Genomic DNA, 57,175 nt, shown 5'->3' with positions numbered 1-57,175 from the left:
ATCATGAACATCGCCCTGTCGTCCGCGCCCTACGGCCTGGGCTTCTCTGACGGCCGTCGACAGTGGGTCATCACCGCCCACGGCCTCGCATTCGGCGACCTGCTCGTCCTCGGCGGACGGCCGGCGGACCTGCGGGGCACAAGAAGATCTTCGTCATCGGCCTTGTCGGGTTCGCGGTGGCCTCGGCCGTCAGCGGGCTGTCGCCCAACCTCCCCACGCTGCCGACGGCACGCGCGCTCCCGGGCGCTTTCGGCGCGCTGCTCGCCCCGCCGTATTCGCGCTGATCTCACTGGAATTCACCGACGCGAAGGAGTGGGCGAAGGCGCTCGGCATCCACGGATGCCATCGCCACGGCCACCGGCGGCGCCGACCTGCTGTTCGGCGGCGTCCTGAGGCAGTAAGTCAACTGGCGCTGGTGTTTCTACATCAACCTGACGATCGCCGCGATCGGTATCGCCGGCGTCCTGAAACTGGTGGGGCCGACAGCCGGCAGACCCGCCGTGGGCGCCTGGACCTGCCCGGAGCCGCCGTGGCCGCCGGCGGCACCGTCGCCCTGGTGCTCGGCGTCACAGGGCGGAGGACGACGACTGGGGCTCGACCACGACCATCGGCGTGTTCGTCCTGTCCGTGGTGCTGCTGGCGTCCTCGTCCCGCTCGAGGCGAAGGCGAAGTCGCCACTGCTGCCGCTGCGCGTCCTGACCGAGCGGAACCAGGCCGGGGCCTACCTGTCCGTGATCGCCATGTTCGGCATGTTCCTCTTCCTGAGCTACTGCTTCCAGTTGGTCAGGGGACACTCGCCCGTGATCAGTGGGCTGGCCATCATCCCCGTGGCGGTCTTGCAGGCGATCGGCTCCACCCGGATCGGCGCCCGCCTCTTCCACCGCGTGCGCCCCGGAGTGCTGATGAGCACCGGACTCGCGGTTTCCGGCGCGGGCGTGCCGATGCTCTCGCCGCTCGACGCCGATTCGTCCTTCGCCTTCGTCGCGGCCGGTAAGACGGGGGTGGATGTCGGTATCGGCACCGCGTTCATGCCTGCCTTCGGCTCGGGCGCCCACGGCGTCGAGGCCCGCGACGTCGGCGTCGCCCAGCAGATCGACGGCTCCATCGGCACCGCGCTGCTCGTCACCATCGCCGCCCGAGCGACGGCCGACTACCTCGCCTCCCGCCACAGTGCCCATCCCGGGGACCAGGCGGCACTGGTCGCCGCAGCCGCGCTCATCGCCTTCTTCCCGGTCAACGTGGGCAAGCCCCCCGCTCAGAAAGCAGTGGCGGCCGACGACGACCTCGCCGCGCTGGACCTGCGCCCCACCCGCCAGACACCAATTTCAGCCGAGAGCGCCGAGGGCGACCTCCGCCACCGCGGCGAGCGAGGCCCGGTCGGGGTTGATGGCACCCAGCACCCGCAGTCCGTGGAGCGTGGCGACGAGATACCGCGCGAGGTCGCGGGGGCTGCGACCGGCGGGCAGTTCGCCCTTCGACCGGGCCTCCACGATGACCTCGTACAGCGCGTCCTCAATCGACGTGGTCGTGGCGCGCACATGGGCGGCGACCCTGGGGTCATGGGCGATGCGCTCCATCGCGGCACCCACGATGAGGCAAGCCCTGCGATTGCCGTCCTCCACGATCGTGTCGACGGTGCCGAGCAGGACCTCGCGGATCAGCTCGCGCGCCGGTGCCCCGGCGCGCAGGATGTCGACCAGGGGCACGGCGTACATCTCGCGGTAGCGATCCATGGCGGCGAGATACAGCCCCTCCTTGTTGCCGAAGGCAGCATAGAGCGACCCCCGCCCGACTCCGGTGGCTGCCACCAGGTCCTGCACGGACGTGCCCTCGTAGCCCTTGGCGCGGAAGGCGTCCATTGCCGCTTCCACTGCCGCTTCGGTGTCGAACTCTCTCATCCTGACCATGCCGACCACGGTATCCGAATCAGGAATGACCAGTCAATTAACACCGTGGGCGGCGAGCGCCACCCGTACAGCAGGTGAGTTGCTGTCCACCGGCGCCAGAAGGGAACTTTCTTGACTCTTTGTTCCAGATAGTGTGCACTAAGGGACGCGGCCAGGGAGACAGCAGCAATCCGGTCTCCGGCCGCCCCCTCACCCAGGGCATTCGCCCGCCCGGACACGCACCCCGGACACACGCACACCCGGTCAGCCGGTCAACCGGTCAGCCGGTCACTCTCAGGAGCAGGCACATGAGCACCATCGGTATCGGCATCATCGGCGCGAGCCAGCACGGCTGGGCCTCGGTCAGCCACGTCCCGGCGCTCAAGGCGCTGCCGGACTTCGAACTGCGCGCCGTCAGCACCTCGCGCCAGGAGTCCGCCGACGCCGCTGCGGCCGCCTTCGGCGTGGAAGCGGCCTTCGACAACCACGCGGAGCTGATCGCCCACCCGGGCGTGGACGTAGTAGTCGTGGCGGTCAAGGTGCCCCACCACCGGGAGCTGATCTCGGCCGTGATCGACGCGGGCAAGACCGTCTACAGCGAGTGGCCGCTCGCATTGGACGGGACGGAGGCCGCCCACCTGGTCCGCCGCGCCGAGACCGCCGGCGTACGCACTGTCATCGGCCTCCAGGGCCGCTACCACCCCGAGCTGCGCTATGCCCGGCGACTGATCGCTGACGGCAGGATCGGCCGGGTCATCGGCACCGCCATGATCGGCTCGGGCATGGTCTGGGGACCGCAGACCACCCGGGCGCACGCCTACTGGTACGACAGAACCCAGGGCGCCACTCCGCTGACCGCCGCCGCCCTGCACGCCGTTGACGCGCTCAGCGTGGCCCTCGGGGAATTCACCCACCACTCGTCCAACCTCGTCGTGGGGCGCGAGCAGGTCACCGTGGCCGAGGACGGCAGCGTCCTGCCGGTGACCGCGGCCGACCAGATCTCCCTGATCGGCACGCTGGAGGGCGGGGCGGCCGCGTCGGTCTTCTACCGCGGCGGCACCTCGCGCGGTGACAACTTCCGCTGGGAGATCAACGGCACCGACGGCGACCTCGTCCTGACCGCGGGCTGGGGGAACATGCAGATCGCCGACCTCACCTTGCAGGGGGGCTTCGGTGACGACGCCGCCGTCTCCCCGATCGAGGTACCCGCCGAATACCGCGCCGACATCCCTGAGGAGCTCGCGGGTCCCTCACGGAACGTGGCCGCGCTCTACTCGCACTTGGCACGCGACCTGCGCTACGGCACCCACACCGTGCCGGACTTCTCCTACGCCCTGGCCCGCCACCGGCTCATCGACGCCATGCAGGGCCCCTCGGTCTGACTGATCGCCCTTCGCCGGGCCCGCGCTACCCGCCGTCGGTCCGGCATCCGCAGGTGGTGATCAGGACAACCTCTGCCCACAGTGGACGAAGGCCGCGCACTCGCCGGATTCCGTGGAGCAGCCGAGCCGCATCCGCGCCGCGCCCGTCGTGCCATTCACTGGGCGCACGCGGAATGAGGGGTGCCGTGGTCCCGCAGCCGTCTTGCGACGCCACTCCCTCTGCCGCCGGGGTGCGGCACGTGAGGACCATGATCAGGAGGCATATCCGCAAGGCGTGGAAGGCCGCGTTCCCCGAGCTTGCGCACCGGACGTCCGCGGCCGCGTGAACATCAGCGATCTACACCGCCGGCTTCTCGTCGACGTCCTCGCGATCGGCACCCCGTAGCCGCCGGTGATCACCGGCGGCACGGCCCGCGACTTCGAACAGGTCCTCGATGCCGTCACCGCCGAACTCGTCGCAGGTCCCGCCATCGATTACCGACACCGACGCGAGGCCCTCGCCACCTGGACGCTGGAACCCCTGAACTGGCGTCACATACTCACCCAGCTCCCGGACCTCACCAGCCATCGATCGCCCATCAGCGCCCGGCGACTACAAAGCACAGTCGAGGCGCACCTTGACGCGATCACCGCGGCTCTGCCTCGTGCCGGCGAGCACGAACGGGCTCTCGCCATCGCCGCTGGAGAGACCGCAGCCTTGGCCGGTTGAGTGGCCTGGGACCTGGGCGAGCGCGACAGAGCCGACGTCTGCTACAGGGTCACTTCGCAGTGCGCGGCGACCGCCGGGCACCCTCCACTCCGGGCTCTGGCTCTGACCTGTGCAGCCACGGCGCTTCGTCGCCGAAGGCGAAGTTGGAGTTCCTTTCCCAAGCGGCCAACGATGTGCGAGGCCACGGCAACGCTACGGCTGCCGCCTGGGTCCTCGGCAGGCACGCGGAGGAAGCCGCGGCGGTCGGCGACGAGACGGGGCGCTCCGGGCGTTGGAGCGAGCGCGCTTCGTCTACGACTTTGCGGACCCACACCAGCGAGCAGGCGTGGGTCCGGTTCGTGACCCCGTACCGCATGGACTCGTTGGCCCTCTCCGTATACGGACAGTTGGGGCGTCCTGAACTCACCGTTACAGCCGACACCGCGGTCGGCCGCCTCGGAGACGAACTGTCGGATGGGGGTGGCGTGGTTCTCGGTGATCTCGCTTCGGCCCTGCTGCGTGGAGGTGACGTTCACCAAGGCGTCTACGTGTCACGCCAGTTCGCCGCAGCGGCTCAGGCCAAGCCCAACATGATGGGCAAGGAGCGCGCCGCGACTATCGCAGCGTCGCTCCCCGACAGCGAGCGGGAACTTGGCGTTCACCTGCGGCAGTTCGCTTCCTGACCCCCCGCGCGGCACACGGGCAAGCTCAGGATGGGAACGCCGTCGTATGACCTGTCGGCCGTCAGTCGCGTGCCGTCTCCTCGACAACCCAGGACAGGTACGCCTCCGACCCACCACTCACGGGCAGCGTGATCCACTGGGGAACCATCGTACGGGTGCTGCTCGTGCAGCCACGCCTCCAGTGCCGGGAGACGGTCCGTCGTAGTCATGTACGAGATCCGCCACTCCTGCGCCGTCTCGACCTTCCCCTTCCACCAATGGAAGGCGGTGATCGACGCATCAACGTGAACGCCCGCTGCCAGCTTGCTCCCGACCGCGCCCCGGCCCGGCGCCTTCGCCTGATCCTCGTCGTCGCTGGTCGTCTGCGTAATCACAATATCGTTGGCCGTACAACTACCTCTCCAGCTCGAATACCGCGACTCTACCCAGCCGTCAAGGGCACACGTCACGCTGCTGAAACAGCTCCGTCCCTTGCCCGTGCCGCACTTTCCGCTCGACAGACCCGAGCGTTCATACGGGTCCCCGAGTGATCGAGGCGGCGACGTCCCTGTCTGAGGGGGATCGCGGGTGGTTGCGGCAACGACATGCGGAACTCCGCGAGTGGCGGGAACACAGGCCCGCGTGCACGCCCGAATGCGTCGTGCACGGCGCGTGGGTCGGCAACGTCGACCGCACGGCGGCCGCCTGCAGCACATTTTCGCAATGGTCCTGCTGGTCGTGGCCGCCTTCATGCTTGCCGACGCCCTGACGTGATGGCGGCTCGGGCCCTCGACAACCTCGACGGCCCGCATCCGCTCGGTATCCCCGGCCGCCTACCCGTGTCCCGGGATCCTGTCGACACCCCGGTTTTGATGTCATCTACTACTTACGACGCGTCGTCAGCGGTTCACTCGCGTTCGCCTTCCCGGTCGGTGCAGATCTTTTGAGGGTCTGGCACACCTGCGGTTTTGTACGGATCGAGCCCCACGTCGCCACGGAGCCCAGCGCGGCCGACCTGCCCGTCTGTCTCTCATGGCACCCGTTCGTCCGCGTCGGCGCCGAACGGCCGGGCGTAACTGACACGGCGTAGCGGTGCTGGATTACGAACCCGCAGGTCACGCTCGTGCCAGACACCCTCAAAGGATCTGCACCCAACGCCTGGGGCCGGGACGTCGTCCCGGCCCCAGGCGTTGCCGACTACTACTACTACTGGTCGCGGTGGGTCAGTGCTGGCCGTGGCCGCCGTCACTACGACGGCGTTGGAGCGTGAACTTCTCGAAGACCGACAGCTCACCTGTGGGCGTGATGATGTTGTAGTAGGTGACGTGGATGCGGGTCATGTCACCGGGGTGACGGCCCGGGTCGACGGCGAACTCGGCGAAGCCGTAGGGATGCTCCGCGTCCCGGACGCCGATCCAGACCGCCGTCTCCTTCTCCTTGACCGAGTTGAACTTGCCGACGTGCTCCATCTGGACGTACGCCGAGTGATGCCCCTGACCGTCGGCGTCGTCGGTGGTGAAGCTGTTGTTGGTGATGCCGGACACGCCGCCACCGCCGAGGACCATGTGCGTCGTGCCGTGCGCACTGTCGATCACGTCGAGTGCGGTCTGACTCGGGTCGGGTGTGAGGGTGACGCTGCCGGGGACGACTCCACGCACCGCCAACGAGCGCTCGTAGTCGTGCTCGTGGCCACAGACCACCAGGTCGACGCCGTACTTGTCGAACAGCGGGCCGTACGCCGCGCGCAGCGCGACGTCGGGGCCGTTCGCGGCGGTCGCCGAGCTGATCATCACCTGGTGCATGCAGACCACGATCCAGTCGATGGCCTTCGAAGCCCGTGCCGACTTGAGCTCCTGCTCCAGCCAGGCGAGCTGCCGACCGCCGGAGTAGCCGTTGATGTAGATGTCGCCGCCCTCCTGCAGGGCGATGTCGTCGTTCTGCAGGGAGATCACCTTCACCGAGCCGACCGTGAAGGAGTACCAGAGGTTGTCGAGCTCGGGCTGGGTCTCGGTCGAGGGCAGTTCGAAGTAGGTCTGGTACGCGTCGAGACCGAGCTTGCCGTTGCCCAGCTCGATCTCATGGTTGCCCGCGCACGGCATCCACGGGCGGAATCGCGCTGAGCGGCTGTTGTTGGTGAGGAAGTCGCGCCAGACGCGAATGCGGTCGGGCCCGGTGTTGGCGTAGCAGAGGTCACCGTTGAGGAGGTGGAACAGCGGGCCGACCTTCTCGACGCCGGTGACGATGTCGGCAGCGGCGGGCGTGGCGTTGGGCTCGAAGTCCCGGCCCGAGGCGTCGGCCGGGTTCGCTCCCGTCTTCCACGTCACACTGGGCGCACCCTGGTCGCCGAAGCTGGTGAAGGTGAACGGAGCTCGGCCGGACGGCGCCGTGTGGAAGGTGCCGGCGTCGGGGGTGGCGCCGTCGTGCTGGGCCGCGTACAGGTAGTCGGTGTCGGCCTTGAGCTTGCTGATCAGCGCGTGATGGACCCAGACGGTCCGCCCGGAGGTGCCGTCCACGTAGGTCTTCGTCGTCGCGTGCACTGTGGAGCCGAAGCCGCCACTCAGCGTGCCGTAAACGACCCGGGGGTTCTTGACGGCCGCGTCGGTGACCCACGAGACGACCATCTGGCTGCGTGGGTCGGCGCCGAAGGTCAGGTGCAGGCCCTGGACGGGGGTGGTGGCCGAGCCGGTGGTGAGACCGGTGACCTCCGACCTCGCCGGGACCGCCTCGGCGGTTCCGGCGCCGAGGACCAGTGGCCCGGCGGCGGTGCCGGACACCGTCGCGCCGAACAGGCCGAGCGCGTTGCGACGAGAGATTCTGGTTTGCTTGGGTTCTTGGGACATTCCAGGGGCCTTTCGCGTCGTCGGGTGCAGTCGCACACCGACCGGGCAGCAGCGCTCCGAACCTGACAGGGGGCTGCGGCAGGTCAGCGGTGCGCGCACTCACGGACGCTAGGGAGCACGGTCGACCGGAGCGGTGAGACAGGTATGAACGCCAGGTGGCGGTCACCGCAACGGACGGCAATTCCCGGCGGCCTGGCCCTGTTTTGGGTAATGCCTTGGAGCGGTTGGGGTGTTCGGGCGCGCTCCCGTCAATCGTGATGAAGTCATGGGCCCGGCCAATGCGGCCGGACCCGCGCCCGTCGACCTGACGCCACCGGCTGTGGCCGACGCCGAGGAGATCGCCGCGCGGCTGGCGGCGGGGAGTGGGTGGTGGATCTGCGCAACCGGATCGCCTTCGCCGCAGGACATGTGTCGGGATCCCTCAACTTCGAGGCGGAAGGGCAGCTGGCCACCTACCTGGCCTGGCTGATCCCGTGGGGCAGGCCGGTCACGCTGCTTGCCGAGTCGTCGGCACAACTCGCTGCCGCGCAGCGTGAGCTGGTGCGGGTGGGCATAGACCGGCCAGCGGCTGCGGCCACCGGCGGGCCGGACGGCTGGGTCCGGGAGGGTGACGCGCCGGCCTCCTTCCGCCGGCGACGTTCGCCGAGTTGGCCGGGCGCGCCAGGGAGGAGGTCGTCGCCCTGGACGTCCGGCGTGGGTCGGAGCGGGCTGTCGGGTTCGTCGAGGGCTCGGTGCACATCCCGATCCACACCCTGCACCGTCGCCTCGACGAGATCACCGTGCGGATGCTGCGGTCCCGGCGGGCCGCGGAGGGCGCCGTGACCGTACGGCCGGGGCGCGCCGCGGCGGCCGGGGCCGGACTCGGCGCGGTCACCGGTTTCCTCGGTGTCGGTGGCGGCTTCCTCCCCGTACCGGCGCTGGTGGGCGTGCTCGGCATGCGGATGCGCAACGCCGTGGCCACCAGCCTGCTGGTCATCACCGTCAGCTCACTGGCCGCGCTGGCGACCCGGGCCGGTACGGTCGAGGGGCTGGACTGGGCGGTCGTGGGCCCCTTCGTCGGGGCCGCCATCCTCGGAGCCTGGGACGGGAAGAAGCTGTCCGCGAAGATCTCCGGGCACACGCTTCAGCGGATCTTCGCCCTGGTGCTGCTGGCGGTGGCCGCCTTCATGCTCGTCGACGCGCTGGTGTGAGGCACACCGTGACGCGCGCTCACGCCAGGGACAGGAACAGCTTCTCCAGCCGGGCCCGCATCGCCTCCGGGTCCTCGCCGTTCTTACGGCCGGACTCCATGTCCGTCACGCACTGCTGAAGGCCCGTCGCGATGATCGCGAACCCGGCGCGGTCCAGTGCGCGCGAGGCGGCGGCGAGCTGCGTGACGACCTCCTCGCAGTCCCGCCCCTCCTCGATCATCCGGATCACACCGGAGATCTGGCCCTGGGCCCGGCGCAGCCGGTTCAGTACGGCCTTCAGCTCCGTACCCGCGAGATCAAGCTCCACGATCACTCCTCGAAAAATACCCCTCGGGGTACTGTACGTCCCGGTTCGGGACGGCGTCGACCACCAAGGATCACACCTGCCATGACCAGTTCCCCCGCTCCCGTCGCCCTCGGCGCCGACCAGGCTGCACGAGCTGACCGTCATCGACGTGCGCACGCCCGTCGAGTACGCCTCCGGGCACCTGCCCGGCGCCGTCAACATCCCCCTCGACCACATCCGGCGTGCGCTGCCGGAGATACGGCACGCCGCCGAGCGCGGCGACGTCCTCGTCGTCTGCGCCTCGGGCGCCCGCTCCGAGAACGCCTGCAAGCTCCTGGCCGAGCAGGGCATCACCACGGCGACCCTCGCCGGCGGCACCGGTGCCTGGGCCGCCGAGGGGCACGACCTCCACACTCCGGCGGCCTGCGAGAGCCGGGCCGGCTGGAGCATGGAACGTCAGGTGCGCTTCACCGCCGGCACGCTGGTCCTCATCGGCCTCGTCCTCGGTATGCTCGTGCACCCGGCCCTCCTGTTGATCTCGGCCGGCATCGCGGGCGGCCTGGTCTTCTCCGCCGTCACGAACACCTGCGGCGTGGCGGCCGTGCTCGGCAAACTGCCGCACAACCGCCCGCGGGCGGCCGACCTGGACGCCGCGCTCGCCGTCCTCCGCAGCCGCTGAACGCTCGCCGTTCAGGGCACCGGCGCGGACCGCGCCGGTGCCCTGAACGGCAGTTCTCTCATGTCGAACGTGTGGTCGCCTTCGGGCGGACGTCGTCCATGTCGACGGCTCGGATCCTGCCGATGAGCTCCTCCAGTGCCTGCGGAGGCAGGGCGCCGGGCTGGGAGTAGAGCACCGTCCGGTCGCGGACGGCCATGAGGGTGGGGATGGACGAGATCCGGAACGCCCCGGCGAGCTCGGGCTGCGCCTCGGTGTCGACCTTACCGAAGACAATGTCCGGGTGGCGCTCCGCGGCGTTCTCGTAGACGGGGCCGAACATCCGGCACGGGCCGCACCAGGCCGCCCAGAAGTCGATCAGCACGATGCCGGAGCCGGTGACGGTCTCCTCGAAGTTGTCCTTGGTCAGTTCCACGGTCGGCAAGGGTTCCGCTCCCCTCTCTTATACCCGGTGGGGTATTGGTGTCCGTACGGTTCAACCGGCGCTGGGTCGGAGTTGTTCCACGCAACCGGCGGCAACGGTAACCAGTGCATACGCTCGAAGTCGGCCAGCAGGCCGTTGGGGCCGTCGTCCGGGTGGTCGGGACGGGCGGCCAGCGCCTCGTGGGCGCGGGCGAGTTGGCCGGCCAGCGCCTCCTCGCCCAGTCGGCGGTGGCGGGCTTCCGGGGCCGAGAGCCGGCCGTCGGCCGTCGGCCGTGAAGCGCACGTCGGTCAGCCGCAGCGGCGGGTCGTCGGTGCCGTCACGGTGGTGCCACTGGCCGGTGTGCGCGTCGAAGCGGTAGTCGGGCAGCAGTCGGTGGCCGTGCGTGGCGATCAGGTCGACTGCGTCGATGAGGCCGGCCCGGATGCGGGCCGGCCAGGCCGACGGCACACCCGGCGCCGAGGGGGCGCTCACGACTCCAGCTCTATGTCGACCTCGGGCGGCTGGTGAAGGGTGTTGTGGACCGTGCAGTGTGACGCCACGGCCAGCAGACCCGCACGGCGCTGCTCGGGCAGCTCCGGTGGAGGGGCGATCACGAGGCGCAGGGAGCCGACGCGCGCCGGGCGGTCGGCGGCCATGGTGAACTCCGCACGGACGCGCAGTCCGGCGCGGGGCAGGCCGTGCCGCTGGAGGTAGCGGCCCGAGTGGAACGCCACGCAGGCGGCCAGGGAGGCCGCGAAGAGCTCGGTCGGGGTGGGTGCGGTGTCCGTACCGCCCGCCTCCAGAGGTTGGTCGACCCGGAGGCGGTGCCCACGGACGTCCACCGTGTAGACGTCCTGCTCGACGTGGATGACCTCCAGACGATGGTCGTCCACAGACTGCGGACGGCTCGTGCCGAGGGACTGGAGTGTGCTGTCGGTCATGGCCGGCCCCTTCTCGCTGGTGTCGGCTGCTCCGGATTCCAGTCGACCGCCGAGCACGGGGGCGGGGCGAAGGGCCGACGGGGTGCGCCGAGGACCGTTCGGCCCTCGTGTCCGCCGCCACGTTGATATACCCTGCCCGGTATTTTTCCAGGGGGTTTGTACGTCTAAGCGGCCCCCCTGAGGCGTGACGGGCGCCGCCGAAGGCATACCCGGGTGGGTACCCGACTGGGCCCGAGTGGCCCATGCCCCGCTGTCATCTCCCGCACCACAGTGGAGGCATGGGCAGACACATCGTGATTCTCGGCGGCGGGACAGCGGGCACCATGACCGCCAACCGCCTGTGTCGCACGGATGACGGCCATGAACTCCGGGTCACGGTCGTCGACCAGGACGACGACCACGTCTACCAGCCGGGCCTGTTGTTCGTCCCCTTCGGTCTGGCGGAGCCGCACCACCTCGTCCGCTCCCGCCCGCAGCAACTGGACGCCGGTGTCGACTACAAGCAGGCGCGGATCGCGCGGGTCGACCTGGATGCACGGGCGGTGCACCTCGCCGGGGGCATCCGGCTGGTGTACGACGTTCTCGTGGTCGCCACCGGGGCCGAGTTGCTTCCGGAGGAGACCGAGGGGCTGACCGGAGAGGGCTGGGGCGAGAAGGTCTTCACCTTCTACGACCTGCCCGGCGCCGTCGGCGTCCATCAGGCGCTGGAGCGTTTCGACGGCGGCCGGGTCGTGATCGACGTCGCGGACCTGCCGCTCAAGTGCCCTGTTGCGCCGCTGGAGTTCGCGTTCCTGGCCGACTGGTACTTCCAGCGGCGCGGCATCCGCAATCGCGTCCAGCTGACCTACGCCACCCCGCTCGACGGCGCTTTCACCAAGCCGGTCGCGGCGAAGGTGCTGGGCGGCCTGCTGGCGGACAAGGGCATCGAGCTGGTCACCGAGTTCACGCTCGGCGAGGTCGACGGCGCCGGGGGCCGGCTGGTGTCCTACGACGAACGGGAGCTGCCGTTCGACCTGGCCGTGGTCGTGCCGCTGCACGGCGGCGCCGAGTACGTCGGCCGCTCCGAGGGGCTGGGCGACGAACTGGGTTTCATACCCGTCGACCCCCACACCCTCCAGCACCCCGACCGCCCCGAGGTGTTCGCGATCGGGGACGCGGCGGGCCTGCCGGCGTCCAAGGCGGGGTCCGTGGCGCACTTCGAGGGTGAGGTGCTGGTGCACAACATCGGCCGCTTCCTGGCCGGGCAGCCGCTGGACGCCTCCTTCGACGGGCACACCAACTGCTTCGTGGAGACCGGCTTCCACAAGGCCCTCCTGATCGACTTCAACTACGACACCGAGCCCCTGCCCGGCCACTTCCCGGGCCCGCTCGGTCTGCCGCTGCTGAAGGAGTCGCACGCGAGCCACTTCGGCAAGCTGGCCTTCGAGTGGCTGTACTGGCACAGCTTGCTCCCCGGCCGGGAAGTGCCCGGGATCGGCTCGGCCATGCCCGAGCACGGCAAACACCACGTGTCCGCCTGAGACCACGTGTCCGTCCGAGGAGAGAGGACCCCACCATGCCCACCGCCACCTACGACGGCACCGCCGTCCCCGTCGACGACGAGGGCTTCTTCACCGACCCGGCCCGCTGGACCGAGCCGATGGCCGCCCAGATCGCCCGCGAGCAGGGAATCGGCGAACTGACCGACCGGCACTGGACGGTCATCCGTTTCATGCGCGCCCAGTACGCCGCCAAGGGCACCGGCCCCACCGTGCGCGTCCTCGGCAAGACCTCCGGCGTGAGCGTCAAGGACCTCTACCAGCTCTTCCCCAAGGGCCCGGCGAAGACCGCCGCGAGGATCGCCGGGATCCCCAAGCCGCGCGGCTGCATCTGAGAAGGAGGGGTTCGCCATGGCGGACACGGTCACGACCACGATCGAGAAGGTGTCGATCATCGTATCCAAGGGTTCCCTGGAGGGGATCTACCCGGCGCTGATCATGGCCAACGGTGCCCGCGCCGAGGGCATCGAGGCCGACCTGTTCTTCACCTTCTTCGGGCTGGACGCGATCACGAAGAAGCGCTGGGAGCACATCAAGCTGGCCACGGTCGGCAACCCTGGTCTGCATCTGCCGACCCTGCTGGGCGGCATGCCGGGGGTCCCGGACCTGGTCACCCGTTACATGGAACGCAAGATGGACAAGCTCGACATTCCGCCGATCCCCGAGTTCATCGAGATGATCGCCGACACCGGCGCGGGCATCTACGCCTGCAAGGCGTCCGTCGACCTCTTCGAACTCGGCAAGGACGACCTCGTCGAGCAGGTCCAGGGCATCATCACGGTCGGCGAGTTCTACGAGCACGCGGCCGGCGGCCAGATCATCTACACCTGAGATGGCCGGCACAGGCACCGGATACGGTCTGCCGGACGGAATACGGCGTGTGTTCGCGGTGGTCGCCCATCCCGACGACGAATCGTTCGGCCTGGGCGGCCTCCTGGCCCTGCTGTCCGACACCGGCGTGCCCACGGCGGTCCTCTGCTTCACCCACAGCGAGATGTCCACCCTGCACGGCAGGCCCGGCGACCTGCGCACCGTACGCGCGGACGAACTCGCCGGCGCCGCGAGGGAACTGGGCGTAGCACGCGTGGAACTGAGTGGAACTGACTGGACATCCGGACGGCGCGCTGCACGACATCCCGGTGCCCCGCCTCGCCGCGGACGTGTCTCGCTTCATCGGCGAGCTGCCCCCAGCCATCTGCTGGTGTTCGACACGGTGGGTTTCACCGGCCACCCGAACTCCAGCGCGACCGGGAGTATCTGAGGCCTCTGGAGGGACTCGGTGAGGGGCCGGTCAGGGCGAGGGGGAGTCCCCACGCGTCGAAACGACGGGCTCGGTACCGCGCTCGGCCAGGCCGGCCTGCAGAAGGAGCAGGCGGGCCAGGTCACGCGCCTCGTCGGAGGTGAGCGCCGCCCACACACCCGGTTCACCGCCCTGGTCCCGGCCCACGTCCAGGGTGACCCGGCTGATGTGCCGGTCCGCGGGCGCGAGCCGCAGGCGCCGTACGGCGATCCTGCGCCCGCAGGTGGTCACGATGCGGCCGCCCTCGCCCGTAGGGGGACGGTCGTGTCCTGCCGTGGTCATCGTTCGCACGCTCCTTCGCCGGGTCGGTGACGGCTCCCGGGGTGTGTCGTGTCGGCTGCGACTCGGATACCTGGCGGGGTATCAGTGTCAGCGTCGTGCGAGGCAGCGTTGTTCCCCGCACGCGGCCGTCATCTCCGTACGGCGCGGACGAGCGCGTCGAGGGCCGTGCGGTCGACGCCCTCGGCGTCCTTCACCGGGCGGGTGACCGTCTCGGCCCGCAGGATGTCGGCGTACGGCCGCCACAGGTCGGCGACCTGCTCGGCGGTGTACAGCACGCGAGGATCCTGAGGACCGCCGTGGCCGTGCTCGGGGTTGGCAGCGTGATGGCCGACGAGCAGCAGGGTCCCGCCCTGGCGCACGGCGGTGGCGGCGCGGAGCAGCACCCGGGACAGCTCCGGCCACGGCAGGTGCAGATACGCGATCAGCGCCAGGTCGTACGTCGCCTCCGTCGGCGCCCAGACCGTGAGATCGGCGCGGACGGTACGCAGCCGCACACCCCGTTCCGCGGCCGGCCGATCCGCCTTCTCCAGCGCTACGCCGGAGAAGTCGACGGCGTCCACCTCCCAGCCCCGTTCCGCGAGCCAGACCGCGTTGCGTCCCTCGCCCGCGGCGAGGTCCACCGCCCGCCCGGACGGTTCCAGACCGGCCAGCTCCTCCTCGACGAACCGGTTGGGGCCGGCCTTCCAGACCAGTTCGCTGCCCCGGTAGCGCTCGTTCCAGCTCGCCGCGTCCATACTTCGCACCTCATCCCTGTCCCTCCGCGTGAACGGAATCCTCGTCCGTGTCGGTGTCGTCGTCCTGGGCCGCCGTGTCGTCCCCGGCGAGCAGATAGGGGTAGGGGCAGCCGCTGGGGTCCGGAGCGATGCAGGCGTTGCAGGGGCGGCATCGGTCGAGTACGCACTTCGGGGTCGGTCTCATGCCTCACCGCCTCTCTCGCCGAGGATGCCGGAGCGTTCGGACAGTCGCCCCGAGGCGCGCCTGAAGGCCAGAACGGGAACGTAGTGGCGTACGCGCGCGTCGGCGAAGAACGCGACCGCCTCTGCCGACGCCGTCGCCGGTGTCTGGGACGGGACGTCCGGAAACCGGCACATGAGCCGAGCCAGGACGTCCTCGCGGGTGCGCTGCTCCGCCGCGGCGCTCGGTGCGCCGGCCGGTCGGGTGTCGGGGCAGTGGCTGCCCGGCGGGACCCGGTCGGCGACGACGGAGAAGGAGATCATCTCTGCACCCCCTGAGGTATGGGCTCCGTGGTCAGGCGAGGGCCAGGAACAGCTTCTCCAGTTCGGCCTCGCTGACCGGAGGGATACGCCCCTGCTGCCGGTCGGCGAGGCACCGGCGAATCCCGCCCGCAACGAGGACCTCACTGTCTTCGAAAGTGTTTGGTGGGGGGCGGCGGCCGATGCCCGCGGCCGCCGCCCGGGAGCGCGGCGGATCAGACGTCGGCCGAGGCCGGCAGGGCGAGCCAGGCGCCGTAACCGCCGAGCAGGTCGGAGACGTCGGTGCGGCCCTTGCTGCGCAGCAGGCTGGCCGCGATGGAGGAGCGGTGGCCGCCCGCGCAGTGCACGACCACGGGACGGTCGGCCGGTATCTCGTCGATACGGCGGGACAGTTCGGCCAGCGGGATGTGCGACGCCCCCTCGATGAAGCCCTCTTCGCGTTCGCCGGTGTTGCGCACGTCCAGCACCAGCGGAGGTTCGTCGCCGTCGAGCAGCCGGCGCAGTTCGTCGGCGGTCAGGCGGCTGGCCTGCTCCATCTCGTCGGCCAGGGCGGGGAAGGCGCCCTCGGGTTCGCGCAGATAGCCGCCGACCTTGTCGAAGCCGATCCGGGCGAGCCGGGTGACGGCCTCCTCCTCCCGGTCCTGCGGCGCGATGACGACGACCTCCTGCTCGGGGCCGACGACCATGCCCGCCTGCTCGGCGAAGCGGCCGTCCGCGGGCACGTTGACCGCGCCGCGCAGATACCCGGGAGCGAAGTCCTGCGGTGAGCGGGCGTCGACCACGACCGCCCCCGCCGCGCGCCGCGCCATGAACTCCTCCACCGACAGCGGCCGGGGCGCGGCGGCCGCATCGAACAGACCGTGCTCCTTGCGGTTGAGGATGGCGTCGTAGACGAAGTAGGCGGGAGCGGCCGGCTGGCCTGCTGTCACCAGCTCCACGAACCTCTCCTCGCTCATCGGCCGGCAGGCGTAGTTGGTGGCACGCTGCTCGCCGATGGTGGACTGGCGCTGGGTGGAGAGGTTCTTGCCGCAGGCGGAGCCGGCGCCGTGGGCGGGGAAGACCCGCACGGCGTCCGGGAGGGCCATCAGTTTGTTCTGGATGCTGTCGTAGAGCATCTTGCCGAGTTCGTCGGCGGTCACGCCGATCGAGGCCAGCAGGTCGGGCCGGCCCACGTCGCCGATGAACAGTGCGTCCCCGGTGAGGACGCCGTAGGGGACCGCGTCGTCGGCGTGCTCGTACACCAGGACGCTGATCGATTCCGGTGTGTGGCCCGGGGTTTCGAGGATCCGCAGCTGGACGTCGCCGAGGCTGATGCGTTCTCCGTCGGTCAGCTTGCGGATGGGGTACTCCGCCTCGGCGCGCTGCCCGTAGCCGATCCAGGCGCCGGTGCGATCGGCGAGTTCCAGGTGGCCGGCGAGGAAGTCGGCGTGGAAGTGGGTGTTGACGACGGCCTCGATGGTGAAGCCGTGGGCGGCTGCGTCGGTGAGGTATTCCGAGACGTCGCGGCGCGGGTCGACGACGACGGCCTTGCCCGTGGTCTCGTCGGCGATCAGGTACGACGCCTGGGAGAGGCAGTCGAGGTAGTACTGGGCGAAGAACATGGTCGGATGACCTCCATGCCGAATGGGGTTAATTACCCCGGGGGGTATGTAAGAAGTGTCTGGTCCGTTCTTGTCGGAGGGCGGGCTGGTGGTCGGCCCGGGTCGGGGGAGGCCCGGGCCGACCGGTCAGAGGCGGCCGGTGAGCATGCCGTGCCAGTACACCGGCGGCAGGCCGTACCGCTTGAACGCCCACATCGTGCGCCGCTCCTTGAACGGGCTGATCAGTGGGAAGCTGGGCGTCGGGTTGAGGTCGTAGTCGAACTCGGCGAGCAGCATCCGGTCGCGGGCGGTCACCAGAGGACAGGAGGTGTAGCCGTCGTAACGCCGGGACGGGGAGCGTCCGTTCATCACGTCCAGCAGGTTCGCCGCGACCACCGGGGCCTGCTTGCGTACGGCCGCGCCGGTCTTGGACGTGGGCAGGTTCGCCACGTCGCCGAGGGCGAAGACGTCTCCGTACGACGGGTGCTGGAGGGTGTGTTTGCCGGCGGCGACGAAGCCCTGCGGACTGGCCGGGTCGGCGAGCGGGCTCGCCTTGACCCAGTCGGGGGCGCTCTGCGGCGGCACGGCGTGCAGAAGGTCGTAGCCGATGGTCTCCTTCGTGCCGTTCGCGTGGTCGGTGACCGTGACCTCGCGGCCGTCGCCGTCGACGGCGGTCATCTCCGAGCGCAGCCGCACCTCGATGCCGTACCGGTCGGCCACCTTCTCCAGGACCCGTGACCAGGCGGGCACCTTGAACAGTGCCGGATCGGGGACGACGAGGATGATCCGGATGTCGTCGAGGACCTTCTGCCTGCGCCAGTGGTCGGCGGCCAGGTAGGCGATCTTCTGCGGGGCGCCGCCGCACTTCAGCGGAGACGCCGGGTGCGTGAAGACGGCCGTACCCGAGCGCATCCGCCTGATCAGCTCCCAGGTGCGCGGGGCGTACTCGGGCGCGTAGTTGCTGCTCACCCGGTCGTGGCCGACGGCTTCGGCGAGGCCCGGTACGCCGTCCCAGTCGAGTTGGAGGCCGGGCGCCATGACCAGGTACTCGTAGGTGAGTTCGGCGCCGCCGGACAGGGTCACCGTGCGGGCCTCGGGGTCGACGGCCAGGGCTCGGCGGCGGATCCAGCGCACGCCGTCCGGTATGACCGACGCCTCGGGGCGGCGGGTGGTGCTCAGAGGGGCCTGGCCGCCGCCGACCAGGGTCCACAGTGGCTGGTACCAGTGGGTGTCGGACGGTTCGATCAGGGTGATGTCGCTGACGCCGGCGCGGCGGAGGCGGGCGGCGACGCTGATGCCGGCGCTGCCACCGCCGATCACGGCGATTCGGTGACGACCGGAGATCGGGGCGTCGGTGGGAGAGGGTGTTGCGGCCAAGGCGGGGCTCCTTTCCGGCTGGCCGGTGTGCGGGCGGCGGGGGTCAGGAGGCGTGCTCGTGTGAACCGGCCGCGACGGGGCGGCCGCCGCGAGCCCAGGCGCTGGTGCCGCCGGTGACGGAGCAGGCGTCGACGCCGTGGGAGTCCATCCAGTCGGCGGCGGTCCTGCTGCGGTTGCCGCTGGCGCAGATCACGTACACCTGTCGTCCGGCGGGCAGTTCACCGCACCGGGTGGGTACGGTGCGCAGCGGCATCGGCCGCGCGCCGGGGACGTGCCCGGCCGCATACTCGTCCGCCTCCCGTACGTCGACCACGAGCGCGCCGTCGGCCCAGGCCGCCGCGAACGGCTCCTGCGCAACTTCACGAGCCACTTCGTTGCCTCCTCAATTACCCCAGGGGGTATCTCTCCGGTGAGAGTACGACCGTCGGCGGAGGAGCGTCAAATACCCCAGGGGGTATTTGCCTCCGGGGTGAGTGGCGGCTTGGTGACGGCGTCGCGAACGAGCTGGGCCCCTGTGCGGTGAACCTGGGGAGCTGGAGGGCCATTCGTGTCCCGCCGCTCGGTCCGGAGCCCGTCGTGACCGTGCCGCCGTGGGTGGTGACCAGTTCCTTGACGACGGCGAGGCCGGTGCCGCCGCCTTAGGCGCGAGCCCGTGCCCCACGCCACAGGCGGTCGAGACCTGCGGCAGCTCGTCGGCGGGGATGCCGGACCGGTGTCGGTCACCTCTACGAGTGCTTCGGCGGCAGTGGCGGGCGGTGTTGCTGAGCGGGTTGCCGAGGGCCTGGTGCAGATGTGGTAGGACGGCGATTGGGGCTGGACCGGCTGGCTGGTAAGCGGTGGTCACTTGCTCGCCGGTCCTGGCGTTCCAGCGAGGCATGATCGGCGACAGGAAGGCTTGCCGCCGAGGCTGTGGTCTTCGGGTCGTCCGCCGTGGGATCGAAGCCGGTCCATGCGCCGTTCGCGATATGCAGGTGCAGGCGGCGCCGCTGGAGGACTCCCCGGATCTGGATAACGGCCGGGCGGGCAGCGGCGCGCCCAGGTATAGGCCGAAGCCTGTAACCGGCTGGTCCGGTGGCCGTGGATCCCGACCCACCGCACGAGCCCGAGCACATCATCCACCAGGCCACCTCCGCCGTGGCCACGCTCCGGCCGTCACCCAGAAGGCGGACGGCGCAACCTCGGTTTCCGATGGCGCAGGCGTGCATAAGTTACTCGGGAAAACGGCTCGATCGGGGCCATGACTACGCTCCATCCGATGATCGGAGTTGATCAGCTCGCGTCGCGATGCCCGTCAGGACGGCGTTTTCATCGTCATATGCCGGAACCCCCTCACGCGGTCACCGGGCCGCGTCCGGCAGAGGAGAGAACCATGCGCCCTGGTCGCATAGCCGCCGCTGCCCTCGCCGCCGCAACGATCTCCCTGACCGCTCTCGCCGCGCCGGCGAACGCGAGGCCAGCACCGACGGGCACACCCGGCGCGTCACCGAGCTGCACCATGCAGCGGTCGTCCACCCCCACGATGTCGATGACCTGCATCATGCCGATGCCGTCCGGCATGGCGATGCCCTCCGGCATGACGATGCCGTCCGGCATGGCGATGCCTTGCACCATGACGATGTCGTCCGGCATGACAAAGCCGTCTGCCATGAAAATGACCTGCACCATGACGATGCCGTCCGCCACGCCGACGACGTCGATTCCGCCCACCCCTCAAGGGGTCGTCAAAGCCGGCGCAGGGGGCAGCGTCAACAGTTCGGCGCCCGTGCGGATAGCGGCCGGGGCCGCGTTGGTGGTCCTCGCGGGCGGCGGCGGTGCGTTCGTGACCATGCGGCGCCGCGGTAGTCGGAAGGTCTGACCCCGCCATCGCCGGACACCTCCACGGCGCCCACATCCGCACACTTCGCCCGTGTCTATGTCATCCACGTCGGCTGACTCGCCCATCGCTGCCAGGCCGTCCCCCCAGCAGGGCGGCCTGCGTTTCAACCGCCGCTGGGACCGACCACGGTCACAGGCCGACCTCCGGATCGTCCATGGACACCGTGCACAGCGGGCGGTGGCCCTTCTCGTTCAGCGTGCGAGTTCGCGTGCGGAGTCGATTGTGATGGAGCCCGTAGGAGTTGGCCGCAAAGCTGCGGGCCGGGGAAATGTGCGCCAAGGCATCGGCGTCCAGGCCCTGGTCCGGCGTGAGCCGAACCGGCGTCATCAGATCCCGCGGACCCTGTTGGAGCAGTCCTGTCCGCGGTCGATGTCCTTGACTCCGTCGTGCAGCTGAAGCGGGCCGGCGACAAGGCCGACTACATGGGCTTCACCGTCATCGGCGCCAGGACCTTCCTGGGCAGCGGCCACCCGGCAGAGGCAACCGGAGGCGACGCCGACCGCGGCCTGATCGAGTCCACCGCTGAGCGCCAGACGGGCATGCTCCGCCCGCGCCAGTACCTCGGCACTCGCACTGCTCAGCGGGCTCACCACGATCTGCCCGCCGGTCCGCTCACCGGCCCGCTCGCTCATGAACCGGACGCTAGAACCCTGCCCCAGGGACAAGGCCAAACCGACACGGCCCGCCCAAGGAACCGCACCGCCTGCTCACCGTCGGCCGCGTCGCCCAGCAGACCCGGCTAACCCGAAGGTCGTACGCCTCTACGAGATCCACGCGACTCATCGCCCCACCCGCCCGCACCGCCTCCGGCTATCGCACGTACCAACCCGAGGACCTGCCCGTCCTCCGGTTCATCCGCCAGGCACAGGCCCTCGGGATGACCCGCAAGGAGATCAAGGCCGTCCTCGACGTCCGGCGCAACGGCCGATCGCCCTGCGCCCTGGTCTGCCTGCTCGACAGGCTTCTGGCGGAGACGGAGCGTCGCATCGCCGAATCCCGGGAACTGCGCGACGCCTTGCGCGCCGCTCGAGCCCTCGCCGACCCACCCGCGGGGAACACTCAACAGCGGAGCCGAGGCGATCTGCCCGATCATCGAAGAGACAGCCCTCCGCCAGGCACGGCACACGCTGCCCGGCACACAGCCGCAGGCATCGGCACCGACCTCACCGAGCGCTTGACGACCAGGGGTGGGATATATACCCCCTGGGGGTATAGTCGGAGTGGAGATGGGCCGCCACTGCGAAGGGGGCACACATGAATGCGATCGTGCACGCCTTGTCCATCGCCGGATCGATGACCTGGGAGGTCACCTGGGCGCTGATCCTCGGCTTCGCCCTGTCCGCGGTCGTCCAGGCGGTGGTGCGCCGGGAGACGGTCGTACGACTGCTCGGCGACAGCCGACCGCGTACGCTCACCCTGTCCGCAGGGCTCGGCGCGGCCTCCTCATCCTGCTCCTATGCGGCCGTGGCGCTCGCCCGCTCCCTGTTCCGCAAGGGTGCGGATTTCACGGCGGCCATGGCGTTCGAGATCGCGTCGACCAACCTTGTGGTGGAACTGGGCGTGATCCTGGCTCTGCTGATGGGCTGGCAGTTCACCGCAGCCGAGTTCGTCGGCGGCCCGATCATGATCGTCATACTCGCGGTGCTGTTCCGCGTGTTCCTCCGTGATCGACTGCTGCACCGGGCGCGGGAGCAGGCCGAGCGCGGGCTGGCGGGATCCATGGAGGGGCATGCGGCGATGGACATGTCGGTGCGGGGACGAGGGAGCTTCGCCCGGCGGCTGTTCTCGCGTGACGGCTTCACCTCCGTGTCGCACATCTTCGTCATGGAGTGGGCGGCGATCCTGCGCGATCTGGTGGCTGGGCTCCTGATTGCGGGCGCGATCGCTGCCTGGGTGCCGGACGACTTCTGGCGCACCTTCTTCCTCGCAGACCAGCCCCTCGCAGCCAAGCTGATCGGCCCGCTCGTCGGGCCGCTGGTGGCCATCGCTACATTCGTCTGCTCGATCGGCAACGTCCCGCTCGCGGTCGTGCTCTGGAAGGGCGGCATCAGCTTCGGCGGCGTGATCGCCTTCATCTACGCCGACCTGCTGATCCTGCCGATCCTCAACATCTACCGGAAGTACTACGGGGCCAGGATGGCCGCCTTCCTGCTGGCCACCTTCTTCGCCGCGATGGCGGTGGCCGGATATGTCGTGGAGTTCGCCTTCGGCGGCCTCGGCCTCATCCCCGACCAGGCCCACGCGAGGATCCCCGAGGAGGGGGTCACCTGGAACTACACGACCTGGCTCAACATCGCCTTCCTGCTGCTGGCCGCAGTCCTGCTCGTCCGCTTCCTGCGCACCGGCGGCCCGGCGATGCTGCGAATGATGGGAGGCTCGTCCGATAGTGCCGAACGCGAGCACGACCATGACCATATGCAGCACGGGAACCATCACTGAGCCGCGTCTCCGCCTGCAACACGACGACCTCGACGACCAGCCGGCAGCACTGCCAGGCAAGACACGAACAGAGCCGCTGCGCTACAGCGGTCGCGAGTGTTCTTCCTTTACGGCGGAATTACCCGCTGGGGGTATATTGAGATCATCCGACGTCACCGAGCGCGGGCGGAAGGCATGACGACAGCCAACGGCCGGCGAAGCGATGCCCGCCGCGTCGTCCTCCGCTGGACGCGAACTGCGATCATCGCGCTGGTCGCGGCCCTCGCCGTTCTCGTACACCACGAGACTGCCGCGCCGATGACGCATACCCCGTCCTCGCGGGCGGTCGAAGCGGCTGGCATGGACGGTATGGATCACGGCTCCGTCCTGCCGACGTCGGCTCGTACGAAGGGGCCTGTCTCACTGGCCCCGGCGGCTGTTCCGATAGCCGTTAGTGGCGGCGGCGTCTGTTCGGGCATGGCGATGCAGCACTGTTCCACCGCGAGTGTCGACACGGTGAAACTGGTGCCTCCGGCCGGGACCGCTATCGACCCCGTTCCGGCCTCTGCCTCACGTGTTGCCCCCGGACGGGATGTTCCGGGCACGATCAGCAGAGCACCGCCCGATCTGTCACTCCTCTCCCGATTGCTGCTGTAGGCCGCGTCTGCGGTTGCGCGTGTCCTCGTACGCGCACAGCCGTGCCCGCACGCGACCGAATCGAAGCAATCGAGAAGAGGACCATCCGTGAACACCATGAACCGCCGATCCGTACTGCTGACAGGGCTCGGCATCGCCGGCGCGGGCGCGCTCGCGGCCTGCAGCAACTCCGGCTCCGGCAGTACCCCCGCCCTGGTCAGCCCCTCCGGCTCCGCGGTCGCCGCGGCCGAGAAGAAGCGCCCCAGCAACGGCAGGACGCACGAGGTGACCCTGATCGCCGCCCCGGCCGTGGTCGAGCTGGGCGCTGGGATCATGGCGAAGACCTGGGCTTTCAGCGGGCAGACCCCTGGAAAAGAACTGCGTGTCCCGGCCGGCGACCAGCTGGCCGCCACACTGTCCAACCAGCTCCCGGACAAGACCACGACGTCCATCCACTGGCACGGCATCGCTCTGCGCAACGACATGGACGGCGTCCCCCCGGCCACCCAGGCGGCTGTCCGAGCAGGAAGCAACTTCACATACCGCTTCCTCGCCGATGCTCCCGGTACCTACTTCTTCCACCCCCACGTCGGAGTCCAGCTCGACCGGGGCCTGTACGCCCCGCTGATCGTGGAGGACCCCAAGGAGCCGCTGTCGTACGACGAGGAGTGGGTCGTCGTCCTCGACGACTGGCTGGACGGTGTCACCGGCACCCCGGACGAGGTCTACGCCGAGCTGAAGCGGGGCATGGGCGGCATGCACAGTGGCGGCACTTCGACCGCCTCGTCCAGCCCCTCGGACAACAGCAGCCATGACATGGGGAACATGGGCGGCATGGACATGAGCGCCGGCATGGGCGGGATGAGCAGTTCCCCGTCCGCCTCGCCCTCCGACGGCGGCATGTCGATGAAGTTCATGCTCATGGGCGCCGAGAGCCCGCTTCTCGGCGGGGACGCCGGCGACGTGAAGTACCCGCACCACCTGGTCAACGGCCGCCTCGCGGCCGACCCGCAGGTCTTCCGGAGCAAGCCCGGCAAGCGGATCCGTATCCGGCTGATCAACGCCGGCGGCGACACCGCCTACCGCGTCGCCCTCGCCGGCCACAAACTGACCATCACCCACACCGACGGCTTCCCCGTCCAGCACCAGCAGGTCGACGCCCTGCTGATAGGAATGGGGGAACGCTACGACGTCCTGGTCACCCTTGACGACGGCGTCTTCCCCCTGGTCGCACTGGCCGAGGGAAAAAATGCCACCGGCATGGCTCTGGTCCGCACCGGTTCCGGCGGCAGTCCCAGGGCGAACGTCCGCCCGAAGGAACTGGACGGCATGATCATGTCCGCGTCGCAGCTGAAGGCTTCGGACGATGCCCGGCTGCCGTCGAAGAAGGTGGATCGGGTCCACCGCGTCGAGCTGACCGGCAGCATGATGGCGTACGACTGGGCCATCAACGGCAGGCGGTTCGACATGAGCGACCCGACCGCACATCCGATCACGGTGGAGCAGGGCCAGCGCGTCCGGCTGGACTTCGTGAACACCACCACCATGTGGCACCCGATGCACCTGCACGGCCACACCTACCAGCTCGGGAGCAGCGGGCCCCGCAAGGACACTGCCATCGTGCTGCCGAAGAAGACGGTGTCGGTCTTCTTCGACGCGGACAACCCCGGCCAGTGGATGCTGCACTGCCACAACGCCTACCACGGTGAGGCCGGGATGATGGCGCTGGTGGCCTACCAGGGCTGACCCTTCGACTCCAGGGCCCGGAGGGTCACGCGGGTGCGATCCGGCTCGCCCGCAAGATGGCCTGCGATCTTCGGGCCCTCGACGGATTGGTGATGCCGCGAGAAGTCCCCTGATGGAGCATCAGCCAACGCCGTCGGTCCGTGGACGAGTGAGTGGAGGGGCGCCATGCGCGTGTTGTGGGCCGCACCCGGCCCGCTGCCGGTTCGTGATGTCCTGGACACGCTCAACGAGGACCGTGCCGAAGACTTGGCGTACACCACGGTGATGACCGTGCTCGTCCGGCTGGCCGACAAGGGCGTGCTCGCTCGGACCCGGCGCGGCCGTGGCTTCGTCTGCCGGCCTGTGGTGGACGACGAGGCGGCCATCGCGGTGCGGGACGTGCTGCAGCGTTATGGGGACGCGGCTGTGACGCATTTCGTCGCCGCCTCGGTCGCCGACCCCTCGGCGAAGGAGCGGCTGCGGCGCTTGCTGGAGGAGTCGTGATCCCGTCCGGCCGGCGCCCACCGACGGGGAACCGCGCCTTCTGGGCGATGGTGTCGATCGCCGTCCGGGTCTGGGTGAGCGTGGTGGTGTTCGCCTGCTGCGTGGTGGGGGTGCTGGCTTGCCAGGTGCATGCGCTGGGCCTTGAGGGGCCGTGGGCAGGACATCCGAGCGCCCTGCCTGCCACGGTCGCCGTCGCCGTCGCCGTCGCCGTCGCCGTCGCCCTCGCCGGGGCCGGAGCGGCTGTCGGCTCCGTGGCGGCGATTCGTATGGTGCGCGGCACGGTCGCCTTCCGGCGGCAGACATGCGCAGCGGCTGTCGAGGTCCCGGATGTCGCACGTGCCGCTGCCGAGCGTGCCGGCTTGGCCGATCGGGTCGCCGTGGTCGAGGACGGGCGGCCGTTCGCGCTGACGCACGGGATGCTGCGGCCGAGTGTGCTGGTGAGTACGGGGCTGCTGGCGCTGCTCGATCCGGCTGAGCTGGGGCCGGTGCTGGCGCATGAGCGGGAGCACGTACGAAGCCGGGATCTGTTGCAGAGCGCCCTGGTGCGGGTGCTTGTGGGCCGGCTGTTCTTCTTGCCCGTGATCGGGGAGCTGGCCGAACGGCTTGCCCTGGGGCGGGAGATGGCGGCGGACCGCCGGGCGGTGAGCGAGTGCGGGCGGCGGGCCGTTGCGAGGGCCCTGCTGCGGGTCGTCGAACATCCCAGGTGGGCGGTCGGCGCTCCGGCTGCGGCGATGGGGTCGGCGCGGATGCTCGACGCCCGTATCTGCCAGTCGGAAGGCGGGCGGACTCCGTCATGCCGCCTGGACAGAGCCCGACTGGCGTCGAGCGTGGTGGCCGTGGCCGTGGCCGTGCTGCTGTGGGCTGCGGCCGGGTCTGCGGCCCTGGCTGTGCACGATCACGGCGACAGGTGTCACGGCACTGCAGCCACGCGTGCCTTCTCTCGGGGCGAATCGGATGTCACTTGATAGGGGTGGCTGCCCTTCACCCTGTCGGCAACAGGGACGCCACGCGAAAGTCGTGGGCACGCCGTTGGCGTCAGCAATCGTGACCACGATCGAGCCGACGCCCTGAACGGCATCGTTCTGATGCTACCCGGGCAGGTCGAGGACGTCCCTGTCACTCGTTGATCGTCGCGGTCTCGGCCGCTGGTGAGGTCGCTGCCGGGGACGCGAGGCGACGGTGCCGCTGTATCCAGGAGAGCGTGACCGTCTTGCCGCGACGGATGGCGAAGCGCGCCAGGACGACGTGGCCACCCATGAAGACGACCTTGAGAAGGACAACCGCCAGGACGGCATCGACGCCCCACTCGGTCCACGCCGACGCGGCCAGCGCGGCGCCGAAGATCCCCATGTGTCCGGCGACGACCAGTGCGCCCACCACCGTCATGGCTATCGCCTTGCTGTGCCCTCGGGACCGGGCGGGGCCTGTTGCCGAAGCGGGGACGGGACCGGCGGCCTCGCCGGGTGGGTCTTCAGGTTCGTCGGGCCGACGCCAGGTCACCGTCAACTGGTCGCGACGGCCGATCTTCTCCAGGCGCCCGGTGATGCCGTTCTCGAGCCGCAGCAGGGTGTCCTCGTCATCGGCGTCGATGTGCAGTGTCAGCGCGGCCGAGGTGGCATGCAGGGTGCACAGGCCACCCGCGAAGCGGATGCTTCCGTAGGTGTCGGAGTGGTCGACGTGCTCCACCCGCGGCGGCCTGTGCCCGTCATCGTGAGGTTGACCGTCGGCGTGTCGGGTGGGCGGTCGACGGCGCATCCCGCTCATGCGGCTGAGGTGACCGCAGAGTTGGGCGAGGTAGCGGTCGGCACGGTCGGTCGCGACGCGGGCTTCAGCAGTCGGCATGGAATGTCCTTCTTCCAGGCGGCCCGTCGGGGGCGGGCACATTCGGCGCGGGCATCGACGGGTTTTAGGGGGCGAGGGCCTGCGGGATGTTCAGATCCTGGTGAGGGCGGCGCGCCAGCCGCGGATGCCCTCGGGGCGGACGGGAAGGGCGCTGTCGATGGTGGCGGCGTCGATGGTGTCGATCCGCCACCCGTCGGCGAACGCCGTCCGGACCTCCTGCGGCGCCACCCGGTGGGTGCTCCCGGATGTGGGCAGCGGCTCGTCGCGGAAGCAGAGCAGGAAGCAGCGCCCGCCGGGCCTGACCGCGGCGTGCAAGCTCTCGACGAATGCCTCACGGTCCTGACCGCGGAAGCCGTGGAGGACCAGAGAGGCGAGGAGCACGTCGAAGGTCTCGCCGAGGCCGGCCAGGAGCCGGGCGTCGTGGCGCAGGAATCGCGCGGTCAGGCCCCGTTCCTCGGCCTTCTTCGCCGCGAGTTCCAGGGCCCTGGGGGCGAGGTCGATGCCGGTGGCGTCCAGGCCGAGTCGGGCGGCCATCAGTGCGTGCTCGCCGGTGCCGCAGCCGACATCTAGCACCCGGCCGTGGACGGCGCCCGCGTCGGCCAGTGCTTGGAAGGTGGGCTGAGGCCGGCCGATGTCCCACGGCGGCGGGCCGGCGTACAGGTTGTGGTTGTCGGGCTGGTGTGGGGCGGCTGCACCGGGATGGTGCGGTGAGACGGACATGGCGTCCTCCCTGCACAGGGGTCGGCCGGACCGGCCGTAAGGTCTGCCGCCAGAGTTATCGATACATTGTGTCGCTGTCAATCCATGGTGTATCTAATGCGGTCAGCTCGTATACTCCGGGTGTGCCGAAGCTGTGGAACGAGACGATCGAGGAGCATCGCCGCGCGGTACGGGAGGCGGTGCTCAAGGTCACCGCGGCCCTGGTGGCCGAGCACGGGCTGCGCGGGGTGACGATGTCCCGCATCGCCGAGGGCACGGGTATCGGCCGGGCGACGCTGTACAAGTACTTCCCGGACGTCGAATCGATCATGACGGCGTGGCACGAACGGGAGATCGCCGGCCATCTTCAGGAACTCGCCGCCTTGCGCGACCGCCCCGGCAGCGCAGGAGAGCGTCTCGCGATGGTCCTGGACGCCTACGCCTCCATCCAAAGGCGGCGCCAGGGCCACGATCCGGAGATCGGTGCCGCACTGCACCGAGGCGACCATGTTGCGCACGCCGAGAAGCATCTGCGCACGTTCGTCAGTGACCTGGTCGCCGAAGGCGCGGCCGCCGGCGAGGTGCGGGACGACGTGGCTCCTGACGAGCTTGCCGCCTACTGCCTGTACGCCCTGGCCGCCGCGGGCGGGCTGACGTCCGAGGCCGCGGTGCGCAGGCTCGTCCGGGTCACGGTGGACGGCCTGCGCCCTTCCCGCTGACGGTACAGCTCCCGGACGGGAGAGGAGCCGTGCGCGAGGCCGACCGGCGTGGCCCGAACCGCCGCCCTGATTCAAGCCTGCTCCAGGCCCTCTCCTGATGGGCCTGGTGGTTCTGGTCGGCCGCCAGGATGCGCCCCACGCATGACACTCGGTGTTTGATGGAATACTCTCCGTATGTGATCAGTGCATGGACGGCGACATGGGCCGCCAGGCGACCGGGCCGCGCCGGCCTGCTGCTGGGCCTCGTCGTACTGATCAGCGTTCACCTCGCGGGTGCCGTACATGCCTCATCTTTTGCGGGGCCGCACCTGACTGTCGAAGTCGCGGTCAGTTCTCAGCCCGAGGCGGATAACCATCACGGGTGCGGACCGGGTCCCTGGCACGATCACAAGGCCGACGGGCACATCGATCACGCGGCGGACCGGCCTCGGGAAACCATTGACCGCGCGGACCTCGAATCCGGCCATCACGGTCCGGATCCGGTACCGCCGGTCGCGGAGGCCGAGTCTGCGCACGCTGCCTGGACCCACCCACCCGGCGGGTGCCCAGTACAGGACGGCCGCGGCACCCTCACACACCACTGCGTCTGGCGTCAGTAGGACCGCCCGCACGCCTTGACCTCGCGCGCACTGCGTGACCGAGGCGTGCCCGCGCGCCCCTCATCCGTCACGACCGCACCCGCCCGCACGGGGCATGGTGCGAAGGAGCCGTACGCCCATGCACCTCTCCCTGCTCGAACCCCTCGGGGCGCATGCCCCGCTCCCCGTCATCGCCCGCCGGCCCGCCCAACTCGTGGGCAACACCCCTGTCCTGTGGATCGGCGAACCCTTCGCTCCACCTGGCCGGGGCTTCTACGCCAAGCTCGAAGGCACCAATCCCGGCGGCATCAAGGACCGCCCCGGCCTTCACATGGTCGCCGAGGCCCGACGCCGCGGCGACCTCGCGCCGGGCGCTCCGATCGTCGAGTCCTCCAGCGGTACCCTCGGCCTGGGGCTGGCCCTGGCCGGGCTGACGTACGGTCACCCGGTCACCGTCGTCACCGACCCCGGCATGGAACCCTCCCTGGTCCGCCTCCTCACCGCCCTCGGTGCACGCGTCGACCAGGTCGCCGCCCCGCATCCGAAAGGCGGCTGGCAGGAGGCCCGCCGCGAGCGTGTGGCCGAGCTGCTGACTCGAACCCCGGGCGCCTACTGTCCGGACCAATACCACAACCCCGACAATGTAGCCGCCTACCGGCCTCTCGCCGCCGAACTCGTCGCCCAGCTGGGCCGCATCGATGTACTGGTGGCGTCGGTGGGCACCGGCGGCCACTCGGCCGGTGTGACGGCAGTACTGCACGAGTCGCTCCCCGAGCTGCGGCTGCTCGGGGTGGACGCGGTCGGCTCGACGATCTTCGGACAGCCCGCCGGTCCCCGGCTCATGCGTGGCCTTGGCTCCAGCATCCACCCCGAGAACGTGGACTACGCCGCTTTCGCCGAGGTCCACTGGGTGGCTCCGGCCGAGGCGGTGTGGGCGTGCCGCCAGCTGGCCCGGCGCTACTACACGTCCGGCGGCTGGAGCGTCGGGGCGGTGGCGCTCGTCGCGGGGTGGGCCGCGTGTACCTTCCCCGCCGGCACCCGCATCGCCGCGATCTTTCCCGACGGCCCCTACCGCTACCTGGAGACGATCTACAACGACGCCTGGTGCCGTGAGCATGAACTCCTCGGCCAACAGCCTCCGGAGGAACCAGACGAGATCGCCGATCCGGACGAATGCGTGGTCCTCAACTGGACCCGGTGCAGTCAGGTCCGTGACCCGCTGGGCCGCGACCTGGCCAAGGCGGGCGTGCGATGAGGGGACTGCGGACCCAGGTGGCCTCCTTCGACCGGCCGGCGCGGCTGTTGATGGTGAATCAGTTCGCCATCAACCTCGGCTTCTACATGCTCATGCCCTACCTGGCAGACCACCTCGCCCACGGCCTCGGGCTGGCGGCCTGGACGGTGGGCCTGGTGCTCGGCGTCCGGAACCTCTCCCAGCAGGGCATGTTCCTCATCGGCGGCACCCTCGCCGACCGCTACGGCTACAAGCCCGTGATCTTGACCGGTTGCGTGCTGCGCACGGTCGCCTTCGGGCTGCTTGCGGTGGCCGGTTCGCTGCCTGCCCTGATCGGGGCCTCGGCGCTGACGGGTCTGGCCGGGGCGCTGTTCAATCCGGCCGTCCGTGCCTATCTCGCCGCCGATGTGGGCCAAGAACGGCGTGTGGAAGCCTTCGCCGCCTTCAACGTCTTCTACCAGGCGGGTGTCCTTGTCGGCCCTCTCGCCGGACTCGCATTGCTGGCCTGGGACTTCAGCGCGGTGTGTGCGGTCGCGGCTCTCATCTTCGGCGCCCTTGCGGTGCTCCAGGCTCGCGCCCTGCCCCCGCGCGCTCCGGCCGACCGGGACGCCGGGCCGGCCTGGCGTGCGGTGGCCGCCGACTGGCGTGCCGTCGCCGCCAACCGGCCCTTTCTCCTCTTTGCCGCCGCGATGACCGGTTCGTACCTCCTGGCCTTCCAGGTCTATCTCGCCCTGCCGCTGAGAGCCCGTGACCTCTTCGGTGAGCAGGCAGGTCTGGTAACCGGCGCTGTATTCGCCGTCTCGTCGCTGGCCGCGCTGTCGGGCCAGCTGAAACTGACCGCGTGGGCGAAGCGGACTTTGGCCGGACCGCAGGCCATCGCGTACGGCCTTATCGTGATGGGGGCGGCGTTCATGCCGCTGCTCCCCGGCCCGCATGCAGGATCTCTCGGCTTCACTGCGAGTGTGCTCGCGCTCGTTCTGTGTGCCGCCCTGCTGGCCTGGGGCGGGGCCCTGCTCTACCCCTTCGAGATGGACACCGTCGTACGGTTTTCCGGTGACCGGCTCATTGCCACCTACTACGGCGCTTACAACACCGCCTCCGGCATCGCGATCTCGCTGGGAAATCTTGCCGTCGGTGCTCTGTTCGACACCGGGATCCGATGGCTGCCGTGGGCAGCGCTGGCCGTCACCGGGTTCGCCTGTGCGGGGCTGATCGTGCGACTGCACCGCGCCGGGCACCTGGCACCAAGGCTGGCTCCCGTACCGGGATGAGGTGACGTACCCGGCTCCGGGCCGTGGGAGTTCGGCGCCGGATGCTCATCCGAGAGCGAGGCCCACGACGTTGGCCGTCCCCTTCCCTCTCGACCCTCCGCGACCCGATCCTCCCCGACAAACTCTCCCTGTTCGGCGGTGTGGTGGTACCGCCCCGGCTGATCGAGCGGGTCGGTGACGAGGCGTTCGCCGAACACCCTGTCGGCACCGGCCCGTTCAGCTTCGTGCACTGGCAGCGCGACCACGAGGTACGGATGCGCGCCTTCGACGGCCACCCCGGACCCGACCAACTGGTGTTCAGCGCCGCCCCCAACGCCGCCTCCTCGCTGGCCGCCCTGCAGAGCGGCGGCGTCGACCTCGTCGCCGGACTCATCGCCGACGCCGCTCAGCAGCTCATGGGCTACGCAGCAATCGCAGCCAGAGACGAATAGTCCCCTACGTCGGGACGGCACGCCGGCGGAGTTCGGAAGAACCGCGGCCTTTCTTCTTTCGCCCTCCGCGTCGTACCTCACAGGAATCATGATGCCGGTGGATGGAGGGATGCGACACGGATTCTGACGAGCCGGGTGCAGAGACACGATCGCTCCATGTCGGGCCTTCCCCCGGGTTACAGCGAGGTGTGGTTTCCTCATGTCGTGCCTGGCGCTTGGCTCGAGCACCCCGCCCCCACCCGTCAGCCGCAGGCCCCGGCCTGAGCCCGGGGGGACCAGCTCGTCGGTCAACCGATCATCCAGCGCCTTCACCGAGTGCGGCTCTACCGCCTCGCTGATCCCGTCCTCGGCCACGTCCCACTGGCTCGGTGCATCCTCCACGATCGGGAGCTACACCGAACGGCTACAGTCCCCGGCCGCCCCCCGTTCCCACGGGGGGCGGCCGTTTGCGGGCGTCAGGCGGCGACGTTGGCGCTGGCGATGGCCTGCGAGAGAACGGCCAGCAGCGGCGGGACGTCCTGCACCGGGAGCATGACCTCCACCAGGGTGACGCCCTGCGGGTCGGCTGCCTCGTCCAGGGCTTCGGACAGTTCCGCAAGGCTGGCGACGCGCCGGGTGACGACCTTGCGGGGCCTGACAGCGAGTTCGTCCTCGCCGCGCAGGATCCGGAAGTGGGTGTCCTCGATGCCGACGGTGAAGATCTTTCCGGCATGCCGCGGGCCGAGCTTGCCCTGCCGACGACCGCGAAGCCGACGTTCCGGGGCGGTGCGGCGCCGGGCATGTACCGGATCGGCGGCAGCACCCGCGCCGGCCGCCCGCAGCCGCAAACGGTCGCCGAGGCGCTCCCCGGGTACGACGCCGTCGAGTCCGACGTGCCGTGGCTGTCGGAGAACGTCCGTCGGATCACGCTGCGTCCGGGCCGGAGCGCCATGGTCACCGTCACGCTGGACTCCCGCCGCGCGGCCCTGGCCGGCGACTGGACGGCGGCGCTCACCGTCGCCACGGACACCCCCTGCTGGGTGCCCGCGGTCCCGGTCGCGCTGCACGTCACCGAGCCCGTAGCCCTCAGCCGGCTGACCGGCCGGGTGCGCGCCCACGACGGCCGCCCGCTGCCGGGTGTCACCGTCCGGATCCACACACGTCAGGTCACGTACCGCCTGACGACCGGCTCGGACGGCCGCTACGCCATCCGTCTCGACCCGCGCACCGGCCCGGAGGCCACGGTGACCTTCACAGCGCCCGGGTACCGCGAGGAATCGCGGACCGTACGGCTGGTCGCAGGCCGGACGGTCACGGCGGACGTGGTGCTGATCCGCACGTGCGTGACACCGGGCGCGGCGGGACGGGACGAGCGAAACCCGCCCCGCCCCGCCGCGCCCGGGCGGGCCCGTCGCGCGGCCTCGCCCCTCTGGCGGCCTCAGCCCTCCACGCCCGGACGGCCGGAAGGGACATGAGCCGCACACCGCGTCCGACGCCCGAGGCGATACGCCGTTCCCCCCGAACTCGCGCCCCACGCCCGCGTCGCGGCCCGGCCACCGGCACGGCTACGCAGTGGACCGCCCCGACCCCGTCCCCCGCACCGTCCCTCGGGCGCGAAGGGTCGCACGAGGAACCGGCGCTCAGGGGGCCGCCGCCGTGTCATGATCAAGGCTTGCCTGATCAGGCGGTCGACACCTACAGTGAATGCGCTTTCATTTCTCTCGGGGACTCCGCGACGACCGCAACGCCGGCACGGACCCGACCGGTGAACGGAACCGCATCGTGACAGCCACGCCCACCGTGTACGACGTGGCGGAGCGCGCGGGCGTCTCCATCGCCACCGTCTCCCGCGTCTACCGCACCCCCGACTCGGTCCGTGCGACCACCCGCGAGCGCGTGCTCGCCGCGGCCCGCGAACTCGGGTACGTGCCCAGCGGCAACGCCCGCGGCCTGGCCAGCCGTTCCACCGGTGTCATCGGCCTGTGCTTCCCCGACTACGGCGACCCCGCGGCCGACACCGAGGACGACGACACGGCCATGCTCTACTCGGACCAGATCATCCGGGGCATGGAACGCGCCGCCCGCCGCCACGGCTACGCCCTCCTGATCGCCGCCTCGCTGAAGGGCGGCGCCGCCGGACTGGTCGCCAAGGTCGCCGGACGCGTCGACGGCTTCGCGGTGATGGCCCGCACGGTGCCCACCGAGGAACTCGAGGTGATCTCCCGTCGCAAACCGGTCGTGATGCTCGCGGGCCCCCGCGAGGGCACCGAGCACCTCGACCACCTCGACCACATCGAGGCGGCCAACGAGGACGGCCAGCGCCAACTGACTCGCCACCTCCTGGTCGACCACGGCGTCAGCCGCCCCGCCTACGTCGGCACCATCGAGGAGTCGCCCGACGTCCAGGCCCGGTTCGACGGCTTCCGGCTCGCCTGCCGTGACCTGGGCGTGGCGACCGGCGACGAACCCGCGCTCCGTCTCGACCGGCTGACGCAGGAGGAGGGCGCCCGGGCTGCCGCGCGGCTGTGCGAGCGGCCGGGCCCGCTGCCGGACGCGTTGGTCTTCGCCAACGACCAGACCGCCGTGGGCGCCCTGCGCGAGCTGGAGCGCCGCGGCCTGTCGGTCCCCGAGGACGTGATCGTGACGGGCTTCGACGGCATCCCGCTGAGCCGCCTCGTACGGCCCGCCCTCACCACCGTGCGCCAGCCGATGGTGCGGATGGGCGAGGAGGCGACGGAACTCCTGGTGCGCCGGCTGAGCGGCAAGGGCGACGGTGAGCCCGTCTCCCGCATGCTCCCGGTCACCGTGGCCCGCCGCGCCAGCTGCGGCTGCGAGGAGAAACCGCTCGCGGTCCGACCGGCCTGAGCGGCTGCTCCCCGGGCCCTGGGATGCGGGCCCGACGTTGCCGGGAGCCGGGTCCGGGCCGCGGGGCGGAGGCCTTCCGTGGCTGCGATGTCCCCAGGCGTGCCGCCGCGTACCCGGTGGCGGGGCTCAGCGGGTGTCGCGCCGCGCCGGGGTTCCGGGGTGGGGACGGGCCGTAGGCACCGTGGCGCTGCCGGACCGCGCGGCGGTCCGGTGTGACGGGATCGTGGCGCGAGCCGGGGTGGGGACGCCGACAACGGAAACGGGGTGGGCCGGGGCTCACGGATTCACGGAGGCGGTCGTGTTTCCGTCCGGCTGTTCCGGTTCCGGCGGAGAGGCGGGGGCTCGGCCGTTCCCGCCGGCGAGCGCGAACGCGCCCGGGCCCGCAGGTCCTGTGTCCATGGACACGGCGGAAGCCGATGCGGTCAGGCCCGAGGCCGGGCCGGGTGGCCCCGTGCGAGAGGACCGGTTTCGCCGTCGCGCGCCACGTCGTCTGCCGAGGTTCACGGTGCGGCGCCGGGCGGGGAGCGACCGACGGCGCCTCCCCGGTCGCCCCGGTGCGGATCAGTGGGGGCCCGCGTCCCCTTGAGTACGGCTCCGGCTCTCCCGGTCCGTCGGGTGGTACCGCGACCGGAGGCGGGTGAGAGGGCGCCAGGCGTGCGCAAGGGTGTTTTCCAGCCGTCCGGGCGGACGTGTCAGGGACCGGGGAACGGCTCCCGGGGGTGCGGCCCCCGGCTGCCGGGCCCGAGAGCCATGACCGGTCCCGGTCCCGCGGGGGCCCGTCGGGGTCGCGTATGTCACACCGAGGGGGCGCATCCCCGCGGCGACGATGTCCGGCCGGCCGGCGCGAGCCGTGCCGCAGGTGGTCCTCGTCCGGGTCCGGGGACGGTCGTACGTCGTCGGACGACGGCCCCGGGGGAGGTTCCCGGCAACGCCGGACGGTGATTGCGTAAGCGAACTCGCTGACGAGTCCGCAGGATGCCGTCCCGTTGGCCGGAGAGGCCGCGCCCGGATCGCGGGCCTTCGTGGCGGGCCGTTTCAGTGGGCGCGGAGGGGTGCGCCAGGGGCGCTGGTGCTCCGTAATCACCGTAGGACAGACGCTTCGGGCAGGTGGGGTGAAGTCGCCCACGTCTACTTTATTCTTGCAAATTCCTGACCTTGGCGTGGTGTCATTCCCGCAGGTCCCGCATCCGCGGGACGCGACAGCTGTCCCGTCCCGCACCCGTCATGCGGAGCGCCGGCATCTGATGTCCGGGCCGTTACGGGAGTGTGACCAAGACTCCTCTTGTCAGTTCGGGATTGGCTGGAACAGAGTGATGTATGCGCTTACAGACAGCGCATACATGCACCTGAGCTCAAGGAGGAGCCGTCCATGAACCGCGCCGCCGCAATCGGTTCGATCACCCTCACGCTGGCGTCCGCGCTCGCCCTGACCGCTTGTGGTGGATCAGGTGGCGCGGGTGTCGCCGCCGACGCCAAGCAGACCCTCACCTCCACCGTCTTGACGCTGATGAACAGTTCGGCCGCGACCTCCCGGTTGGTGGCGCCGTCGCCCACCAGCTCGGCGATCCTGGCCTCGGCCGGGGTGAGGCTCGGCCCGGCCTCCCCGCTTGCCGCCCCGACCCTCGCGAGTTCGTCCCTCGCCCGCGCCGCCAGCGGAACGGCGCCGATCCGGGTCGCGGTCTCCAAGGCCTCGTCGAGAGCCGCGCGGGCCGCGCTCCTGCGACGTGAGCGCCGCTCCACCGTGCCGAGGGAGATGAGGGTACGTACCAGGTCCACGGGCAGGGAGAGCGCCCGGAGGCGGTGCACCGCACTGCGCAGGGTCTCCGCGCCCTCCCGCGCACGGCCCGCGCCCGCTTCGGCCAGCCCCTGCGCCCGCTCCAGCGATGAGAGCACACCGGCGGGCGTCGCGTGGGACACGTGTCCACGCGCCTCGCGAAGCACGACGAGCGCCTCATCGGTGTCGCCGAGGACGACCAGTGCCTCCGCCAGGTCGGCCTGCCAGTGCAGGAAGGGCGGCCCGGCGGCCCGCATGCCGGAGGCGATTCTTCTGACGCGTTGCAACGCCTCGACCGCGGCCGACGCCGCGCGGGGGTCGTGGCCGAGCAGCTCCGCCTGTCCGAGCACCGCCAGCGCGTGCAGGAGGAGCAGCCGGTCACCGTCGGCCTCCGAGGCGTCAACCGCCTGCCTGGCCAGGCGGCGGGCCTCCTCGGGGGTGCCGCCGACGGTTGCGGCGAGCGCGGCCGCGTACAACGCCCGGGCCGACCAGGGCGCGGTGTCCGCACAGCGGGCCGCGGTAAGCACGGCCTCCCGGCACTGTCCGGTGCGCGCCTGGACGCGGGTCAGCAGGACCGAGGTTTCCAGTACTTCCTCGACGCCGGGGAAGGGCGAGAGCGAGGCGAGGAGCGGGCCGGTCTGCTCCCGGGCCTCGGCCACGCGGCCGTCGTCCAGGGCGAGGGATGCCCGCGCCCGGAGCAGCCGGCGGGTCCCCGGTCCAGCGGTGATGCCGTCGGCCAGGGCGAGGGCTGTCTGGAGCATGGCGTCGGCGTCGGACGGTTCGCCCTCCAGGGCGCGTACCCGGGCCAGTGTGTCGAGCGCCCCGATCCTGGTCTCCGTGTCACCGGCCGCCGCCGCCCGCCGCACGGCATGCCGGGCGTACCGCGTAGCCTCCCGCAGGTCCCCGGAGAGCAGGCCGCGTACCGCCAGGTCGTGGTGCAGCCATGCCTCGGCCTGTGGGTCGCCCTCCGCGTCCCGCAGGCCGTCCTCGATCAACGCGGGTGCGGCCTGCGGATTCGGCCCCGCGATGCGCAGCAGCACCAACCGGGCCCGCACCCGGCGCCGTGCGGAATCCGACTCGGACAGGACCGTCTCCGCCGCGTGGCGGGCCTCCTCCGCCCGCCCGGCGTCGCGGGCGAAAGCGGCTGCCGCCAGCAACCGCTCGGTACGGTCCGAGGCACGGTCGGCGGGGGTGCGGCGGGCTGCGAGCCCGGCGAGTTCGCCGGCGGTCGCGAGGGATCCGTCGCGGCGCGCGGACTCCGCCGCGGACATCAGGGTGCGGGCGGTCTCCTCGTCGTCGTACGGACGGGCCCAGGCGAGATGGCGGGCGCGTTCGACGGGCTCGGTGACCACGCCGGCCAGCAGCGCGTGTGCCTGTCGGCGCCTGCTCTGCGACGCGTCGGCCTGGAGGGCCGCGCGCACGAGCGGGTGCCCGAAGCGAACGGCTCCGTCGGCGTCGGCCGACGCGACGCCCAGCCGCTCCGCCTCCGTCAGATGCGCGGCCGGGCAGGTGACCCCGGCGGCGCGGAGCAGCGTGAGCGTGGGACGGCAGGCGATGCTGGCGATCAGGAGGGTGTTCCGGACCGGCTCGGGCAGCGTGCTCGCTCGGTCGAGCAGCCGGGTGCGCAGTCTCCTCGGGACGCGCAGCGCGGGCCAAGCGTCCGGCGGCGGGGGTCCGACGAGGGCGGCTCGGGCCAACTCCAGGGCGTAGGAGGGGTTTCCGGCGGCGGCCTGGCGGATCGCGCGCAGGACGGCCGGCGGCATGTCGGGGGCGACGCGGTGGTGCACGAGGTGAGAGACCTCGGCGTCCGTCAGCGGGGGCACGGGCAGTTCGACGGTGCCGGGCGGACAACTGCCCAGCCGTTCCGGCTGTTCGCCGTCGGCCACCCGCTCCGCGGCCACCATGCTTACGACGGTGTCGAGCCGCCGCAGGGCGAAGGCGAGGGTGTCGACGGTCGGGGAGTCCAGCGCGTGCAGGCCGTCGACGACGAGCAGGAGCGGACCTGCCGCCGCCAGCCCGCGCAGCACGTCCCGGACGGCGATGCGCAAGGCCAGCCGGTCACGGCTCGACTCCGGTTCCGGGCCGCGCAGCAGTGCGGATCGCAGCGCCGTCCGGAGCTCGGAGGGCAGCGCGTCGAGGGATCCGTCCGGGACTCGCGAGAACAGGTCCACAAGTCCGGAGAAGGGAAGTTCGCTGTCCTCGTCGGACGGCGTGCACCTCAGGACGACACCGGTCGCGTCGGCGGTCAGGGCGTCCACGAGCGCGGACTTGCCGATTCCGGCCGGACCGTGCAGGAGGACTCCGTGGCGGGCCGCCAACTCCGCCCGTGCGGTGGCGAGCAGTTCGGAGCGCAATGTCAGCGACCGTGCTGTCCGGGCGGCCACACACCCTCCGACCGGTACGTTCCGGGATGCCATTTCATGTGCTCATGACAACCGGGACGGATTCGCGCTGTCAATGACCTTGGTCACGCGCGCGGGTCGGCCATAGCCGTCCCGCCCCGAGGCCGCCGCGGGCCGCGGTGATCCCGTGGCGCGACCGATTCCCACGGGAAGGCGAGCCGCTGACCGTGCGGTCTTGCCTCCCGGACTCCGGCGGCGCATCATGAGGCCTCTGATCAATGCCGAGCCGAGCGAACCGGCTGGCCGGCACCGCGCGGGCAACGGCACCGATCCGCCGCACTGTCGGGACCTGCGTCGCATTCCGTCGGGAGTCATGGTGAGGGCAACGCACGTCGGACCGGTCGTGGCCATGCCGCCGGTCTGGACGAAGCGCCGGCACGTCGACCTGTGCCGGACCCACACCGCGCTCTGTCGCTGACCGCACGTCCTGGCCCCTGCCCGTGATCCGGTGCGCACCCGCGCTGCCCGGCCGGGCCTGATCTCGCGTACCCAGGTGTCCGTCTGTCTCCGCAAGGACTTCCACCTCCGATGCCACCGGCATCGATGAGAAGGGACGAGCAGTGAGCGCAAAGCAGCCCAGAACCCTGAAAACCGTGACCGCCGCCGGTGGCACCTCGGAGACGTACGACCTTGCGATCGACCCGACCCGATCCACTCTCGACACGGCCGTCCGGGTGGCGGAACTCGCCGAGGCGGCGCGGTTCGACGCGCTGTTCACCGCCGATCTGCTCAGGTTCGACGCCCAGGGCGCGATCGGCGCGCAGGAGCCGCTCGTCTTCGTGTCCGCGCTCAGCCAGGTGACCTCACGGATCGGCTTGATCGCGACGGTGTCGACCACCTTCCACCACCCGTTCAACCTGGCCCGCCTCTTCGGCACCCTCGACCACGTCAGCAACGGGCGGGCCGCCTGGAACCTGGTGACCTCCTCGATCGGTGAGGAGAACTTCGGCCACGGCGAACTGCCCAGCCCGGAGGATCGCTACGCCCGCGCCGCGGAGACCCTGGACGTCGTCAACGCGCTGTGGGACAGCTGGGAGCCCGGCGCGCTGACGGCCGGTGCGGACGGGAAGACGGTGCTGCACCGCGACCTGGTGCGCCCGATCCACCACTCCGGCCGGTTCTTCACCGTGACCGGTCCCCTCAACATCCCGCCGCTGCCGCAAGGGCGTCCGGTGCAGATCCAGGCCGGGCAGTCCGAGGCCGGGACGGCACTGGGCGCCCGCTACGCGGAGATCGTGTTCACCTCGCTGCCCACGCTCGACCACGCGCGGGCTTTCACGCGGAAGATACGTGGCCAGGCCCGGCGTCTCGGGCGCCCCGACGGACTGCCGTTGATCTTCAGCTCGTTCCACGCCACCTTCGGCGCCACCGAGGAGGAAGCGAGGCGTCTCGTACGGGAGCAGCGGGAATCGATCGACTTCGAACGCGGCCGTGCCCAGGTGGCCGACATGCTGGGCGGCGGACTCGACCTGTCGGAGCTCCCGCTCGACGCGCCGCTGCCGGAGAGCCTGCTGCCCGACGTGAACTCGGTCAGGGGCCGCCGCGGCCGGGTCGACATCTTCACCGGCTATGCCCGGCAGGGCTACACCTTGCGGGAACTCGTCGTCGCGGCGCAGGACACCGGCCACTGGGCCGCGGCGGGAACTCCCGAGCAGCTCGCCGACGCCGTCGAGGAGCGCTTCCGCGCGGGCGTCCTCGACGTCATCTCACTGAGCGGTCTCGCCGACCCGCGCCGGCACGACTTCATCGTCAACGGACTTCTCCACGAACTGCGCAGACGAAAGATCGTCGCCGACGACTACACGGGCCCCACCCTCCGCGACAACTTCGGCCTGGCCCGCCCCGGTCTCGGCCGCGACGAGCAGCGGGCGGCGTCATGAAGTTTCTCGCCATCACCCTCATCGTGCACCGGCCGGATCCGGTCAGCGGAGTGCTGAAGTCGACGCACGACCGCTTCCGCGAGGTCGTCGAGAACGCGGTTCTGGCGGAGGAGTTGAGCTTCGACGGTTTCGGGGTCGGGGAGCGGCACGAGCGGCCGTTCATCTCCTCGTCCCCGACCGTCGTGCTGAGCCACGTGGCGGCTCTCACGAAACGGATCCGGCTCTTCACCGCTGTGACGACGCTCAGCCTGCTGGATCCGGTCCGGGCGTACGAGGACTACGCGACCCTGGACCATCTGTCCGCGGGCAGGCTGGACCTGATCATCGGCAAGGGCAACGGCACCGCCCAGCGTGAGCTGTTCCACGTCACCCCCGAGGATCAGTGGGACCGGAACGCCGAGAGCTACGAGGTGTTCCGGCGGATCTGGCGGCAGGACAAGGTCACCGCTGCAACCCGCTTCCGCCCACCGCTGACGGACGCCGAGGTCTGGCCGCGGCCGTACCAGCGGCCGGTCCGGGTCTGGCACGGCAGCGCCACCAGCACGGAGTCGGTCGACCTGGCCGCGCGCCACGGCGACCCGCTCTTCTCCGCCAACGTCACCAACCCCATCGAGCCCTATGCCGCGTTGATCCGCCATTACCGGGAGCGCTGGGAGCACTACGGCCACGACCCGGCGCGCATCGCGGTCGGGGCGGGTACCGCGGGCGTCCATGTGGCCCCGACCTCGCAGGAAGCGCTGGCCGCGTACCGGCCGGTCTTCGAGTCGAACCTCGCGTTCCTCAAGTCGGCCGGTCTGCCGGTGGTGTTCGAGACGCTGGAGGACTTCGTCGAGCGAAGCTCGGCCCTGGTCGGCAGCCCGCAGCAGGTCATCGACAAAGTGCACCGCTACCACGAGCAGTTCGGACACACCGTCCTCCATCTGCACGCGGACGCGAGCGGCGTCACCGACACCCGGCACCGCGACTCGCTCGAACTGTTCCAGACCGCCGTCGCCCCCGCCTTGCGCAAGGACATCCCGGACCCGCCCTTCGACTGGAGTCCCGTACGGCCCGAACCACCGACCACCATCCAGGAGTCCCCTCGTGCCTGAGACATCCCTGGGCGTCCTCGACCTGGTCCCGATCCCTTCGGGCGGAACGGCCGCGGAAGCCCTGCGCAACTCCGTCGACCTCGCTCAGCAGGCCGAGCGTTTCGGATACGGCCGCTACTGGTTCGCCGAACATCACCTCAACCCCGGCGTGGCCGGCACGTCCCCCGCCGTTGTCCTGGCGCTGACCGCCTCCGCCACCTCCACCATCCGGCTCGGTTCCGGAGCGGTCCAACTGGGCCACCGCACGGCACTTTCCACCGTGGAGGAGTTCGGACTGCTCGACGCGCTGCACCCGGGCCGCTTCGACCTGGGCCTGGGCCGCTCGGGCGGACGCCCTCCGGGACGGCCGGCCGGACCGCCGCCGACGGCGCCCCCCGTCGTCGACGGCCGTACCTCGAACGGGCTCCTGATCCCGCCGCGTTTCTCCTTCGAGTCCCTGCTCGGCTCACCCCGCATCGCACTGCAACGCAGGCTGCTCCAGCTGCCGGGCGCCGAGTCGCAGGACTACGCCGAGCAGATCGGCGACGTCCTCGCTCTGCTGGCGGGAACCTACCGCTCACCGGAGGGCGTCGAGGCGCATGTCGTGCCGGGGGAGGGCGCCGACGTGCAAGTGTGGATCCTGGGCAGCAGCGGTGGTCAGAGCGCCGAGGTGGCGGGGGCGAGAGGGCTGCGGGCCGCGGCCAACTACCACGTCAGTCCGGGCACGGTCCTGGAGGCGGTGGAGGGCTACCGTTCCTTCTTCCAGCCCTCCGAGTTCCTCGACAAGCCGTACATCAGCGTGTCGGCGGACGTCGTCGTCGCCGAGGACGAGGCCACGGCCCGTGAACTCGCCGCCGGCTACGGGCTGTGGGTACGCAGCATCCGCACCGCCGAGGGCGCGATCGAGTTCCCGACACCCCGACAAGCGCGCGCCCACACGTGGACCGACGAGGACCGGGCCCTCGTCGCGGACCGCGTGGAGACCCAGTTCGTCGGCTCACCCGGACAGGTGGCCGATCAGCTGGAACGACTCCAGGAGGCCACGGGCGCGGACGAGATGCTCATCACGACGATCACCCACAGCCACCCGGACCGCGTCCGTTCCTACGACCTGCTCGCGCGGGAATGGCGCCGACGGGGCCACCAGCCGGGTTGAGTCGGCACGGCCCGCGACGCGAGGTCCGTCCGGTGCGCGGACCTCGCGGCGCGGGCCACCGACCGCGACGGCCGTCGCACCACCTCGGCTCCGATACGCATCGGGCCGACGACGCGTCGGAGTACCGGGCGCGGTGCGGCTCACACGTCCCAGGCCTGCCGCTCCACCCAGTCCTCGAAGGAGGTGAGAGGGATGCCCAGGGCGCGGGCGAAGTCCGGGTGTGCCGGCTGCGGATGGTCGTTGATGCGGGCCTGGCCGAAGCCCATGGGTGGCATGCCCGCCGCCGTGGCCTGCTCCGGCGTCATCTCCGGCGCGGCCACCTGCACGCCGAGCCGGCGGGTGAGCACCTCGGCGATGGCGACCATGGTCAAGTGGTCGCTTGCCAGTTCCAGTTCGACCTCCGTGAACCGCTCGGGCTCGGCGACGGCCGCGGCGACGGTCCGGCCGATGTCGTCGACGGCGACCAGCGACAGCCATGTCGTGGGTCTGAGCAGCGTGGCGAGTCCGGCGCGCACGCCACGAGGGAACATGATCCGCTCGGCCGGGAGGAAGTTCTCCATGAAGAACCCCGGCTTGACGATGGTCCAGTGTGCGAAACCCGCCTCGCGCACCCGGTCCTGGATACCGGATTTGGCCGTGTAGTACGGCTCCATGGGGGAGCCGGGCTCCACCCAGCTCACATGCTGTCCGGCGCCGGACACCGAGGTGTGCACGAACTGCGGGACTCCGGCGGCCCGCGCCCCCGCGATCAGGTTCTCGGCCTGCGCGACCTCGCCTTCGAAGCCGCGTTCGGCCAGGTCGGGCATCTGCACCGAGAAGACGGCTCGGGCCCCTCGGGCCGCGGCGACGACGGAGTCGCGATCGTCCAGATCCCCCGCGACGAGTCGCGCGCCGAGCGCGTGAACGGCTCTGGCCCGGTCGCCGTCCGGGTCACGGACGAGAGCGCGTACCGGTGTCCCCGCGCCGAGCAGGGCGCGGGTGACGGCGCCGCCCTGCCTGCCGGTGGCGCCGACGACGAGGACGGGTCTATGGGAACGGATCATCGGCGCTCCAGGAAGGGGTGAACATGGACGACCGGCACGCGACAGCTAAGTGGCGGGGCCCGCCGTTTAACGCGCCGTACGATACGGAGGGCCCCGCCACTTAGCAAGGTCGGAGAGAGCGCATGACCGTTCGGCGCGCGGATGCCCGTCGCAACTACGCCAAGATCCTCGAGGTCGCCGAGAAGGAGGTGGCAGCACACGGAGCCGAGGCGTCCCTGGAGCAGATCGCTCGCGTCGCCGGCGTCGGCTCGGCCACCGTCCGCCGGCACTTCCCCAGCCGTCGGGCGCTGCTCGAAGCGGTCTTCAGCGAGCGGGTCGCCGCCCTGTGCGCCCGGGCCGAGCAGCTCTCCGGAGCCGACGACGCCCGCGCGGCGCTGCTGGAATGGCTGGCTGCCCTGACCTCCTACGCGGCCACGGCGCGAGGAATGGCCGAGGCGCTGACCGAGCCGACAGGAGATCCCGGAGCGCACGTCGGCGCCTGTTCCGCCCGGCTCGGCGCCGCCGTCGACCCGTTGCTGCGCAACGCGGAGCGAGCCGGTGCGGTCGCGGCGCACATCACGGTGACGGACCTGATCTTGCTGGTCACCGGCATCGCACTGGCCACGGAACACCATGAAGATCCCACCGCCGAGGCGCATCGGCTCCTCGCGCTGACCGTCGCCGGAGTCAGTCCGCTGCGCTGAGGCCCCGCCGTCCCCGGTCGCGGACGGCAGGCCTCCTGCGGTGGAGGGACGCGGAGCCGGCCGCGGCGGTCGCCTTCGTCACGGTGTGCCGGGTCCCTCTCCGGCCCATGGACCGACTCACCGGGCCAGCTCGCCCAGCAGCCGCCAGGTGCGCCGGCGATCCGCCTCTCCCGCGATGTCCGTACCCGAGAACACGACCTCGGTGGCGCCCGCGTCACGGTAACGGCGTATCTCCGCCTCGACCGCCCTCTCGTCGCCGATCACGGCCAGGTCACCGGCCCGTCGACCACCGGAGAGCTCGATGACCTGCGCGTAGGACGGGATCCGCTCGTAGAACGCGAGGCTTTCCACGGCCTGGGCCCGCACCGCGTCCACATCGTCCGTGACCACGCCCGGCACCAGGGCCACCACCCTGGGCGCGGGGCGGCCGGCGGCCTCGGCGGCGGCGTGCAGCGCGGGCACGATGTGCTCCGCGAGGGCGCGCGGCCCCGCCAGGTACGGGAGGATCCCGTCCGCCAGCTCACCGCTGACCCGCAGTGCCTGCGGTCCCATCGCGGCGACCAGCAGCGGGACCCCGTCCTCCGCCCCCGGCACCCGGGACGGGAACGGGGCGGTCGCGGTGAGCAGCTCACCGTGGAAATCGGCGGTACCCGTCTGCGTCAACTGCCGCAAAGCGGTGAGGAACTCGCGCAGTCGAGCGACGGGGCGTTCGAAGGGCAGGCCGAAGCCCGTCTCCGTCAGCAGCCTGGTGCCCAGGGCCAGGCCGAGGTGGTAGCGGCCGTGGGTGGCGGCCTGGGCGGTCTGGGCCTGGCTGGAGACTAGTAGCGGGTGGCGGCCGAAGACGGGGATCGCCGAGGTGCCGACCTGCAGTCCGGGCACCTCGCGTCCGACGATCGCCGCGAGCTGGGGCGAGTCCGCGCCGAAGGTCTGTCCGAACCAGGCCGAGGCGAGCCCGGACTCCGCGGCCTCGTGGGCCAGCCGTACGGAGGCGTCGACCTGGTTCGTGGCGTCGGACGCGTCGAGCACTACTCCAACAGTCATGTCAGTCGCAACGGGCCGTGGCCGAAGCGGCATTCCGGTCCGCGTATGACAGTTTCTTGGCAGTCATGTGTACGGGCTCCGGGACAAGGAGATCCGATCGAGGCGGGACGGAACGGCGGGGAGGGCCCGTCGGCAGGCGCCCGTGATCACCCCGAACCGTGCGGAGCAGGCGGACGCCGTCCACCGGGGCGTCCGCGATGCGAGACGAGCCTCTTGACGCCGGAGTCGGCCGGATCGACACTCACTGAGGGAATCCTAGTGAACGGATAGGGAAGCATGAGGCGTTGTGGTCAGGTCACCGTCCGAGTGACCCGCCCGTCTCCCCTTCTCACCTCGCGCCGCCATATCGACCTGCAGCGCGTCTGCAGTGCGATCGGGCGCCGGGAAGACCGAGCCACACTCATGGCGCACTGACGACGCCCCGGTCTCGCCGAGCAGTCGTCCTGTCCGGTGGGCGCAGGTGAGTCCTGCTCTCTCCTCCTACGCCGCTTCAGCCGCGGATACGTCCGTGCCCGCTTCCTGGGAGAGCCATGACCATCACACCGCTGGCCGCGCACACGTCCCACCAGTCGGCACCGGCCTTCCGGGGCCGTATCGGAAAGGATGCGCGCAGCGGCCACTACGCCGTTCCCGGCCGCTACCGCCTCCATCTGTCGACGGCCAGTCCCGACGGGCTGCGCATCGCGGTCGTCCACAGCTTCCTCGGCCTTGACGCCGCCTGTCCGGTGACCTTCCTGCCCGCCGTGCCGGACGGCCCGGAAGGCGGCCATTCGGTCCTGCGTCCGCTGTACGAGGCGAGCGCCCACCGCTACACCGGCGCGCCCACCGCGCCGGTGCTCAGTGACGGCTGGTCCGGACGGATCGTCAGTACCCACGCCCCGGACATCATGCGCGACCTCGCCGGGAGATTCGGTGGCGATCCGTCCGCGCTCTACCCGTGCGGCGCCGATTCGGAGATCGATGCCGTCGAGCGCATGTGCGCTCAGCGCATGAACGAAGCCGCACAGAGCGCGGGTTCGGCCGGCGGCGAACCGGCGGAACGTGAAGCAGCCCTGGTGACCTTGCTGGAGGCCCTGGGAGCACTGGAGCGGTGGCTGCTCGGGCGGACCTACCTGATCCGCGACGAAGTCACCGCCGCGGACGTCGAGTTGTGGACCGCACTGGTCCAGCTCGACACCGTGCATCGCCACCATCTCGACGCGGGCGCGGTCCAGCGCATCGCCGGTCATCCCACCCTGTGGGTCCGCATCCGCGATCCACTCCAGACCCTTCTTGGTCTCTTTGTAGACCTTGAAGGCCGACGAGCCGTGTCCGGTCACATCAGCTGTCCACCAGGTACCGTCCGAGGCGCTCTTGTAGAACGTGGTCTTGAATGGCCCACCCTTCATGATCTTTGTGGCGCCGTCGGCCGTAAGCTTCCACAAGCCCCTACCGGCAACCTCCGCGCCTTCGGCCGCGAGGCGCTTGCCGCCGCCCTCGATGGGGAAGGGCACCATGCTCGCGTACAGCCCGTAGTTGTACACGGTCGGGCAGGTGATCTGGGCGCCGCTGAGGGGCTGTCGGCCTGGACACCGTCGAGCTGGGCATCGTTCCCCTGTCCGCCTCCCTGAAAATCCCCCCGGCCACCGCCTTCTGGATCTACGACGACCGCCAGGTGATCGTGGAGAACTGGCACGCGGAGATGTGGTTGGACGATGCGGACACCATCGCCCTGTACCTGCGCACCTGGCACACCCTCCGTGAGTCCGCCGTCTACGGCTCTGACGCCCACGCCGTCATCAGTTCGGCCAGGCGCGCCCTCAACCCTCGAAGCTGATGCAGAACCCACCCTCGCGGGAGAGTCAGAGGGTCCGGACTGTCCCCGCCCGAAGGTGCTGGCGTGAACGCGCGGGAGCCGCCAGTTGCGTCAATGCCGTTTGCCCTTACGGCAGTTGCTGTCTCGGTTGTGCGCTAAGGAGGGTGCGGCGTCTGCGGCGCGGGCGCCTTTGTGATCGACGTCACCTGCCATGTCTGGAACCTGCGGCCATCCTCACTGTTCACAGGCCATTCACACGTTTTACAGTCTCGCTTCATTGATCGGTTTTTGGTCCTGTCGGCCTGCGGAATGGTGTGGGCCGGCTGTTCTGTGCTGTCCGTTTCTGTTCGGTGTTCTGTGAGTGCCGGTGCCTGCGCGTGAGTGTGGGGCTGGTGTGGGGTGGGTGTGCTGGTGGCCGCTCGGCGTTTGCGCGGGCTCTCCGTCGGTGTGGCGGGTGCCGTGCTGGCAGGTCTCTTGTCGACAGCGGGGGTGGTGTCGCCGATCCAGGCGACTGCCGCGGCGTTCTCGGATGACGGGACGCCGGTGGTGCCGGCGCAGCCGGTGGGGACGGTGCCACCGCAGCAGGCCGAGGAGGCTGGCAAGGCACTGCCGACGCCGAAATGGCCGAAGGCCGCCGAGGCGACCGTGGATCTGTCGCAGGCGGCGCCTGGCGATCCGGGTACGGTCACCGCGAGTCCCTCCGCTTCCGCGAGCAACGGCAGCAGCGAGGTCGCGGACGTGGTCGAGGTCGCACCCGTGGATGACCGCGGTGGCGCCTCGGCACAGTTGTCCCGTGCGAGGCTCGCCGATGAGGACACTTCTTCTCCGCAGCCGACCGCGCCGGACGACTCCTCGCCCCAGCCGGTCGGCACCGGCAGCCCGACCGCGGAGCCTTCTGCCGCTGACACGGCCGATGCGACGGCGTCCACGCCTGCAGATCCAGACCCGGGAGCGAGTCAGTCGCCTCAGCCGTCGGACTCTGCGCCGACGCCTGCGGGCGACGCGGATCCGGTGACACCGGACCAGGTCGAGGTACGCGTCCTGGACCACGATGATGTCGCCCCGGCGGGCGGCGTCGGGATGGGTGTGCAGGTGCTCCGTACGGACGGTGTCGCCTCGCCCGGGCAGGTGCAGGTCTCGATCGACTACTCGGGCTTCAAGTACGCCTACGGCGGGGACTTCGCCGACCGGCTTCTCCTGGTGAAAATGCCCGCCTGTGCTCTGCAGACTCCGGATGCCGAGGAGTGCCAGCAGCGGGAGTCCGTGCCCGTGGACAACGACACCGCAAAGGGCACCCTGACCGCGACGGTGGAGGCGGAGCCGGACAGCGACGGCCTGTCCTCACAGATGGTCAACGGCTCGGCCTCCGTCTACGCCGTGGCAACGGGCTCGTCTTCGAACCAGGGTGACTATCGGGCCTCCACTCTGTCGCCGACGGGCTCGTGGGACGTGTCCACCGGCTCAGGCGCGTTCACCTACAGCCTGCCCGTCAACCTGCCGGCCCCGGCACACGGCAAGGCGCCGTCGCTAGCGATGTCGTACAACTCGCAGTCGGTGGACGGGCGGACCTCGGCGACGAACAACCAGGCGTCCTGGGTCGGCATGGGCTGGGACCTGAACGTCGGCTACATCGAGCGCCGCTATCGCACCTGCCCCGAAGACGGTCTGACGACGATCTTCGACATGTGCTGGGTCTCTCCCAACAGCTCGAAGGAGCCCGACGGCGCCGTCTATGTCATCAGCTTCAACGGCGTCACCTCCCAGCTCATCCAGGACAACACCGGAACCGGCACCTACCACGTCCAGGACGACCCGGGCTGGCGCGTGCAGCACATCACGTCCGGCGGACATGGTGCGGTGGACGAGTACTGGGTGATCTCGACCCAGGACGGGAGCCGCTACTACTTCGGCTGGGGCCGTGATGAACGCACTCAGGCCGCTACCGGGTCGGTGTTCACTGAACCGGTGGTCGGTAACGACACGGGCGAGCCGTGCCGTGCGCAGTTCCCGGAGCCGTGCACGCAGGCATGGCGGTGGAATCTCGACCGCACGGTCGACCCCAACGAGGTGGAGGCCTCCTACCACTACGACAAGGAGACGAACTACTACCGCTCGATCGCCACCGGAGTCGACCAGCCCCGCTCTTACACCTCTGCCGGCTACCTGACCAGCATCCAGTACGGCTGGGCTTCTCAGATCGCCGGCTCGAAGCCGACAGGCAAGGTGGAGCTCAGCCACGTCAAACGCTGTGTGGAGCGCATGGCGGAGTCTGACCCGCTGCGCGACGAACCAGCTGCGTGTCCGTCGATCTCCTCCAGCCCCACGTCCTATCCGGACGTGCCGCTGGACCTGATGTGTGACGGCACCGCGGCGGACGTGTACTGCCGGGGCAAGACGTACTATCCGACGTTCTTCAGCACGGACATGCTGTGGGACATCAAGACGTTCGTGCTGAACACCACCGCCGACGGGTGGGACCTGGTGCAGCAGTACCAGACCAAGCACGGCCTGCCCAACCCGGCGGGCACGATCGGCAAGACGCTGTGGCTGGACTACGTCCAGCGCGAGGCCTACGGCACCGGCACGAACAAGGTGCTGCCCGTCATCAACTTCAATGGCGTCGACCTGGACAACCAGGTCGGCTCCAGCGAGCTGAACTTCCGCCGGGTCAACACCATCCACGGTGACCTGGGAGCCACCACCACCGTCACCTACGACGTGCCCGACGCCTGCAGTATCGACGACCTCCCCAGCGAGGCCTCCAACACCAAGGACTGCTTCTGGCAGAAGTGGACGCCCGAGGGCGGCACCGAGAAGACCGGCTGGTTCAAGAAGTTCCTGGTCACCAAGGTGACCGTCGACCCGACGGTCGCCAGCAGCCAGGACGGCGCGCCGGAGATGACCACCAGCTACGTCTATGACGGCGGGGCCGGCTGGCGCTTCACCAACGACCCCCTCACCAAGGACGCCGACGAGTCGTGGTCGGACTGGCGCGGCTACCATACGGTAGAAGTCACCACCGGCACCGGAGCGGTCAAGCACACCACCGTCAGCTGGCTCTACCGCGGTCTGGACGGCGACCGCACCTCCAAGTCCGACCCGTCCAAGACCCGCTCGGTATCTGTCTCCGACGGCGAGGGCACCAGCTACACGGACTCCGCCTGGCTGCAGGGCCACACCATCGAAACCTCCACCCGCGACGACACGGGCAGCTCCCACCAGCGCGTCTTCTACGACTACTGGACCCACACGACCTCCAGCTACGTGGGTCTGCCCGACGCCCGGTTCGTCCGTGAGGACCAGACCACCACCGACACGAAGATCTCCACGGGCTGGCGCACCCACGTCGTCCAGAACGAATACGACGCGAGCACTGACACCTCCGCCGTCTACGGCCTGCCCCTGCGCGTAGACGACCAGGGCGAGCAGGGCGTGGCCGACAACCAGTGCACCACCTACGGCCGCGCCTACAACACCGATAACTTCGACGGCAGTCAGATCCAGCGGTGGATGATCCTCAACGATGAGACCCGCCACTACGACACCGGCGGAGGAAGCTGCGCCGACCGGGACTCGACCAACCAGGACTCCTACACCTACACCCTGTACGACAACGCCGCCTCCGTGGCCGCGAACCACCCGGCCGACGGCAACGCCACCGCCATCGCCACGTACACGGAGGCCGGCGACAGCGACCCGCAGCGATCGACGTTCGGCTACGACGCCGCAGGCCGGCAGACCTGGGTCCAGGACGCCGACGGCAACCGCACCACCACCACCTACAACCCGTCCAGCAACTGGCCGTTGAACGGCGTCACCACCACCACCCCCGATCCCGACGGCTCCACGAGCACCCGCGGGCCGCTCACCAGCACCGTGTGGAGTTCCCGATTCTGGGGAGTGCCCTACCAGACTAAGAACGCCAACGGTGACATATCCAAGATCACCCTTGACGCGGCCGGACGCGTCACCGAGGTGTGGGAGCCCACCGAGACAGGCAGCAGCCCGTCCCTGAAATTCGCCTACGACATTCCCACCGATCCCACCGGCGACGTACCGGACGCCGTCAACGGCTACCCCAAGACGACGACGTCCACCCTGCAGTCCGGCAGCACCTACCTCACGTCCTACGCCTACACCGACGGCCTCGGCCGCGCCCGGGAGACCCAGTCCACGCTCCCGGTCAACCCCGGCGACCCTTCGTACCGACAAGTTGCGGTGACCCGTTACGACTCGGCCGGCAACGTCACCGGCACCTCCCCCGTCTTCCGCAGCGCGGGCGTCGCCGGCGGCCCCGTCCCGGTCAGCCCGGCCGTCCAGGACCTGCCCTCCTACACCGACCTCACCCTCGACTGGGCCGGCCGCACCACCAAGTCTCAAATCCTCGTCGGCAACGGCACCAGCGCACGCGCCATCCTCGAAGGCCAGACTTCCACTGCCTACCACGGCGACTACAGCACCGTCACCACGCCCGCATCCGGTGCCACCGACACCTACACCAATGTCTTCGGACAGCCCTCCCAGGTCGTCGAGCACAACGGGACCTCGACCTTCACCACCCAGTACACCTATGACGACAAGGGCGAGTTGCATCGGATCATCGATCCGCGCGGCAACGACACCTACTACTCCTATGACTGGGCCGGAAACCGCACAGAGGTGGACGACCCCGATTCCGGTGTCACCAAAACGACGTACGACCACAACGGCCGCGTGAGCACGGTCGGCAACAAGGTGATCGACCACACCCTGCACTGGCCGACCAACACCCTCACCTACGCCTACGACACCCTCGGACGCCAGACGTCCCTCAGCAAAGGCACGACCACCCTGGCCTCATGGCAGTGGGACGGTCTCGGAGTGAGCGGCGGCAAGGGACAGATCACCTCCGCCACGAGCGCCGACGTCAACGGCAACGTTTACACCGTCAAGACTGGCTCCTTCGACAGCCGCGGACGCCCGCTCAGCACCACCATTACCCTCCCCGCCGCCGTCGACGGCCTGGCCGGCGACTACACCACCAGCTACGACTACGACGCCGCCGACCACATCACCGCCGTCCACTACCCCGCCGCGGGTGGCCTGGCCGCGGAGACCGTCAACACCACCTACAACGACTACGGCCAGCCCACCGCCCTGGCATCCACCACCCAGACCTACGTCAAGAACACCGCATACAACCCCTACGGCCAGCTCAGCGACCGCTACTACGGCAACCCCACCGTCGGCACCAACACGGTCACCGCGCAACGCCACTACGACTACGACCTGACCGACGGCACCCGCCAGCTGACCGGCATCACCACAACCACCACCGTCGACCAGTCCACCACCCAGCAGCGCCAGCAGGACACCTACGGCTACGACGCCGACGGCCGCATCACCGGAATCCGGGAACAGGCCACCGGCCAGACCGCCCAGTCGCAGTGCTTCCACTACGACGACCAGGGCCGCCTCAGCAGTGCCAACACCACTACCCTGTCCTGCTTGCTCTCCACCAGCGACTTCCAAGGCGAAGCCCCCTACCAGACCGCCTACACCTACGACCGGCTGGGCAATCTGCAGTCCGTCACCGACACCCACTCGCCCACCGGGGAAGCCGTCAGCCGCGACTACCTCTACCCCGGCTACGACGACACCGGGACCTGGACCACCGCCAACGCTCCCCAGCTCCACGGCGTCCGCAAGATCAACATCAGGACCGGCAGCACCCTCACCGGCACCGAAGACTTCACGTACGACACCGCCGGCCAGATGCTCAAGCACATCGAACCCGGCAAGACCTCCGACTACACCTGGACCCCCCAAGGCCAGCTTGCTACCGCCACCGTCACCGACTCCACCGGCGCCAAACTCACCCGGTACGCCTACGACGCCGACGGCAGCCTCCTCGTGCGCACCACCCCGCAGGAGACCGTCGCCTACCTCGGCGGCATGGAACTGCACAACGACGGCACCAAAACCACCGCCACCCGCTACTACACCTGCGGCAGCGCCACCGTCGCCATGCGCACCACCGCCGGCACCTCCAGCGGTAACACCCTCACCTACCTGATGGCCGACAACCAGGCCTCCACCCAGCTCACCGTCGACGCCGCCACCGGCACTACCACCCGCCGCCGCTACACCCCCTTCGGCGACGAACGCTCCGGCACACTCCCCACCGGAACCAGCAACGGCTTCCTCGGCAAGCCCGAAGACACCAGCACCGGCCTCTCCCTCCTCGGAGCCCGCCCCTACGACCCCCACCTCGCACGCTTCCTCAGCCCCGACCCCCTCGTCACCCCCTACAACCCCCAGAACCTCTCCGCCTACAGCTACACCAACAACGACCCCATCAACCTCATGGACCCCTCCGGCCTCGGCGCCGTGAACTCCGACGGCCTGATGTGCGGCACGGGCGCACAGTGCGATGAGATCGCCAAGAAGCACGCCGACAGCGGCAGTTCATCCAGCCAAGGCAGCACCGGAGACGATTGGACGAGCTCGGTAACACCCTCGTCCAACGATTCCGACGCCGTCGGAAAGCAGTTCACTCAATTCGGGACCAATAAGCTGGCTGCCAGCCCGGAAGGCGGCTACTGGTATCCCACATCAAACACCTCAGGCGAGCCGGAGATCATCTGTTTCGGCCGCACCGCCTGCAATGTTGCCTACAACTACATCCTCGGCCACCCGAACGACATAGCCGGCGCGAAGCACATTGCCGCAACCTACTGCATCGAGAACATGTCCCGATGCCAGGCAGACGCCCGCATCTGGGACCGAGTCCAAGGAATCGGCACAGAATTCGTCTCCGCTCTCGGACTCGGCGAGGGCTCTGCTCTCCGAATCGGAAAGGCGGCAGAGGGAGAAGCAGTCGGCGCGTGCAAGAACAGCTTCTCACCGGACACACCCGTCCTGACGGAAGGCGGGAAAACCAAACCCATCGGGAAAGTCAAGCCCGGCGACAAGGTTGAGGTGGCCGACCCGAAGACGGGAAAGCATGTAGGCACCCGCGAGGTGCAACAGGTATGGATCAACCATGACGCGGACCTACTCGACCTGGTGATCCGCGCCACGGACGGTAAAACAGCGATCATTCACACCACTGCGGGCCACCCATTCTGGGACGACACGACGCACCGATGGGTACCTGCCGGCAGTCTCCACAAGGGCGACGCCCTGGAGTCGGCAACCAACACGCACGCCAACGTAGTCAGCATTCGTCCGACCCCCGGTGCGGCCGACCGCTGGAACCTCACAGTGCAGCAACTTCACACGTACTATGTACTCGCAGGGACCACGCCAGTATTGGTTCACAATTCTGGACTCTGCGGGACGACTGCACTTGAGCAGGGAGATTGGCAGCACATTCTGGACCGGCATCGGCCCGGTGGAGCGCTGACCGACGACGCGGCAGGGATTTTTACAGGCAAGGAAAAGGTGGTTCGTCGAAGGATCGCCGACACCATCAATCGGGGAACTCCCAAGCCGAATACGCCGGATCCTGTCACGGGAGCACCCCGGCCCGGCCAGATTTATGAATGGGACTTCGGTACAACTGTCGGAAAGGCTGGCCCGGCAAATGGGGGTGGAGACTTGACTGGCATTCGCGTGATTGTGAACGACGGAAAAGTCGTGACTGCCTTCCCGTATTAAGGGAGCTAATTTCCTGCTAGGAGAAAACATGATTCACCTTTCCTTCTCTCTTCCGGAGCCCGCCTCGCCCTGGCGTAGGACCTGGGATGGGGCTAAGCAGGGCGATCCTGCGGGACTTGCGGAGATTGACCTTCGGTACAAGTATTTCGGGGTCAATGTTGAGATGGTCGTGGGCGACCTGGAGATCATCTCGAAGCGAAGGTTCGTGACACTCGTGGATCTGGCGCTGTCTCTTCGCGGAGTAGCCGAGCGGATCTCCCGTGGGGAGGACGCGGCGTTTGGTTTCACGGAGAGCGACGAGGTAATTAGACTTCGTCAGGCCAGTGAGGGGATCTCGGTAACCTCATCGAACAAGCAAGGTGAGGCGTCGGTGAATCGCGAAGAGTTGCTGGAGAAGCTCTCGGAGTTTCTGCAATCTGCTCATTCGCAGCTAGTTGAAGAGATTCCGGAATTGGGTGATAACCCGGTTATTCAAGGGATCACTTCAAGCTCTGAGCTGTAATTTCAGGGCAAAGTAGGTCGCCTATGCCAGAAGCCCCGCTGATGGGTCATCAGCGGGGCTTCTGGGGTCATGACGGCAGTAGTTGACGGCAACGTCAGCGGACGAGTGCTGCACGAAGTGGTGATTCGTCGCCGTCGTCGGGCCGGGCGACGGGCTGGGTGGGGTCGCGGAGGGCGTTGCCGAGGAGGTCTATGGCGTCTCGTTGGAGGCGGAGCCGGACGTGGGCGTACACGGTCGCGGTGACGCCGATGTGGGCGTGTCTGAGGAGTTCCTTGATGACGACGAGTTCGACGCCCTGTTCGAGGAGGAGGGTGGCCGCCGAGTGGCGGAGGTCGTGGAATCGGATGCGGCGAAGCCCGGCCTTGCGGAGCAGGGTGTTGAAGTGCCGGGTGAGGGTGGCTCCTTCGATCGGGTTGCCGTCGGGTCGGGTGAAGACGTAGCCGGTCGCCTTCCAGCCCGCCCCTGCCGCTTCGCGTTCCTGGTGCTGCCGTTCGCGGTGATCTTCGAGGGAGCGCAGGCACGGCGTCGGCAGGGCGATGCGGCGTTCGGAGCTCTGGGTCTTGGTGGGCAGGGCGATCAGGCCGGCGGTGTTGGTGCGTTGGAGGGTGCGGCGGATGCTGGCGGTTCCGCCGGTCAGGTCGAGGTCTTCCCAGCGCAGGCCGAGGAGTTCGCCCTTGCGCAGGCCGGTGCGCAGGGCGAGTTCGAACAGCGCTTGCAGCCGGTGCCCGTCCGTGGCAGCCAGGAACGCGCGAGCCTCCTCGACGGTGAGGGGTTCGGGGACTGTCCTGAAGTTTGTGTTTGGCCTGGTGTGACCCAAGTTGGCATGAGATGGGTTCTCTGCCGGGAAGGATCACGATGGGCAGTACGAACGAGAGTGGCCCCGAGGGTAACGAGCATCAGGTGCGGACGGGGGCGGAGTTGGCGCAAGCAGCGACTGAGCAGGACCGGGGGCTGGCCGAGAGCCTGATCGAGCGGGCCCGACGGGACGGGCTGCAACTGGTCGGCGAGAACGGGCTGCTGACGGGGCTGGTGAAACTGGTCCTGGAGGGTGCGCTGGAGGCCGAGATGGCGGAGCACCTGGGCTACGAGAAGGGCGATGCGGCCGGCGCGGGCTCGGGCAACCACCGCAACGGCACCAGCCACAAGACCGTGCTCTCGCAGGTCGG

Annotated in this window: 47 protein-coding genes and 9 pseudogenes; 32 read left to right on the top strand and 24 right to left on the bottom strand. The window is 69.9% G+C overall.

Features of this window, described 5'->3' with window-relative positions; translation table 11 throughout:
- Positions 1-425: 425 nt before the first annotated feature.
- Positions 426-1,010, top strand: a pseudogene (locus ACZ4O3_RS25175) (MFS transporter); the annotation flags it as partial.
- Between the two features lie 315 nt (positions 1,011-1,325).
- On the opposite strand, the gene ACZ4O3_RS25170 reads toward ACZ4O3_RS25175, so the two are convergent.
- A complete protein-coding gene (locus ACZ4O3_RS25170) occupies positions 1,326-1,907 on the bottom strand; it encodes a TetR/AcrR family transcriptional regulator (protein ID WP_467724357.1) in 582 nt (193 codons plus the stop codon).
- A 287-nt stretch (positions 1,908-2,194) separates the two neighbouring features.
- Between ACZ4O3_RS25170 and ACZ4O3_RS25165 the strand changes: the two genes are divergently transcribed.
- Positions 2,195-3,268, top strand: coding sequence for a Gfo/Idh/MocA family protein (locus ACZ4O3_RS25165; protein WP_467724355.1), 1,074 nt, complete (start codon positions 2,195-2,197; stop codon positions 3,266-3,268).
- 337 nt (positions 3,269-3,605) lie between these two features.
- Here ACZ4O3_RS25165 and ACZ4O3_RS25160 read toward each other — a convergent pair whose 3' ends face one another.
- Entirely contained in the window at positions 3,606-3,836 is a 231-nt protein-coding gene (locus ACZ4O3_RS25160) for a hypothetical protein (protein WP_467724550.1), read from the bottom strand.
- A 9-nt stretch (positions 3,837-3,845) separates the two neighbouring features.
- On the opposite strand from ACZ4O3_RS25160, the pseudogene ACZ4O3_RS25155 reads away from it, so the two are divergent.
- Positions 3,846-4,639: pseudogene (locus tag ACZ4O3_RS25155) on the top strand (transcriptional regulator); the annotation flags it as partial.
- 61 nt (positions 4,640-4,700) lie between these two features.
- On the opposite strand, the pseudogene cutA reads toward ACZ4O3_RS25155, so the two are convergent.
- Positions 4,701-5,013, bottom strand: a pseudogene (gene cutA / locus ACZ4O3_RS25150) (divalent-cation tolerance protein CutA).
- An 828-nt stretch (positions 5,014-5,841) separates the two neighbouring features.
- The gene (locus ACZ4O3_RS25145) at positions 5,842-7,458 is read right to left on the bottom strand and encodes a purple acid phosphatase family protein (protein WP_362714821.1); all 1,617 of its coding nucleotides are present in this window, start codon (positions 7,456-7,458) and stop codon (positions 5,842-5,844) included.
- 265 nt (positions 7,459-7,723) lie between these two features.
- On the opposite strand from ACZ4O3_RS25145, the pseudogene ACZ4O3_RS25140 reads away from it, so the two are divergent.
- Positions 7,724-8,648 (top strand): annotated as a pseudogene (locus ACZ4O3_RS25140) (TSUP family transporter); the annotation flags it as partial.
- Positions 8,649-8,667: 19 nt separating this feature from the next.
- On the opposite strand, the gene ACZ4O3_RS25135 reads toward ACZ4O3_RS25140, so the two are convergent.
- Positions 8,668-8,955: a metal-sensitive transcriptional regulator gene (locus ACZ4O3_RS25135; protein WP_362714818.1), complete on the bottom strand. Its 288-nt coding sequence runs from the start codon at positions 8,953-8,955 to the stop codon at positions 8,668-8,670.
- Between the two features lie 148 nt (positions 8,956-9,103).
- Between ACZ4O3_RS25135 and ACZ4O3_RS25130 the strand changes: the two genes are divergently transcribed.
- Positions 9,104-9,613: a rhodanese-like domain-containing protein gene (locus ACZ4O3_RS25130; protein WP_467724353.1), complete on the top strand. Its 510-nt coding sequence runs from the start codon at positions 9,104-9,106 to the stop codon at positions 9,611-9,613.
- Between the two features lie 58 nt (positions 9,614-9,671).
- On the opposite strand, the gene ACZ4O3_RS25125 is transcribed toward ACZ4O3_RS25130, so the two are convergent.
- The gene (locus ACZ4O3_RS25125; protein WP_467724351.1) at positions 9,672-10,034 is read right to left on the bottom strand and encodes a thioredoxin family protein; all 363 of its coding nucleotides are present in this window, start codon (positions 10,032-10,034) and stop codon (positions 9,672-9,674) included.
- Between the two features lie 104 nt (positions 10,035-10,138).
- Between ACZ4O3_RS25125 and ACZ4O3_RS25120 the strand changes: the two genes are divergently transcribed.
- Entirely contained in the window at positions 10,139-10,309 is a 171-nt protein-coding gene (locus tag ACZ4O3_RS25120) for a hypothetical protein (protein WP_467724349.1), read from the top strand.
- A gap of 192 nt (positions 10,310-10,501) precedes the next feature.
- Here ACZ4O3_RS25120 and ACZ4O3_RS25115 read toward each other — a convergent pair whose 3' ends face one another.
- Positions 10,502-10,954: an OsmC family protein gene (locus ACZ4O3_RS25115; protein WP_467724347.1), complete on the bottom strand. Its 453-nt coding sequence runs from the start codon at positions 10,952-10,954 to the stop codon at positions 10,502-10,504.
- A 278-nt stretch (positions 10,955-11,232) separates the two neighbouring features.
- Here ACZ4O3_RS25115 and sqr point away from each other — a divergent pair, with 278 nt between their 5' ends.
- The 4 genes from sqr to ACZ4O3_RS25095 are packed head-to-tail and all read left to right on the top strand — an operon-like array spanning position 11,233 to position 13,753.
- Positions 11,233-12,474 (top strand): type III sulfide quinone reductase, selenoprotein subtype, encoded by a 1,242-nt coding sequence (gene sqr / locus ACZ4O3_RS25110; RefSeq protein WP_467724346.1) that lies wholly within the window; start codon positions 11,233-11,235, stop codon positions 12,472-12,474.
- Positions 12,475-12,509: 35 nt separating this feature from the next.
- Positions 12,510-12,827: a TusE/DsrC/DsvC family sulfur relay protein gene (locus tag ACZ4O3_RS25105; RefSeq protein ID WP_362727250.1), complete on the top strand. Its 318-nt coding sequence runs from the start codon at positions 12,510-12,512 to the stop codon at positions 12,825-12,827.
- 16 nt (positions 12,828-12,843) lie between these two features.
- Entirely contained in the window at positions 12,844-13,323 is a 480-nt protein-coding gene (locus tag ACZ4O3_RS25100) for a DsrE/DsrF/DrsH-like family protein (RefSeq protein ID WP_362727252.1), read from the top strand.
- A gap of 1 nt (position 13,324) precedes the next feature.
- Positions 13,325-13,753 carry a PIG-L family deacetylase gene (locus ACZ4O3_RS25095; RefSeq protein ID WP_467724344.1) on the top strand — a complete coding sequence of 143 codons (429 nt, stop codon included), beginning with the start codon at positions 13,325-13,327 and terminating at the stop codon, positions 13,751-13,753.
- 30 nt (positions 13,754-13,783) lie between these two features.
- Here ACZ4O3_RS25095 and ACZ4O3_RS25090 read toward each other — a convergent pair whose 3' ends face one another.
- The 10 genes from ACZ4O3_RS25090 to ACZ4O3_RS25045 all read right to left on the bottom strand — a co-directional run bounded on the left by ACZ4O3_RS25090 (position 13,784) and on the right by ACZ4O3_RS25045 (position 20,753).
- Positions 13,784-14,074 carry a hypothetical protein gene (locus ACZ4O3_RS25090; RefSeq protein WP_362727257.1) on the bottom strand — a complete coding sequence of 97 codons (291 nt, stop codon included), beginning with the start codon at positions 14,072-14,074 and terminating at the stop codon, positions 13,784-13,786.
- A gap of 128 nt (positions 14,075-14,202) precedes the next feature.
- Entirely contained in the window at positions 14,203-14,808 is a 606-nt protein-coding gene (locus ACZ4O3_RS25085) for a class I SAM-dependent methyltransferase (protein WP_467724342.1), read from the bottom strand.
- A gap of 10 nt (positions 14,809-14,818) precedes the next feature.
- Positions 14,819-14,992 carry a hypothetical protein gene (locus tag ACZ4O3_RS25080; RefSeq protein ID WP_362727261.1) on the bottom strand — a complete coding sequence of 58 codons (174 nt, stop codon included), beginning with the start codon at positions 14,990-14,992 and terminating at the stop codon, positions 14,819-14,821.
- Positions 14,989-15,291 (bottom strand): three-helix bundle dimerization domain-containing protein, encoded by a 303-nt coding sequence (locus tag ACZ4O3_RS25075; protein WP_467724341.1) that lies wholly within the window; start codon positions 15,289-15,291, stop codon positions 14,989-14,991. The genes ACZ4O3_RS25080 and ACZ4O3_RS25075 overlap by 4 nt, the downstream gene beginning before the upstream one ends.
- 212 nt (positions 15,292-15,503) lie before the next feature.
- Positions 15,504-16,889: an MBL fold metallo-hydrolase gene (locus tag ACZ4O3_RS25070; protein ID WP_467724340.1), complete on the bottom strand. Its 1,386-nt coding sequence runs from the start codon at positions 16,887-16,889 to the stop codon at positions 15,504-15,506.
- A gap of 126 nt (positions 16,890-17,015) precedes the next feature.
- Complete coding sequence (locus tag ACZ4O3_RS25065; protein WP_467724338.1) at positions 17,016-18,245, bottom strand: NAD(P)/FAD-dependent oxidoreductase; 1,230 nt, start codon at positions 18,243-18,245, stop codon at positions 17,016-17,018.
- 43 nt (positions 18,246-18,288) lie between these two features.
- Positions 18,289-18,615, bottom strand: a complete 327-nt coding sequence (locus ACZ4O3_RS25060; RefSeq protein WP_467724337.1) for a rhodanese-like domain-containing protein — start codon at positions 18,613-18,615, stop codon at positions 18,289-18,291.
- Between the two features lie 16 nt (positions 18,616-18,631).
- Positions 18,632-18,850, bottom strand: a complete 219-nt coding sequence (locus ACZ4O3_RS25055; protein ID WP_467724536.1) for a hypothetical protein — start codon at positions 18,848-18,850, stop codon at positions 18,632-18,634.
- A gap of 724 nt (positions 18,851-19,574) precedes the next feature.
- Positions 19,575-19,952, bottom strand: coding sequence for a hypothetical protein (locus ACZ4O3_RS25050; protein WP_362723609.1), 378 nt, complete (start codon positions 19,950-19,952; stop codon positions 19,575-19,577).
- 495 nt (positions 19,953-20,447) lie between these two features.
- Positions 20,448-20,753: a hypothetical protein gene (locus tag ACZ4O3_RS25045; protein WP_362723606.1), complete on the bottom strand. Its 306-nt coding sequence runs from the start codon at positions 20,751-20,753 to the stop codon at positions 20,448-20,450.
- 71 nt (positions 20,754-20,824) lie between these two features.
- Here ACZ4O3_RS25045 and ACZ4O3_RS25040 point away from each other — a divergent pair, with 71 nt between their 5' ends.
- The 5 genes from ACZ4O3_RS25040 (at position 20,825) to ACZ4O3_RS25020 (ending at position 26,369) form a co-directional block, all read left to right on the top strand.
- Positions 20,825-21,379 (top strand): MerR family DNA-binding protein, encoded by a 555-nt coding sequence (locus ACZ4O3_RS25040; protein ID WP_467724534.1) that lies wholly within the window; start codon positions 20,825-20,827, stop codon positions 21,377-21,379.
- Positions 21,376-22,560 carry a permease gene (locus ACZ4O3_RS25035; RefSeq protein ID WP_362723604.1) on the top strand — a complete coding sequence of 395 codons (1,185 nt, stop codon included), beginning with the start codon at positions 21,376-21,378 and terminating at the stop codon, positions 22,558-22,560. The genes ACZ4O3_RS25040 and ACZ4O3_RS25035 overlap by 4 nt, the downstream gene beginning before the upstream one ends.
- Positions 22,561-23,283: 723 nt before the next feature.
- On the top strand, positions 23,284-24,921 hold the full coding sequence (locus ACZ4O3_RS25030; RefSeq protein ID WP_467724336.1) for a multicopper oxidase family protein: 1,638 nt from the start codon (positions 23,284-23,286) through the stop codon (positions 24,919-24,921).
- A 165-nt stretch (positions 24,922-25,086) separates the two neighbouring features.
- Positions 25,087-25,404 carry a BlaI/MecI/CopY family transcriptional regulator gene (locus ACZ4O3_RS25025; protein ID WP_362723598.1) on the top strand — a complete coding sequence of 106 codons (318 nt, stop codon included), beginning with the start codon at positions 25,087-25,089 and terminating at the stop codon, positions 25,402-25,404.
- Positions 25,405-25,451: 47 nt separating this feature from the next.
- Positions 25,452-26,369 (top strand): M56 family metallopeptidase, encoded by a 918-nt coding sequence (locus ACZ4O3_RS25020; RefSeq protein ID WP_467724334.1) that lies wholly within the window; start codon positions 25,452-25,454, stop codon positions 26,367-26,369.
- Positions 26,370-26,520: 151 nt separating this feature from the next.
- On the opposite strand, the gene ACZ4O3_RS25015 is transcribed toward ACZ4O3_RS25020, so the two are convergent.
- Together ACZ4O3_RS25015 and ACZ4O3_RS25010 are read right to left on the bottom strand one after the other, a co-directional pair.
- On the bottom strand, positions 26,521-27,246 hold the full coding sequence (locus ACZ4O3_RS25015) for a DUF2218 domain-containing protein (RefSeq protein WP_467724332.1): 726 nt from the start codon (positions 27,244-27,246) through the stop codon (positions 26,521-26,523).
- A 90-nt stretch (positions 27,247-27,336) separates the two neighbouring features.
- Entirely contained in the window at positions 27,337-27,966 is a 630-nt protein-coding gene (locus ACZ4O3_RS25010; RefSeq protein ID WP_467724330.1) for a class I SAM-dependent methyltransferase, read from the bottom strand.
- A 122-nt stretch (positions 27,967-28,088) separates the two neighbouring features.
- Between ACZ4O3_RS25010 and ACZ4O3_RS25005 the strand changes: the two genes are divergently transcribed.
- From ACZ4O3_RS25005 to ACZ4O3_RS24985, 5 genes and pseudogenes are all read left to right on the top strand, one after another.
- Complete coding sequence (locus ACZ4O3_RS25005; RefSeq protein WP_362723166.1) at positions 28,089-28,664, top strand: TetR/AcrR family transcriptional regulator; 576 nt, start codon at positions 28,089-28,091, stop codon at positions 28,662-28,664.
- A 717-nt stretch (positions 28,665-29,381) separates the two neighbouring features.
- A complete protein-coding gene (locus tag ACZ4O3_RS25000) occupies positions 29,382-30,497 on the top strand; it encodes a PLP-dependent cysteine synthase family protein (protein ID WP_467724328.1) in 1,116 nt (371 codons plus the stop codon).
- Positions 30,494-31,747 (top strand): MFS transporter, encoded by a 1,254-nt coding sequence (locus ACZ4O3_RS24995; protein ID WP_467724326.1) that lies wholly within the window; start codon positions 30,494-30,496, stop codon positions 31,745-31,747. The genes ACZ4O3_RS25000 and ACZ4O3_RS24995 overlap by 4 nt, the downstream gene beginning before the upstream one ends.
- An 89-nt stretch (positions 31,748-31,836) precedes the next feature.
- Positions 31,837-32,160 (top strand): annotated as a pseudogene (locus ACZ4O3_RS24990) (ABC transporter substrate-binding protein); the annotation flags it as partial.
- A gap of 13 nt (positions 32,161-32,173) precedes the next feature.
- A pseudogene (locus ACZ4O3_RS24985) lies at positions 32,174-32,305 on the top strand (SDR family oxidoreductase); the annotation flags it as partial.
- A 328-nt stretch (positions 32,306-32,633) separates the two neighbouring features.
- On the opposite strand, the gene ACZ4O3_RS24980 reads toward ACZ4O3_RS24985, so the two are convergent.
- Positions 32,634-33,005, bottom strand: a complete 372-nt coding sequence (locus ACZ4O3_RS24980) for a hypothetical protein (RefSeq protein WP_467724324.1) — start codon at positions 33,003-33,005, stop codon at positions 32,634-32,636.
- A gap of 102 nt (positions 33,006-33,107) precedes the next feature.
- Here ACZ4O3_RS24980 and ACZ4O3_RS24975 point away from each other — a divergent pair, with 102 nt between their 5' ends.
- Entirely contained in the window at positions 33,108-33,632 is a 525-nt protein-coding gene (locus ACZ4O3_RS24975; protein ID WP_467724323.1) for a carboxypeptidase-like regulatory domain-containing protein, read from the top strand.
- A gap of 307 nt (positions 33,633-33,939) precedes the next feature.
- Positions 33,940-35,022 carry a LacI family DNA-binding transcriptional regulator gene (locus tag ACZ4O3_RS24970; protein ID WP_467724322.1) on the top strand — a complete coding sequence of 361 codons (1,083 nt, stop codon included), beginning with the start codon at positions 33,940-33,942 and terminating at the stop codon, positions 35,020-35,022.
- Positions 35,023-36,345: 1,323 nt separating this feature from the next.
- Here the strand turns inward: ACZ4O3_RS24970 and ACZ4O3_RS24965 are convergent.
- On the bottom strand, positions 36,346-39,150 hold the full coding sequence (locus ACZ4O3_RS24965; protein WP_467724320.1) for an AAA family ATPase: 2,805 nt from the start codon (positions 39,148-39,150) through the stop codon (positions 36,346-36,348).
- Between the two features lie 641 nt (positions 39,151-39,791).
- Between ACZ4O3_RS24965 and ACZ4O3_RS24960 the strand changes: the two genes are divergently transcribed.
- From ACZ4O3_RS24960 to ACZ4O3_RS24950, 3 genes are read left to right on the top strand one after another with little or no spacing between them, the layout of a single operon-like run.
- Positions 39,792-41,078 (top strand): NtaA/DmoA family FMN-dependent monooxygenase, encoded by a 1,287-nt coding sequence (locus ACZ4O3_RS24960; protein ID WP_351322282.1) that lies wholly within the window; start codon positions 39,792-39,794, stop codon positions 41,076-41,078.
- Positions 41,075-42,169, top strand: coding sequence for an LLM class flavin-dependent oxidoreductase (locus ACZ4O3_RS24955; RefSeq protein ID WP_467724318.1), 1,095 nt, complete (start codon positions 41,075-41,077; stop codon positions 42,167-42,169). The genes ACZ4O3_RS24960 and ACZ4O3_RS24955 overlap by 4 nt, the downstream gene beginning before the upstream one ends.
- Positions 42,162-43,304, top strand: coding sequence for an LLM class flavin-dependent oxidoreductase (locus ACZ4O3_RS24950; protein ID WP_467724316.1), 1,143 nt, complete (start codon positions 42,162-42,164; stop codon positions 43,302-43,304). The genes ACZ4O3_RS24955 and ACZ4O3_RS24950 overlap by 8 nt, the downstream gene beginning before the upstream one ends.
- A gap of 140 nt (positions 43,305-43,444) precedes the next feature.
- Here ACZ4O3_RS24950 and ACZ4O3_RS24945 read toward each other — a convergent pair whose 3' ends face one another.
- Positions 43,445-44,347, bottom strand: a complete 903-nt coding sequence (locus ACZ4O3_RS24945) for an NmrA family NAD(P)-binding protein (protein WP_467724314.1) — start codon at positions 44,345-44,347, stop codon at positions 43,445-43,447.
- 122 nt (positions 44,348-44,469) lie between these two features.
- On the opposite strand from ACZ4O3_RS24945, the gene ACZ4O3_RS24940 reads away from it, so the two are divergent.
- Positions 44,470-45,030, top strand: coding sequence for a TetR/AcrR family transcriptional regulator (locus ACZ4O3_RS24940; RefSeq protein WP_467724312.1), 561 nt, complete (start codon positions 44,470-44,472; stop codon positions 45,028-45,030).
- A gap of 117 nt (positions 45,031-45,147) precedes the next feature.
- Here the strand turns inward: ACZ4O3_RS24940 and ACZ4O3_RS24935 are convergent, their stop codons facing one another.
- On the bottom strand, positions 45,148-46,071 hold the full coding sequence (locus ACZ4O3_RS24935; RefSeq protein WP_467724311.1) for an LLM class F420-dependent oxidoreductase: 924 nt from the start codon (positions 46,069-46,071) through the stop codon (positions 45,148-45,150).
- Between the two features lie 276 nt (positions 46,072-46,347).
- On the opposite strand from ACZ4O3_RS24935, the gene ACZ4O3_RS24930 reads away from it, so the two are divergent.
- The 5 genes and pseudogenes from ACZ4O3_RS24930 to ACZ4O3_RS24910 all read left to right on the top strand — a co-directional run bounded on the left by ACZ4O3_RS24930 (position 46,348) and on the right by ACZ4O3_RS24910 (position 56,009).
- Positions 46,348-46,485 (top strand): putative leader peptide, encoded by a 138-nt coding sequence (locus tag ACZ4O3_RS24930; protein WP_351322294.1) that lies wholly within the window; start codon positions 46,348-46,350, stop codon positions 46,483-46,485.
- Positions 46,486-46,601: 116 nt separating this feature from the next.
- Positions 46,602-47,447 (top strand): annotated as a pseudogene (locus ACZ4O3_RS24925) (glutathione S-transferase C-terminal domain-containing protein); the annotation flags it as partial.
- A gap of 176 nt (positions 47,448-47,623) precedes the next feature.
- Positions 47,624-47,887, top strand: a pseudogene (locus ACZ4O3_RS24920) (Scr1 family TA system antitoxin-like transcriptional regulator); the annotation flags it as partial.
- A 990-nt stretch (positions 47,888-48,877) separates the two neighbouring features.
- Positions 48,878-55,507, top strand: a complete 6,630-nt coding sequence (locus ACZ4O3_RS24915; RefSeq protein ID WP_467724309.1) for an RHS repeat-associated core domain-containing protein — start codon at positions 48,878-48,880, stop codon at positions 55,505-55,507.
- A 28-nt stretch (positions 55,508-55,535) separates the two neighbouring features.
- The gene (locus tag ACZ4O3_RS24910) at positions 55,536-56,009 is read left to right on the top strand and encodes a hypothetical protein (protein ID WP_467724307.1); all 474 of its coding nucleotides are present in this window, start codon (positions 55,536-55,538) and stop codon (positions 56,007-56,009) included.
- A gap of 94 nt (positions 56,010-56,103) precedes the next feature.
- Here ACZ4O3_RS24910 and ACZ4O3_RS24905 read toward each other — a convergent pair.
- Positions 56,104-56,784 (bottom strand): annotated as a pseudogene (locus ACZ4O3_RS24905) (site-specific integrase); the annotation flags it as partial.
- An 80-nt stretch (positions 56,785-56,864) separates the two neighbouring features.
- Here ACZ4O3_RS24905 and ACZ4O3_RS24900 point away from each other — a divergent pair.
- A partial coding sequence (locus ACZ4O3_RS24900) for a transposase (RefSeq protein ID WP_467724305.1) occupies positions 56,865-57,175 on the top strand: 311 nt, incomplete at its 3' end.

It is taken from the genome of Streptomyces sp. NPDC026515, from assembly GCF_055567595.1.
This window is presented reverse-complemented; position numbering and strand designations above follow the sequence as displayed.

Bases quoted from the DNA above. Each gene is read 5' to 3' on its own strand.
- ACZ4O3_RS25170 (WP_467724357.1), bottom strand. From the start codon at position 1,907: ATGGTCAGGATGAGAGAGTTCGACACCGAAGCGGCAGTGGAAGCGGCA.
- ACZ4O3_RS25165 (WP_467724355.1), top strand. From the start codon at position 2,195: ATGAGCACCATCGGTATCGGCATCATCGGCGCGAGCCAGCACGGCTGG.
- ACZ4O3_RS25160 (WP_467724550.1), bottom strand. From the start codon at position 3,836: ATGGCTGGTGAGGTCCGGGAGCTGGGTGAGTATGTGACGCCAGTTCAG.
- ACZ4O3_RS25145 (WP_362714821.1), bottom strand. From the start codon at position 7,458: ATGTCCCAAGAACCCAAGCAAACCAGAATCTCTCGTCGCAACGCGCTC.
- ACZ4O3_RS25115 (WP_467724347.1), bottom strand. From the start codon at position 10,954: ATGACCGACAGCACACTCCAGTCCCTCGGCACGAGCCGTCCGCAGTCT.
- sqr (WP_467724346.1), top strand. From the start codon at position 11,233: ATGGGCAGACACATCGTGATTCTCGGCGGCGGGACAGCGGGCACCATG.
- ACZ4O3_RS25105 (WP_362727250.1), top strand. From the start codon at position 12,510: ATGCCCACCGCCACCTACGACGGCACCGCCGTCCCCGTCGACGACGAG.
- ACZ4O3_RS25100 (WP_362727252.1), top strand. From the start codon at position 12,844: ATGGCGGACACGGTCACGACCACGATCGAGAAGGTGTCGATCATCGTA.
- ACZ4O3_RS25095 (WP_467724344.1), top strand. From the start codon at position 13,325: ATGGCCGGCACAGGCACCGGATACGGTCTGCCGGACGGAATACGGCGT.
- ACZ4O3_RS25090 (WP_362727257.1), bottom strand. From the start codon at position 14,074: ATGACCACGGCAGGACACGACCGTCCCCCTACGGGCGAGGGCGGCCGC.
- ACZ4O3_RS25085 (WP_467724342.1), bottom strand. From the start codon at position 14,808: ATGGACGCGGCGAGCTGGAACGAGCGCTACCGGGGCAGCGAACTGGTC.
- ACZ4O3_RS25080 (WP_362727261.1), bottom strand. From the start codon at position 14,992: ATGAGACCGACCCCGAAGTGCGTACTCGACCGATGCCGCCCCTGCAAC.
- ACZ4O3_RS25075 (WP_467724341.1), bottom strand. From the start codon at position 15,291: ATGATCTCCTTCTCCGTCGTCGCCGACCGGGTCCCGCCGGGCAGCCAC.
- ACZ4O3_RS25070 (WP_467724340.1), bottom strand. From the start codon at position 16,889: ATGTTCTTCGCCCAGTACTACCTCGACTGCCTCTCCCAGGCGTCGTAC.
- ACZ4O3_RS25045 (WP_362723606.1), bottom strand. From the start codon at position 20,753: ATGAGCGAGCGGGCCGGTGAGCGGACCGGCGGGCAGATCGTGGTGAGC.
- ACZ4O3_RS25035 (WP_362723604.1), top strand. From the start codon at position 21,376: ATGAATGCGATCGTGCACGCCTTGTCCATCGCCGGATCGATGACCTGG.
- ACZ4O3_RS25025 (WP_362723598.1), top strand. From the start codon at position 25,087: ATGCGCGTGTTGTGGGCCGCACCCGGCCCGCTGCCGGTTCGTGATGTC.
- ACZ4O3_RS25020 (WP_467724334.1), top strand. From the start codon at position 25,452: ATGGTGTCGATCGCCGTCCGGGTCTGGGTGAGCGTGGTGGTGTTCGCC.
- ACZ4O3_RS25015 (WP_467724332.1), bottom strand. From the start codon at position 27,246: ATGCCGACTGCTGAAGCCCGCGTCGCGACCGACCGTGCCGACCGCTAC.
- ACZ4O3_RS25010 (WP_467724330.1), bottom strand. From the start codon at position 27,966: ATGTCCGTCTCACCGCACCATCCCGGTGCAGCCGCCCCACACCAGCCC.
- ACZ4O3_RS25000 (WP_467724328.1), top strand. From the start codon at position 29,382: ATGCACCTCTCCCTGCTCGAACCCCTCGGGGCGCATGCCCCGCTCCCC.
- ACZ4O3_RS24995 (WP_467724326.1), top strand. From the start codon at position 30,494: ATGAGGGGACTGCGGACCCAGGTGGCCTCCTTCGACCGGCCGGCGCGG.
- ACZ4O3_RS24975 (WP_467724323.1), top strand. From the start codon at position 33,108: ATGGTCACCGTCACGCTGGACTCCCGCCGCGCGGCCCTGGCCGGCGAC.
- ACZ4O3_RS24955 (WP_467724318.1), top strand. From the start codon at position 41,075: ATGAAGTTTCTCGCCATCACCCTCATCGTGCACCGGCCGGATCCGGTC.
- ACZ4O3_RS24945 (WP_467724314.1), bottom strand. From the start codon at position 44,347: ATGATCCGTTCCCATAGACCCGTCCTCGTCGTCGGCGCCACCGGCAGG.
- ACZ4O3_RS24940 (WP_467724312.1), top strand. From the start codon at position 44,470: ATGACCGTTCGGCGCGCGGATGCCCGTCGCAACTACGCCAAGATCCTC.
- ACZ4O3_RS24935 (WP_467724311.1), bottom strand. From the start codon at position 46,071: ATGACTGTTGGAGTAGTGCTCGACGCGTCCGACGCCACGAACCAGGTC.
- ACZ4O3_RS24930 (WP_351322294.1), top strand. From the start codon at position 46,348: ATGAGGCGTTGTGGTCAGGTCACCGTCCGAGTGACCCGCCCGTCTCCC.
- ACZ4O3_RS24910 (WP_467724307.1), top strand. From the start codon at position 55,536: ATGATTCACCTTTCCTTCTCTCTTCCGGAGCCCGCCTCGCCCTGGCGT.